The 54649-nt window shown below is 71.1% G+C and carries 56 protein-coding genes, 2 tRNA genes, 1 other RNA gene and 1 pseudogene (1 of these 60 cut by a window edge); 20 read left to right on the top strand and 40 right to left on the bottom strand.

Going from position 1 to position 54649, the window contains the following annotated elements; translation table 11 throughout:
* Nucleotides 1–573: 573 nt before the first annotated feature.
* The 11 genes from AC3A57_RS10320 to AC3A57_RS10370 all read right to left on the bottom strand — a co-directional run bounded on the left by AC3A57_RS10320 (nt 574) and on the right by AC3A57_RS10370 (nt 10842).
* A complete protein-coding gene (locus AC3A57_RS10320) occupies nt 574–933 on the bottom strand; it encodes a PilZ domain-containing protein (RefSeq protein ID WP_487578847.1) in 360 nt (119 codons plus the stop codon).
* Entirely contained in the window at nt 930–1907 is a 978-nt protein-coding gene (locus tag AC3A57_RS10325) for a DNA polymerase III subunit delta' (RefSeq protein ID WP_487578848.1), read from the bottom strand. Before AC3A57_RS10325 ends, AC3A57_RS10320 begins: the two co-directional genes overlap by 4 nt.
* On the bottom strand, nt 1904–2566 hold the full coding sequence (gene tmk / locus AC3A57_RS10330; RefSeq protein WP_487578849.1) for a dTMP kinase: 663 nt from the start codon (nt 2564–2566) through the stop codon (nt 1904–1906). The genes AC3A57_RS10325 and tmk overlap by 4 nt, the downstream gene beginning before the upstream one ends.
* The gene (mltG, locus tag AC3A57_RS10335; protein WP_487578850.1) at nt 2563–3711 is read right to left on the bottom strand and encodes an endolytic transglycosylase MltG; all 1149 of its coding nucleotides are present in this window, start codon (nt 3709–3711) and stop codon (nt 2563–2565) included. The genes tmk and mltG overlap by 4 nt, the downstream gene beginning before the upstream one ends.
* Nucleotides 3712–4050: 339 nt before the next feature.
* Complete coding sequence (gene fabF / locus AC3A57_RS10340; protein WP_487578851.1) at nt 4051–5301, bottom strand: beta-ketoacyl-ACP synthase II; 1251 nt, start codon at nt 5299–5301, stop codon at nt 4051–4053.
* Nucleotides 5302–5456: 155 nt separating this feature from the next.
* Nucleotides 5457–5696, bottom strand: a complete 240-nt coding sequence (acpP, locus tag AC3A57_RS10345; protein ID WP_031373652.1) for an acyl carrier protein — start codon at nt 5694–5696, stop codon at nt 5457–5459.
* A 128-nt stretch (nt 5697–5824) separates the two neighbouring features.
* Nucleotides 5825–6571: a 3-oxoacyl-ACP reductase FabG gene (gene fabG, locus AC3A57_RS10350; RefSeq protein ID WP_487578852.1), complete on the bottom strand. Its 747-nt coding sequence runs from the start codon at nt 6569–6571 to the stop codon at nt 5825–5827.
* A gap of 190 nt (nt 6572–6761) precedes the next feature.
* A complete protein-coding gene (gene fabD, locus AC3A57_RS10355) occupies nt 6762–7703 on the bottom strand; it encodes an ACP S-malonyltransferase (RefSeq protein WP_487578853.1) in 942 nt (313 codons plus the stop codon).
* A gap of 1034 nt (nt 7704–8737) precedes the next feature.
* Nucleotides 8738–9718, bottom strand: a complete 981-nt coding sequence (locus AC3A57_RS10360) for a beta-ketoacyl-ACP synthase III (RefSeq protein ID WP_487578854.1) — start codon at nt 9716–9718, stop codon at nt 8738–8740.
* A 287-nt stretch (nt 9719–10005) separates the two neighbouring features.
* Nucleotides 10006–10200 (bottom strand): 50S ribosomal protein L32, encoded by a 195-nt coding sequence (gene rpmF / locus AC3A57_RS10365; protein WP_064748741.1) that lies wholly within the window; start codon nt 10198–10200, stop codon nt 10006–10008.
* A gap of 120 nt (nt 10201–10320) precedes the next feature.
* Nucleotides 10321–10842: a YceD family protein gene (locus AC3A57_RS10370; RefSeq protein WP_221671986.1), complete on the bottom strand. Its 522-nt coding sequence runs from the start codon at nt 10840–10842 to the stop codon at nt 10321–10323.
* A gap of 128 nt (nt 10843–10970) precedes the next feature.
* On the opposite strand from AC3A57_RS10370, the gene AC3A57_RS10375 reads away from it, so the two are divergent.
* Nucleotides 10971–11333 (top strand): hypothetical protein, encoded by a 363-nt coding sequence (locus tag AC3A57_RS10375; protein ID WP_487578855.1) that lies wholly within the window; start codon nt 10971–10973, stop codon nt 11331–11333.
* 34 nt (nt 11334–11367) lie between these two features.
* Nucleotides 11368–11946 (top strand): Maf family protein, encoded by a 579-nt coding sequence (locus AC3A57_RS10380; RefSeq protein WP_487578856.1) that lies wholly within the window; start codon nt 11368–11370, stop codon nt 11944–11946.
* Nucleotides 11947–11997: 51 nt separating this feature from the next.
* Here AC3A57_RS10380 and AC3A57_RS10385 read toward each other — a convergent pair whose 3' ends face one another.
* A complete protein-coding gene (locus AC3A57_RS10385; protein WP_487578857.1) occupies nt 11998–13854 on the bottom strand; it encodes an ArnT family glycosyltransferase in 1857 nt (618 codons plus the stop codon).
* Nucleotides 13855–14223: 369 nt separating this feature from the next.
* On the opposite strand from AC3A57_RS10385, the gene AC3A57_RS10390 reads away from it, so the two are divergent.
* From AC3A57_RS10390 to AC3A57_RS10405, 4 genes are all read left to right on the top strand, one after another.
* Nucleotides 14224–15192, top strand: coding sequence for an AAA family ATPase (locus tag AC3A57_RS10390; protein ID WP_487578858.1), 969 nt, complete (start codon nt 14224–14226; stop codon nt 15190–15192).
* A gap of 11 nt (nt 15193–15203) precedes the next feature.
* A complete protein-coding gene (locus tag AC3A57_RS10395; RefSeq protein ID WP_487578859.1) occupies nt 15204–16202 on the top strand; it encodes a DUF58 domain-containing protein in 999 nt (332 codons plus the stop codon).
* A 61-nt stretch (nt 16203–16263) separates the two neighbouring features.
* The gene (locus AC3A57_RS10400; RefSeq protein WP_487579232.1) at nt 16264–18243 is read left to right on the top strand and encodes a transglutaminase TgpA family protein; all 1980 of its coding nucleotides are present in this window, start codon (nt 16264–16266) and stop codon (nt 18241–18243) included.
* Nucleotides 18240–18725 carry a Slp family lipoprotein gene (locus tag AC3A57_RS10405; RefSeq protein ID WP_487578860.1) on the top strand — a complete coding sequence of 162 codons (486 nt, stop codon included), beginning with the start codon at nt 18240–18242 and terminating at the stop codon, nt 18723–18725. The genes AC3A57_RS10400 and AC3A57_RS10405 overlap by 4 nt, the downstream gene beginning before the upstream one ends.
* Nucleotides 18726–18944: 219 nt before the next feature.
* Here AC3A57_RS10405 and AC3A57_RS10410 read toward each other — a convergent pair whose 3' ends face one another.
* The 5 genes from AC3A57_RS10410 to dnaX all read right to left on the bottom strand — a co-directional run bounded on the left by AC3A57_RS10410 (nt 18945) and on the right by dnaX (nt 23241).
* The gene (locus AC3A57_RS10410; protein ID WP_487578861.1) at nt 18945–19298 is read right to left on the bottom strand and encodes a histidine triad nucleotide-binding protein; all 354 of its coding nucleotides are present in this window, start codon (nt 19296–19298) and stop codon (nt 18945–18947) included.
* 167 nt (nt 19299–19465) lie between these two features.
* A complete protein-coding gene (recR, locus tag AC3A57_RS10415) occupies nt 19466–20059 on the bottom strand; it encodes a recombination mediator RecR (protein ID WP_487578862.1) in 594 nt (197 codons plus the stop codon).
* Nucleotides 20060–20075: 16 nt separating this feature from the next.
* Nucleotides 20076–20309, bottom strand: a complete 234-nt coding sequence (locus AC3A57_RS10420; RefSeq protein WP_487578863.1) for a hypothetical protein — start codon at nt 20307–20309, stop codon at nt 20076–20078.
* A 13-nt stretch (nt 20310–20322) separates the two neighbouring features.
* On the bottom strand, nt 20323–20643 hold the full coding sequence (locus AC3A57_RS10425; RefSeq protein WP_221671967.1) for a YbaB/EbfC family nucleoid-associated protein: 321 nt from the start codon (nt 20641–20643) through the stop codon (nt 20323–20325).
* Between the two features lie 132 nt (nt 20644–20775).
* Entirely contained in the window at nt 20776–23241 is a 2466-nt protein-coding gene (gene dnaX / locus AC3A57_RS10430) for a DNA polymerase III subunit gamma/tau (RefSeq protein WP_487578864.1), read from the bottom strand.
* Nucleotides 23242–23530: 289 nt separating this feature from the next.
* Here dnaX and AC3A57_RS10435 point away from each other — a divergent pair.
* Both AC3A57_RS10435 and AC3A57_RS10440 read left to right on the top strand, forming a co-directional pair.
* Nucleotides 23531–23623, top strand: a tRNA-Ser gene (locus tag AC3A57_RS10435).
* 316 nt (nt 23624–23939) lie between these two features.
* A complete protein-coding gene (locus tag AC3A57_RS10440; RefSeq protein WP_487578865.1) occupies nt 23940–24293 on the top strand; it encodes a hypothetical protein in 354 nt (117 codons plus the stop codon).
* Here AC3A57_RS10440 and AC3A57_RS10445 read toward each other — a convergent pair.
* From AC3A57_RS10445 to AC3A57_RS10460, 4 genes are all read right to left on the bottom strand, one after another.
* The gene (locus tag AC3A57_RS10445; RefSeq protein ID WP_487578866.1) at nt 24290–24616 is read right to left on the bottom strand and encodes a hypothetical protein; all 327 of its coding nucleotides are present in this window, start codon (nt 24614–24616) and stop codon (nt 24290–24292) included. The two genes, AC3A57_RS10440 and AC3A57_RS10445, sit on opposite strands and share 4 nt — an antisense overlap.
* A gap of 6 nt (nt 24617–24622) precedes the next feature.
* On the bottom strand, nt 24623–25180 hold the full coding sequence (locus tag AC3A57_RS10450; protein ID WP_487578867.1) for a hypothetical protein: 558 nt from the start codon (nt 25178–25180) through the stop codon (nt 24623–24625).
* Between the two features lie 165 nt (nt 25181–25345).
* Complete coding sequence (locus AC3A57_RS10455; protein WP_487578868.1) at nt 25346–27043, bottom strand: GAF domain-containing protein; 1698 nt, start codon at nt 27041–27043, stop codon at nt 25346–25348.
* A complete protein-coding gene (locus AC3A57_RS10460) occupies nt 27040–27585 on the bottom strand; it encodes a hypothetical protein (RefSeq protein WP_487578869.1) in 546 nt (181 codons plus the stop codon). The genes AC3A57_RS10455 and AC3A57_RS10460 overlap by 4 nt, the downstream gene beginning before the upstream one ends.
* Nucleotides 27586–28078: 493 nt before the next feature.
* Between AC3A57_RS10460 and AC3A57_RS10465 the strand changes: the two genes are divergently transcribed.
* Nucleotides 28079–29353, top strand: coding sequence for a glycosyl hydrolase family 28-related protein (locus tag AC3A57_RS10465; RefSeq protein WP_487578870.1), 1275 nt, complete (start codon nt 28079–28081; stop codon nt 29351–29353).
* A 262-nt stretch (nt 29354–29615) separates the two neighbouring features.
* On the opposite strand, the gene AC3A57_RS10470 is transcribed toward AC3A57_RS10465, so the two are convergent.
* Nucleotides 29616–30350 (bottom strand): metallophosphoesterase family protein, encoded by a 735-nt coding sequence (locus AC3A57_RS10470; RefSeq protein WP_487578871.1) that lies wholly within the window; start codon nt 30348–30350, stop codon nt 29616–29618.
* Nucleotides 30351–30506: 156 nt separating this feature from the next.
* Between AC3A57_RS10470 and ffs the strand changes: the two genes are divergently transcribed.
* Nucleotides 30507–30603: signal recognition particle sRNA small type (ffs, locus tag AC3A57_RS10475), an RNA gene on the top strand.
* Between the two features lie 146 nt (nt 30604–30749).
* Here ffs and AC3A57_RS10480 read toward each other — a convergent pair.
* The 8 genes and pseudogenes from AC3A57_RS10480 to AC3A57_RS10515 all read right to left on the bottom strand — a co-directional run bounded on the left by AC3A57_RS10480 (nt 30750) and on the right by AC3A57_RS10515 (nt 36533).
* The gene (locus tag AC3A57_RS10480) at nt 30750–31751 is read right to left on the bottom strand and encodes a YncE family protein (protein WP_487578872.1); all 1002 of its coding nucleotides are present in this window, start codon (nt 31749–31751) and stop codon (nt 30750–30752) included.
* A gap of 109 nt (nt 31752–31860) precedes the next feature.
* A complete protein-coding gene (locus AC3A57_RS10485; RefSeq protein WP_487578873.1) occupies nt 31861–32283 on the bottom strand; it encodes a molybdenum cofactor biosynthesis protein MoaE in 423 nt (140 codons plus the stop codon).
* Between the two features lie 3 nt (nt 32284–32286).
* Complete coding sequence (locus AC3A57_RS10490) at nt 32287–32529, bottom strand: MoaD/ThiS family protein (protein WP_487578874.1); 243 nt, start codon at nt 32527–32529, stop codon at nt 32287–32289.
* 173 nt (nt 32530–32702) lie between these two features.
* A pseudogene (gene moaC, locus AC3A57_RS10495) lies at nt 32703–33179 on the bottom strand (cyclic pyranopterin monophosphate synthase MoaC); the annotation flags it as partial.
* Nucleotides 33176–33898, bottom strand: a complete 723-nt coding sequence (locus AC3A57_RS10500) for a phytanoyl-CoA dioxygenase family protein (RefSeq protein ID WP_487578875.1) — start codon at nt 33896–33898, stop codon at nt 33176–33178. The gene AC3A57_RS10500 and the pseudogene moaC, both read right to left, overlap by 4 nt.
* Nucleotides 33899–33939: 41 nt before the next feature.
* A complete protein-coding gene (moaA, locus tag AC3A57_RS10505; protein WP_487579233.1) occupies nt 33940–34938 on the bottom strand; it encodes a GTP 3',8-cyclase MoaA in 999 nt (332 codons plus the stop codon).
* A 60-nt stretch (nt 34939–34998) separates the two neighbouring features.
* The gene (locus AC3A57_RS10510) at nt 34999–35754 is read right to left on the bottom strand and encodes an MBL fold metallo-hydrolase (RefSeq protein WP_487578876.1); all 756 of its coding nucleotides are present in this window, start codon (nt 35752–35754) and stop codon (nt 34999–35001) included.
* Between the two features lie 29 nt (nt 35755–35783).
* The gene (locus AC3A57_RS10515) at nt 35784–36533 is read right to left on the bottom strand and encodes a 3-deoxy-D-manno-octulosonic acid kinase (RefSeq protein WP_487578877.1); all 750 of its coding nucleotides are present in this window, start codon (nt 36531–36533) and stop codon (nt 35784–35786) included.
* A 21-nt stretch (nt 36534–36554) separates the two neighbouring features.
* On the opposite strand from AC3A57_RS10515, the gene AC3A57_RS10520 reads away from it, so the two are divergent.
* Complete coding sequence (locus AC3A57_RS10520) at nt 36555–37640, top strand: glycosyltransferase family 9 protein (protein WP_487578878.1); 1086 nt, start codon at nt 36555–36557, stop codon at nt 37638–37640.
* A gap of 214 nt (nt 37641–37854) precedes the next feature.
* Complete coding sequence (locus AC3A57_RS10525; RefSeq protein WP_487578879.1) at nt 37855–38442, top strand: hypothetical protein; 588 nt, start codon at nt 37855–37857, stop codon at nt 38440–38442.
* Between the two features lie 28 nt (nt 38443–38470).
* Here AC3A57_RS10525 and AC3A57_RS10530 read toward each other — a convergent pair whose 3' ends face one another.
* On the bottom strand, nt 38471–38878 hold the full coding sequence (locus AC3A57_RS10530) for a DUF6165 family protein (RefSeq protein ID WP_487578880.1): 408 nt from the start codon (nt 38876–38878) through the stop codon (nt 38471–38473).
* Between the two features lie 130 nt (nt 38879–39008).
* On the opposite strand from AC3A57_RS10530, the gene AC3A57_RS10535 reads away from it, so the two are divergent.
* Both AC3A57_RS10535 and AC3A57_RS10540 read left to right on the top strand, forming a co-directional pair.
* A tRNA-Ser gene (locus tag AC3A57_RS10535) sits at nt 39009–39099 on the top strand.
* Between the two features lie 345 nt (nt 39100–39444).
* Nucleotides 39445–40149 (top strand): PP2C family protein-serine/threonine phosphatase, encoded by a 705-nt coding sequence (locus tag AC3A57_RS10540; RefSeq protein ID WP_064746225.1) that lies wholly within the window; start codon nt 39445–39447, stop codon nt 40147–40149.
* Between the two features lie 120 nt (nt 40150–40269).
* On the opposite strand, the gene dnaQ is transcribed toward AC3A57_RS10540, so the two are convergent.
* From dnaQ to AC3A57_RS10555, 3 genes are all read right to left on the bottom strand, one after another.
* Nucleotides 40270–41004, bottom strand: coding sequence for a DNA polymerase III subunit epsilon (gene dnaQ, locus AC3A57_RS10545; protein ID WP_487578881.1), 735 nt, complete (start codon nt 41002–41004; stop codon nt 40270–40272).
* A 103-nt stretch (nt 41005–41107) separates the two neighbouring features.
* Nucleotides 41108–41578 carry a ribonuclease HI gene (rnhA, locus tag AC3A57_RS10550; protein ID WP_343225760.1) on the bottom strand — a complete coding sequence of 157 codons (471 nt, stop codon included), beginning with the start codon at nt 41576–41578 and terminating at the stop codon, nt 41108–41110.
* A gap of 31 nt (nt 41579–41609) precedes the next feature.
* Complete coding sequence (locus tag AC3A57_RS10555; RefSeq protein ID WP_487578882.1) at nt 41610–42320, bottom strand: methyltransferase domain-containing protein; 711 nt, start codon at nt 42318–42320, stop codon at nt 41610–41612.
* A 293-nt stretch (nt 42321–42613) separates the two neighbouring features.
* Here AC3A57_RS10555 and gloB point away from each other — a divergent pair, with 293 nt between their 5' ends.
* On the top strand, nt 42614–43402 hold the full coding sequence (gene gloB, locus AC3A57_RS10560; RefSeq protein ID WP_487578883.1) for a hydroxyacylglutathione hydrolase: 789 nt from the start codon (nt 42614–42616) through the stop codon (nt 43400–43402).
* On the top strand, nt 43399–44640 hold the full coding sequence (locus tag AC3A57_RS10565; RefSeq protein ID WP_487578884.1) for a lytic transglycosylase domain-containing protein: 1242 nt from the start codon (nt 43399–43401) through the stop codon (nt 44638–44640). Before gloB ends, AC3A57_RS10565 begins: the two co-directional genes overlap by 4 nt.
* A gap of 160 nt (nt 44641–44800) precedes the next feature.
* On the opposite strand, the gene AC3A57_RS10570 is transcribed toward AC3A57_RS10565, so the two are convergent.
* The 6 genes from AC3A57_RS10570 to grxC all read right to left on the bottom strand — a co-directional run bounded on the left by AC3A57_RS10570 (nt 44801) and on the right by grxC (nt 49894).
* Nucleotides 44801–46141 carry a Na+/H+ antiporter NhaC family protein gene (locus AC3A57_RS10570; protein WP_487578885.1) on the bottom strand — a complete coding sequence of 447 codons (1341 nt, stop codon included), beginning with the start codon at nt 46139–46141 and terminating at the stop codon, nt 44801–44803.
* A 665-nt stretch (nt 46142–46806) separates the two neighbouring features.
* Nucleotides 46807–47043 (bottom strand): hypothetical protein, encoded by a 237-nt coding sequence (locus AC3A57_RS10575; protein ID WP_487578886.1) that lies wholly within the window; start codon nt 47041–47043, stop codon nt 46807–46809.
* Nucleotides 47044–47162: 119 nt separating this feature from the next.
* Complete coding sequence (locus tag AC3A57_RS10580) at nt 47163–47396, bottom strand: hypothetical protein (protein WP_487578887.1); 234 nt, start codon at nt 47394–47396, stop codon at nt 47163–47165.
* 227 nt (nt 47397–47623) lie between these two features.
* Nucleotides 47624–48637, bottom strand: a complete 1014-nt coding sequence (locus AC3A57_RS10585) for an isocitrate dehydrogenase (RefSeq protein ID WP_487578888.1) — start codon at nt 48635–48637, stop codon at nt 47624–47626.
* A 392-nt stretch (nt 48638–49029) separates the two neighbouring features.
* On the bottom strand, nt 49030–49365 hold the full coding sequence (locus tag AC3A57_RS10590; RefSeq protein ID WP_261369980.1) for a carboxymuconolactone decarboxylase family protein: 336 nt from the start codon (nt 49363–49365) through the stop codon (nt 49030–49032).
* Between the two features lie 253 nt (nt 49366–49618).
* The gene (grxC, locus tag AC3A57_RS10595) at nt 49619–49894 is read right to left on the bottom strand and encodes a glutaredoxin 3 (RefSeq protein ID WP_221671942.1); all 276 of its coding nucleotides are present in this window, start codon (nt 49892–49894) and stop codon (nt 49619–49621) included.
* A gap of 376 nt (nt 49895–50270) precedes the next feature.
* On the opposite strand from grxC, the gene AC3A57_RS10600 reads away from it, so the two are divergent.
* The 4 genes from AC3A57_RS10600 to ppk1 form a co-directional block, all read left to right on the top strand.
* Complete coding sequence (locus tag AC3A57_RS10600; RefSeq protein WP_487578889.1) at nt 50271–51899, top strand: M48 family metalloprotease; 1629 nt, start codon at nt 50271–50273, stop codon at nt 51897–51899.
* Between the two features lie 294 nt (nt 51900–52193).
* On the top strand, nt 52194–52901 hold the full coding sequence (gene phoB / locus AC3A57_RS10605; protein WP_221671940.1) for a phosphate regulon transcriptional regulator PhoB: 708 nt from the start codon (nt 52194–52196) through the stop codon (nt 52899–52901).
* A gap of 9 nt (nt 52902–52910) precedes the next feature.
* Nucleotides 52911–54266, top strand: a complete 1356-nt coding sequence (gene phoR / locus AC3A57_RS10610) for a phosphate regulon sensor histidine kinase PhoR (protein WP_221671939.1) — start codon at nt 52911–52913, stop codon at nt 54264–54266.
* Between the two features lie 18 nt (nt 54267–54284).
* Nucleotides 54285–54649, top strand: the 5' end (the start) of a protein-coding gene (gene ppk1 / locus AC3A57_RS10615) for a polyphosphate kinase 1 (RefSeq protein ID WP_487578890.1). It continues 1720 nt past the right edge of the window; only the first 365 of its 2085 coding nucleotides appear in the window; its start codon is at nt 54285–54287; its stop codon lies beyond the right edge, outside the window.

Genomic DNA, 54649 nt, shown 5'->3' on the forward strand with positions numbered 1-54649 from the left:
TCTTCCGCACTGAAATGGCTGTAGTGGGTTCCCATCGCCTAGCCTCAACCGGGTGATGCACTTGAGGTTAGACAGTGCCGTTACTTTCTTTGTCGCCTTGGACAAAGAAAGTGACCCGGCCGCTTGCGGACGGAAGCTTTGCATTAGCTTTGAAGCCTTCGAACGGCAGACGCCGCGAGACCGCAGAGCGCGGTCGTGGCTTACGCCGCTCCTACAGGGGCGCAGGACAAGGACGCGGCGAATTGAGAGATGGCGGTCGCGGCTTGCGCCGCCCCCACGCGACAGATTCGGGCTTCGATCCACGACAACGGCGTTGAGTTTTCTGCGCGTCACGTGGTCGCGGCTTGCGCCGCTCCTACAGGGGGCGCAGGACAAAGGCGCGGCGAAGTGAGGGATGGCGGTCGCGGCTGGCGCCGCTCCTACCACCACGCGACAGATGCGGACTTCGATCAACGACCACGGCGCTGGGTTCTCTGCGCGTCCCGTGGTCGCGGCTGGGGACCGAAGGAAATCCCCGAGGGGCGCCGCACTTCCCCCTGGTACGCGGCAACCGCGGCTGCGCCGCGGCGGCGCTTACATGGTGTGGGTCGGCCGCTCGGCCTGGAGGGTGCCGGCCAGCAGGGCCTCGATCTTGCCCTTGACCGCGTCGCCTTCGGCGGTCTCGGCGAACTGCACCCCGATGCCCGCGGTGCGATGGCCCTGCGCCCCGGTCGGGGTGACCCAGACCACCTTGCCGGCCACCGGCATGCGCTCGCCGGACTCGGGCAGGGTCAGCAGCAGGAACACTTCGTCGCCGATGAAATAGCGCTTGGGCGTGGCGACGAAGATGCCGCCGAACTTGAGGAACGGCATGTAGGCGCTGTACAGCGCCGCCTTGTCCTTGATCGTCAGCGACAAGATGCCCTGCCGCGCTGCCCCTGCCGGTGCGTTCATGCCTTGCTTCCTCCTGCGCCGCGGCGCGCCTCGTCGGCGCGCCAGGCCATCAACAATTCGATAACCGCCAGATCGGCGCGTACCGTGGTCCGCAGCAGATCGCGGGTACGGTTGGCGCGATCGAACCAAGCCGCAAGACTGCGCGCGCGGCCCGGGTCGGTCAAGCCGCCGGCGGCTTCGGCCAACGCGATGTCCGACGCGTGTCGCAGACGCAGCGCGGCATGCTCGTCGCCGACCCAGCGCTGGGCCACTTCCGGCGCCGAGATTTCGCCGCGGCCGAGCTTGGCCAGATCGGCGGCGACTTCGCGCCGCAGCTTCAGCCCGTCGCCGGTCAGCCACTCCTGGGCCAGCCCGGGATGCCCGCGCGCGGCGTCGAAGGCTTCGCCCGCGGCCGCTTCGGCATGGCCTTGCGCGCGCAGCCAGGCCAAGGCCTCGTCGTGCGGCGGCAGGCGGAACTCCAGCCGCTGGCAGCGGCTGCGGATGGTCGCCGGCAGCCGCGCCGGATGCGAGCTGACCAGCCACAGATACCGCCCCGGCACCGGCTCTTCCAAGGTCTTGAGCAAGGCGTTGCAAGCGGCGGTGTTGATCGCATCGGCCGGGTCGATGATCGCGATCTGCGCGCCGCCGTACTGCGGGGTCAGCGCCAGCCGCTCGGACAGCGAGCGGATCTGCTCGATCACGATCTCGGTGCGCAGCCGAGTGCCTTCCTTGTTCGGCACGAAACTGACGAACTGGTAATCCGGATGGGTGCCGGCGTCCAGAAGCAGGCAGCTGCGGCAGCGATCGCAGGGCTCGCCGCCGGCGTCGGGTTCGCGGCACAGCAGGCCGCGCGCCAGGCGCTGCGCGACCGCGCGCTTGCCGAGCTGGGCCGGACCGCAGAACAGCAGGCCGTGGCCGAGCCGTCCGGCGGCGATCGAGGCCTTGGCCTGATCGTAGATGCGCCGCTGCCAGCTGGCGAAGGCCGGCGCGCTCATGCCGGCGCTCCGTCGGCCGGGGTGCGTGCGATCAGCGCGCGCAGTTGCGCCACCGCCTGCTGCGCGACCGCCTCGGCCGGCTGACCGGCATCGATCACGGCAAAGCGCTGCGGCTCGGCCGCGGCGCGTTCGCGATAGGCATGCCGCACGCGCTCGAAGAAATCGTTGCGCTCGCTTTCGATCCGGTCGGCGGCGCCGCGGCCGCGCGCGCGCGCCAGGCCGACGTCGACCGGCACGTCGAGCAACAAGGTCAGCGCCGGCCGCAGGCCGACCACGCGCCGCTCCAGCTCGGCGATGAACTGCGGGTCCAGGCCGCGCCCGGCGCCCTGGTAGGCGTAGCTGGCGTCGGTGAAGCGGTCGCTGATCACCCAGCGGCCGCGCGCCAGCGCCGGTTCGATGGTCGCGCGCACGTGCTGGGCGCGCGCGGCGAAGGCCAGCAGCAACTCGGTCTCGCGCGCGGCGGGCTCGTGATGGGTGTCGAGCATCAGGCCGCGGATCTGCTCAGCCAGCGGCGTGCCGCCGGGCTCGCGGGTATACACCGCGTCGATCCCGGCCTCTTCGAACGCGCTGCGCAGCGCGGCCAGCACGGTCGACTTGCCGGCACCCTCGCCGCCTTCCAGGGTGACGAAACGCGCGCCGGTGCGCAGCGGCGCGCTCATCGGCGCGCTCCGTTCGGCGCCGGCGCGGCGGACGCGGAAGCCGCGTCGCCCTGCTCGGCCTCCTCCAGCACCGCCTTACCCTCTTCCGGCTGGCTGTGGGTGCGCTGCTGGCGGTAGCGCTGCAGGTACAGGCGCACGTTGGCCTGATGCTGGGCATAGGTCGCCGCGAACAGGCTGCGGCCGGTGCCGTCGCCGGCGGCGACGAAGAACAGCGCGTCGCCCGGCGCCGGATTGGCCGCGGCCTTCAGCGCCGCCAGCCCCGGCATCGCGATCGGCGTCGGCGGCAGGCCGGGGCGGGTGTAGGTGTTGTACGGCGTGTCGGTCTGCAGGTCGCGCTTGCGGATGTTGCCGTCGTAGTTCGCGCCGAGGCCGTAGATCACGGTCGGGTCGGTCTCCAGCTTCATGCCGAGCTTGAGCCGGCGCTCGAACAGGCCGGCGATCTGCGGGCGTTCGGCGGCCAGGCCGGTTTCCTTCTCCACGATCGAGGCCATGATCAGCAACTCGGCCGGACTCTTGAGCACGCTGTCGCGATCGCGGCCTTCCCAGGCCGCCTGCACCGCGCGGTCCATCGCCTGATGGGCGCGCTTGAGCACGTCCAGGTCGCTGTCGCCGCCGGTGTAAAGATAGGTCTCGGGCAGGAAGCGGCCTTCCGGATGCTGTCCGGGGCGGCCGATCGCTTTCATCAGCGCGGCGTCGTCGAGCTGCGCGGCGTCCTGTTTCAGCGGCGCGGCGCGGGCCAGCGCAGCGCGCAGTTCGCGCATGTTCCAGCCCTCGACGATGGTGAAGCGGTGACTGACCACCTTGCCGTCGCGCATCGCGGTCAACAGCTGGCGCGGGGTGGTGCCGGGCTCGAGCGCATACTCGCCGACCTGCAGCCGGCCGGCCGCGCCCAACTGCTTGGCCAGCGCGCGCCATTCCAGCGCCTGGCCCTCCGCGACCCCGGCCGCGCGCAGCTTGCGCACCACCGCCGGCAGCGAATCGCCGCGCTCCACGCGCAGGCTTTCGCCCTTTTCCAGGCCGCTCATCGGCGCGTCGGCGAAACCCTGGTAGCGCTGCCACAGCCAAGCCCCGCCGGCGGCCAGCGCGGCCAGCAGCAGCACGATCACGATCAGACAGCCGCAGCCGCGTTTGCCAGTCTTACCCACGACACCTCCAAGCCTACGATCCGGGCCGCCGCGCACCGGCGCGGACCGCGTCCGCGGCGCGGAGGCTCAGTCGTCGACCGTAGGCGGCGAGATGGGCTGCGCCGAGCCGGCGCCGCGTTCCGGCCGGGCCGGAGGCGGCGCGCGAACCGCTCGTCGAGCCGCGCTTGGGTCAGGATACCGCGCGCGGCGCAAGGGATGAAAATCGCTGCGGAACGGCGTGCGCCGGATCGCCGCACCGTGCGCAGGCCCGGCCTGCGGTACGGACGCCGGACGCCGCAGCAGCGCCCGACACGGCGCAGCCGGGGCCGGCCGCGCACCGCCCCGCACGCAGCGCGGACCTTAGACGCGCTTGAACACCAGGGTGCCGTTGGTGCCGCCGAAACCGAAGCCGTTGGATACGGCGATGTCGACCTTGGCTTCGCGCGCGGTGTTGGGCACGTAGTCCAGGTCGCAGCCCTCGCCCGGCTCGTCCAGGTTGATGGTCGGCGGAATGATGCCGTGGTACAGCGCCAGCACCGAGAAGATCGCCTCGGCGCCGCCGGCCGCGCCGAGCAGGTGCCCGGTCATCGACTTGGTCGAGCTGACCATGGTCTTGTAGGCGTGATCGCCCAGCGCGCGCTTGATCGCCAGGGTCTCGGCGAGGTCGCCGAGCGGGGTCGACGTGCCGTGCGCGTTGAGATAGCCGACCTGGTCCGGATTGATGCCGGCGTCGGCGAACGCCGCCGCCATGCAGCGCGCCGGACCCTCACCGTTCTCGCTCGGCGCGGTCATGTGGAACGCGTCCGAGCTGGCGCCGAAACCGGCCAGCTCGCAGTAAATGCGCGCGCCGCGCGCCTTGGCGCGTTCGTACTCTTCCAGCACCAGGATGCCGGCGCCGTCGCCGAGGACGAAGCCGTCGCGCTCCTTGTCCCACGGCCGCGAGGCGCGGGTCGGGTCGTCGTTGCGGGTCGACATCGCCTTCATCGAGCAGAAGCCGCCGACCGAGGTCGGCGAGGAGCCGCGCTCGGCGCCGCCGGCGACCATCACGTCGGCGTCGCCGTACTGGATCATCCGCATCGCCATGCCGATCGAATGGTTCGAGGTCGCGCAGGCCGACACCGCGGAGAAATTGGGGCCCTTGATGCCGGTCAGCAGCGAGACCTGGCCGGGCAGCATGTTGATGATCGTGCTGGGCACGTAGAACGGCGAGATCTTGCGCGGGCCGCCCTCGTGGTACTTGATGGTCTGCTCTTCGATGCCGAGCAGGCCGCCGATGCCGGAGCCGATCAGCGCGCCGATGCGCTCGGCGTTGGAATCGTCGACGACGATGCCGGCGTCTTCCAGCGCCATCAGCGAGGCGGCGACGCCGTAATGGATGAACTCCTCCATCTTCTTGGCGTCTTTCGGGTTCACCCAGCGGGTGATGTCGAAGTCGCGCACTTCGCCGGCGATGCGGGTGGTGAACAGGGCCGGATCGAAATGAGTGATCGGACCGATACCGGAACGGCCGTTGACGATGCCGTCCCAGCTGCTGACGACGTCGTTGCCGAGCGGGGAGACGAGGCCGAGGCCGGTGACGACCACGCGGCGGTTGAAGGAACGGTTGGACATGCAACGCTACCTCTGCTGGATCCGTCTGCGGACGCTACGCCGGCGTATCGACCGGCCTGAAAAGCACGGGGCCGCAATGCGGCCCCGAGTTGTCGCTGTATGGCATGGCATGCCGTCCGCGAGCCGCCAAGGCGCATCGCGGACGAGCGGGCGCATTACGACTTGACGTGCGCCTTGACGTAGTCGATCGCCTGCTGCACCGAGGTGATCTTCTCGGCCTCTTCGTCCGGAATCTCGCACTCGAACTCTTCTTCGAGCGCCATCACCAGCTCGACCGTGTCGAGCGAATCCGCGCCGAGGTCGTCGACGAACGAAGCGTTGTTGGTGACTTCTTCTTCCTTGACGCCAAGCTGTTCGACCACGATCTTCTTGACGCGTTCTTCGATGCTGCTCATGGATGCTGCTCCTCCCGTGAGGGGTTTTTCGACGGAATAGTCTAATGGAATCGGAGGGTTTCGCGAGGGCCGGGCGCCTTTCGACGAAACCCCTTTGGGTTCAATCGCTTACAGCCTACGCCAAAGGCTCAGGGCATGTACATGCCGCCGTTGACGTGCAGCGTTTCGCCGGTGATGTAGCCGGCGCCGGGGCCGGCCAGGAACGCCACCGCGCGGGCGATGTCGGCCGGGTCGCCGAAGCGGCCCAGCGCGATCTGGTCGAACATGGCCTTTTTCGCGTCTTCGGGCAGGTCGCGGGTCATGTCGGTGTCGATGAATCCGGGGGCGACCACGTTCACGGTGATCCCGCGGCTGCCGATCTCGCGCGCCATCGACTTGCTGAAGGCGATCACCCCGGCCTTGGCCGCGGCGTAGTTGGCCTGGCCCGGGTTGCCGGTCACCCCGACCACCGAGGCGATGTTGATGATCCGGCCCTTGCGCGCCTTCATCATCGCGCGCATCACCGCCTTGCTGGTGCGGTAGACGCTGCTGAGATTGGTGTCGAGGATCGCCTGCCAGTCCTCGTCCTTCATCCGCATCAGCAGATTGTCGCGGGTGATGCCGGCGTTGTTGACCAGGATCGAGATCGGGCCGACGGTCTTGGCGACCTCGTCGATCAGGCCCTCGACCGAGGCCGGGTCGGCGACGTCGAGGACCCGGCCGTGGCCGCCGTGGGCGGCCAGGCGGGCGGCGATGGCCTGCGCGCCGGCTTCGCTGGTCGCGGTGCCGACGACGGTCGCGCCCTGGGCGGCGAGCTCGTCGGCGATGGCCGCGCCGATGCCGCGGCTGGCGCCGGTGACCAGCGCGATTTCGCCCGAAAGCGGGGTCGTGCTCATGCGTGTTTCACTCCGTAAAGGCTGCGGGCTCGTGGGTGGCGGCGCGGCGCCCGGTCGCGGTCGACCGCAGGCGGGCGCGGCGCCCCGCCCCCAGGCCGGCCGGCGCGCGCCACGAATCGGCGCGGTCAAGGCTACAGGCTGGGGGCCGGGGTTGAGTAGCGCAAGGGTCGGCGGCGTGCGACGGCCCGATTCAGCGCCAGTCCGCCAGCGCGGATTCGAACTCCGCCGGCGTGCCGATCGCGCGGCCGTCGATGGCCTTGTCGATGCGCTTGATCAGGCCGGCAAGCACCTTGCCGGGACCGCATTCGGCGATGCGCTGCGCGCCGCGTGCGGACAGGGCCTGCACGCAGCCGGTCCAGCGCACCGGCAGATAGAGCTGACGCACCAGGGCGTCGCGGATCGCATCCAGGCCGTCCTCGGCCTGCGCGTCGACGTTCTGCACCACCGGAATCGACGGTTCGCGCCAGTCCAGGCCGGTCATGGCTTCGGCCAGGCGGTTGGCGGCTTCGCGCATCAGCGGAGTGTGCGAAGGCACGCTCACCGCCAGCTTGACCGCCTTGCGCACGCCGGCTTCGGCGAGCCGGGTCAAAGCCTTGTCGACCGCGCCGGCGTGACCGCCGATGACGATCTGGCCCGGCGAGTTGTAATTGGCCGGCACCACCACTTCGGCGCCGGACACCGCCGCGCACACTTCCTCGACCAGCGCGTCCTCGGCGCCGAGCACGGCGGCCATCGCGCCGACGCCGGCCGGGGCCGCGTCCTGCATCAGCTGCCCGCGCAGGCGCACCAGGTGCGCGCCGTCGCGCAGCGACAAGGCGCCGGCCGCGACCAGCGCGCTGTACTCGCCCAGGCTGTGCCCGGCCAGCGCAGCCGGCTGCGCACCGCCCTGCGCCTGCCACAGGCGCCACACCGCCACGCCCGCGGCGAGCAGCGCCGGCTGGGTGAACTCGGTGCGGTTGAGCTGTTCTTCCGGGCCGCCCTGGCTCAACGCCCACAGATCGACGCCGGCGCCGTCGCTGGCTTCGGCGAAGGTTTCGCGGATCTGCGGATGCAGTTCGGACAGTTCGGCCAGCATGCCCAGCGACTGCGAGCCCTGGCCCGGGAAAACGAAAGAAAGGCGCTGATCGGTCACGCGTGCCGCCACATCGAAAGGATGGCGAATCATACGGGCGAACGCTTGCGAACGTCTGTACCGGGCGGTACGGCGTCACGCCGCGTCGCAGACTGCCGCGATCCGTCGCAGAACCTCGCGGCGGCGCGGAAAACCGCGCTGTCATCGATGGCGCAGGGCGATCCGGGCGAACCACCTCGGGTTTGCCGGTTCGGGCCGATCAACGCGATGGCACATATCGCACCCCATCCGGGCCTTTGCAGGAGCCACGCACAGCAGTTGCCGTTAACCGTTTGCCGTTTGCCGTTGCCGTTGCCGTTGCCGTTGCCGTTGCCGTTGCCGTTGCCGTTGCCGTGAAGAGCTTGGCGCAGCAGCGAACTCGCGAGAAGCCCCTGAAGCCCCGGAGGGCGGGCCGCAGGATGCGGCCCGTGCGCAGCCAGGCCAGGGATGGCCTGTGTGGAGCAGCCCGGCCCAAGCTCCGCCCCATAGTGGCTCTTGATTCGAAACAGCCATGGCGTTTTCTTTGGTTACTTTTGACCGAAGGAAATCCCGCGGGACTTTGTCGCCTTGGACAAAGAAGGTGACCCGGCCGCTTGCGGACAGAAGCTTTGCTTTTGAAACCTTCGAATACAGGCGCCGCGAGACCGCAGCAGCGCGGTCGCGACTTATGACCGAAGGAAATCCCCGTGGGACGCCGCTCCTACAGGGGGCCTAGGACAAAGACGCGGCGAACGGGCGAGATGGCGGTCGCGGCTTGTGACCGGAGGAAATCCCTGTGGGGCGCCGCTCCTACCCTTCGCGATGGTTTTGGGCTTCGATCGATGGCGAAGGCGTTGATTCCTCTGCGCATCCCTTGGTCGCGGCTTACGCCGCTCCTACAGGGGCATGGGACTAAAGACGCTGCGAACGGGCGGGATGGCGCTCGCGGCTTATGACCGAAGGAAATCCCTGGCGGGACGCCGCTGCTACACAAATGCGCAAGATCTAGAGACGCGAAAGGCCGGCTCGCGACGAATCGCGGCCGGCCTCGGCGAAGCAACAGCGGGATGCGAAGATCAGTAGCGCAGCAGCGCCGAGCCCCAGGTGAAACCGCCGCCGAAGGCTTCCAGCAGCAGCAACTGGCCGCGCTGGACCTTGCCCGAGCGCACCGCCTCGTCCAGCGCCAGCGGCACCGACCCGGAAGAGGTGTTGCCGTGGCGGTCGACGGTCACGATCACCCGCTCCATCGGCATGTCCAGGCGCTTGGCCGTGGCTTCGATGATGCGCAGGTTGGCCTGGTGCGGAATCAGCCAGTCGATCTCGTGACGGTCCAGGCCGTTGGCTTCCAGGGTCTCTTCGACCACCGAGTCCAGCGCCTTGACCGCGTGCTTGAACACTTCGTTGCCGGTCATCAGCACGCGCACGCCGGCGTTGTGCTCTTCGGGCTTGAAGCCGGCCGAGACACCGACCGGATTCCACAGCAGTTCCTTCTTGCCGCCGTCGGCGTGCAGGTGGGTGCTGAGGATGCCGGTCTCGCTGTCGGCCTTGAGCACCACCGCGCCGGCGCCGTCGCCGAACAGCACGCAGGTGCCGCGGTCGTTCCAGTCCAGCATCCGGGTCAGGGTTTCCGAGCCCACCACCAGCACGGTCTTGGCCGCGCCGGAACGGATGAACTTGTCGGCCACGGTCAGCGCGTAGACGAAGCCCGAGCAGGCCGCGTTGACGTCGAACGCCGGGCAGCCGTCGGCGCCCAGGCGGTGCTGCAGCAGGCAGGCGCTGGACGGGAAAATCAGGTCGGGGGTGGTCGTGCCGAGCACGATCAGGTCGATCTCGCTGGCCGCCACGCCGGCGGCTTCCAGCGCACGCACCGAGGCGTGGTAAGCCAGGTCGACGGTGGTCTCGCCCTCGGCCGCAATATGGCGCTCGCGAATGCCGGTGCGGATCGCGATCCATTCGTCGCTGGTATCGACCAGCTTGGCCAGGTCGGCGTTGGTCAACACCTTTTCCGGCAGGTAACTGCCGGTACCCGCGATGCGGGCGTAAATCCGATCTGTCATCACCACTCCGCGGCGTTGCCGTGTAGGGGCCCGCTCAGGCTGCGCACGCCGCGATGCAGCGTCGTCGCCGGACGCAGGCCGCCGAAGTCATCAGTGCCACAAACGCAGGCCGCCAGCGTGAGCTGGCGGTGGAACGGTGCCGCGACGGCCGCAGGTCTGAATTCGGACGCGCCGCCGCGGGCGGCGGAGCGGATCGGCGCCGGCTTGGGGATGCGCTCCCGGCCGCCGGCCCAGATCGGCGGCGACGCGCGCCGGACACCGGGCGCACGTCGCGGCGCGAACGAAGATTATTCTTCGTCGACGATGCGGGTCTTGGTCTCGATGACCTTCTTGCCGCGGTAGTAGCCGTCGGCGGTCACGTGGTGGCGGATGTGGGTCTCGCCGGTGGTCGGGTCGGTGGCCAGCTGCTTGCTGGTCAGCGCGTCGTGGGCGCGGCGCTGGCCGCGACGGGACGGGGTAACGCGGGACTTCTGAACAGCCATGGTCTTGCTCCGGAAAAGCGGTGGAAACCTGAGGTGGATAGCGTAGCCCGATTCGCAGGAACGGCTTGCTGCTTCGCCTGCAGGTCGGAGTGGAACGAAAAGGGTGAAACCGGTCTTGCGTCAGTTCTTCTTCAGCGAGGACAGCACCGAGAACGGATTGGCCGCGTCCTGTTCGGCCTGGGGGGCCTCCCATTCGCGCTCGACCGCCTCGCTGCCGGGCGCCATCGGCACCACCGGAACGGCGAGGATCAGTTCGTCCTCGACCAGTTCCACGGGCCGCAGCATGCCGTCGTCGGGCATCAGCAGCGGCTCGTAGCCCGGCGGCAACGCGGCTTCGTCGGCCTCGTCGCGGATCAGTCCCAGCCGCTGCACGATCTGCACCGGCAACAGGAACCGCTCCAGCGAGCGCTGGCACAACAGCGGCAACTGCGCGTCGATCTTCAGTTCGACGTAGGGCACCTGCAGCGCGTCGCTGTCGAAATCCAGCGAGAAGCTGACTTCGCCTTCGGCGTCGACCAGGCTGTCGCGCAGCCGGACGAAGTCCGACAACGGCACACGGCCTTCCACGCCGCGCCGTGCCGCCACCAGGCGCCAGGCATCGAGGACGTCGGGCACCCGCCCAGATGGCACATCGGCTGACATAAGCCGCGGAATGGTAGAGACCCCGCCCCCCGCTGTCAAACCGTAAGCCCCGGCCGGCGCAGGGGATTTGCCGCCGCCCCCGCCGCGCGTGCAGACTTTCCGGCCTCCCGCCGAGCGAAGCCGCCGCCTTGATCCTCTTCCTGCTGCTGACCCTGGTGGTGCTGGCGGCGCTGGCCGCGGTCGCCGTCGTGCTGTTGGGACCGGTCCGGCGCCAGCGCGCGGTGCGCGAACTGCTCGACGCCGCCGACGCTCTGGAGGCCCGGTTGCGCGCGGCCCGGGCCGAGATCGAGGCGGTCGCCGGCAACGAGGGCCGCGACCCGGTCGGCGAGGCGATGCGCGAGATGCTGCGCCAGCGCCTGTGGCTGCGCGAGTACGGACGCCGCGCCAGTCTCGCCCAGCTGGCCGAGGTGCGCAGTTCGATCGACGCCGCGCGCGACCGGATCGAGCAGCAATTGAACCAGATCGAGCGCGCGCGTCTGCCGACCGGCTGAGACGACGTCATCTCAACATAACAAGAGACTCGCGATGCCCTCTCCGCTGATCCTGGCCTCGACCTCGATCTACCGCCGCGAGTTGCTCGGCCGGCTCGGCCTGGCCTTCGACACCGCCCGCCCGCAAACCGACGAGACCGCGCTGCCTGGGGAAGCCCCGGCGGCGCTGGCCGCTCGCCTGGCGGTGGCCAAGGCCGCTGCGGTCGCGGCCCAGCAACCACAGGCCTGGGTGATCGGCTCGGACCAGGTCGCCGAGTTCGACGGCCGCCCGATCGGCAAGCCCGGCGGCCGCGACGGCGCCCTGGCCCAGTTGCAGGCCATGTCCGGGCGCGAAGTGCGGTTTCTGACCGGGTTGTGCGTGCAGCGCCACGGCCAGGCGCCGCTGACCGCGCTGGACACGACCACGGTCCGCTTCCGCGAACTGAACTCGGCCGAGATCGCCCGCTACGTCGACGCCGAGCAGCCCTACGACTGCGCCGGCAGTTTCAAGTCCGAAGGCCTGGGCATCGCCCTGTTCGAGGCGATCGAGTCCAGCGACCCGACCGCGCTGATCGGCCTGCCGCTGATCGCCACCGCGCGGCTGCTGCGCCAGGCCGGCTACGCCCTGCCCTGAGCCTGCCGCGCCGGACCGAGCGGGACGCGGCGTATCCGGCGCGGCGCGCGCTCACGGCGGCGCCAGTTCGATCGGTTGTTCGGCCCAGTCCTCGACGCTGCCGTCGCGGCCGTGCAGGCGCAGCCCCAGCCAATGCCGTCCCGGCGCCTGCGTGTCCAGCCGCACCCGCGCGTCGAACCCGACCCGCGGATGCTGCGGGTCGTTGCTGATCCGCCAGAACCCGCGCACGCCCGGCAACTCGCGCCCGTACTGCGCCTGCGCCAGCGGCCGCCCGTCGAGCAGGATCTCGACCCGGGCCAGGCCGACCCCGTCCTTGAACGCCCAGCCGGCGACCTCGAACTCGCGCCCGACCCGCGCCCCGGCCGCCGGCGCGTCGACCCAGGCCATCGCCGGCGTCGTGCATGCGCCCTGGCGCGGCCGGCCGTCGAGCGCGAACAGCAGGAATCGCTGCCGGCCGTGATCGATGTTGAGCGCCTGCGGCGCCGGCAACGGCCCGAGCATCGCGCACAGGTCGTGGTAGCGCTGCAGCAGGTGCTTGTAGTCGACCTCGGTCGCGCCGACCACCAGCAAGGCCGGCTCGCCGGCGACATCGATGCGGCGGTCGCGTTCCAGTCCCCACAGGCGCAACTGCGGCGCGCGGCCGTGCTTGTGGTTGATCGGATGATCCAGCACTTCGATCCGCGCATCGCCCAGAGCGAAGCCGAGTTCGGCGCCGATCTTGAAGTTGTCGGCCAGCACCCGCGTGTTCGGCGGCGACTCGCGCAAGCGGCGCTCGACCTGCGCGGCCAGTTCGCTCCAGCCGGCGAAGTTGGACGGGTACCACTTCTCGCCGGCGCTGCGCGCGCGCAGCGTCGGCACCGATACCGCGACGTAATAGCCCAGCACCGCCAGCACCGCCGCGCCGGCGAGCGCCGCGGTGAGACCGCGCGCCCAGCGCGGCCAGGCCGCGAGCACGCCCGGCAACAACGGCAGCAGGGCCAGATAGCCCGGCAACGGCCAGTGGAAGCTGACCCGTTCGGTATCGGCGAAAAAACCCAGCGCGAAGAAGCCCAGCACGATCAGCGCACCGGACAGGGCGAAGTAGCGTGCCGCCGGCGTCGCCGCGCGGGCGCCGCGCCAGGCGGCCAGGACCAGGGCCGCCAGCAGCGGCGGCGTGACCAGCAAGGCCTGGATGGCGACGAACCACAGGCCGTCGGCGTGGAACGCCCAGGGATGCCGGTCGACCAGTTGGAAGCGCAGCCCGGCGTCGGCGTTGTCCATGTTCCAGGCCACCAGCGGGGCCCAGGCCGAAGCGCCGATCGCCGCGGCGATCAGCACGCGCACGTCGCGCAGGGCGCGCCGCCCTTCCGGCAGCAACAGCAGCACCGCGCCGCCGACCGCGATCACGGCGACGAAGCGATAGTGGCTGAGCGCGCCGAGGGAGAGACCGGCGGCGAGTTCCACCGCCGCGCGCGCATCGACCTCGCGCAACAGCCGCGCACCGGCGTCCAGGCACAGCAGCGTCGCCAGCGCCATCATCGCGTCCGGCAAGGCGAGCAGGCCGAGCGTGCCCGCCAACGGCAGCAGCAGGCCGAAACAGCCGGCGACCCAGCCGGCGCGGGCGCCGAACTCGCGCGCGGTCATCCGCACCAGCAACAGCGGCACCAGCGCGGCGACCGCCAGGAACGGCAGACGCAAGGCCCAGGCCTGGGCGCCGCCGAGTTCGACCCCGAGCCGGGTCAGCCAGGCGGTCAGCCCGGGCAGGTCCGAATAGGCCGCGGCCGGATGCTGGCCCTCCTGCCAGTAGAAGGCTTCGTCGACGAACAAGGGCAGGCGCGCGGCCACCGCCGCCTTCAACGCCAGCAACACGCTCCACAGCGCCCAGAACGCGCGCGCGCCATCGCCTGTGTCCTGCTTGGGTTGCCGCATCGACGCTCGACCTCGCTACACTTCGAATGGGGTTGGACCTGCCGCGCATCGGCGCGCCCGAATCGTCGCACGCCGTGGTTCGGGCGATCGTCGCGGTCGCGCCAGATTCGGCAAATCCGCACGACTGGGCCGCTCGACCGAACGTCTGCGGCGAAGCCCGCACGGTCGGGCCGCAGGCGAGATCCGCACGCGAACGCCGGCGGCGAACGCTGGTTTTATCGAGCTCCGATTTTGTTGATGCCCGTCCCAGAACATCCGCACGCACCCGCCCGGCGGCTGCACCGATCGCGACCGCGCGCGATGATGCCCCGGGCGACGGCGCGACGCGGCATCGCAGCGACGACGATACCGACACAGGAACCCAGCACGATGACGGCAGGCAACACCACGGCGGCGAATCCGGCGCAGCGCGAAACCATCCTACCCGACGCCCTGCGCAGCGCCCTGGAGCAGGCGCAGGCCCAGGTCAACTCGCTGGTGCTGGGCAAAGCGCAGGCGGTGCGGCTGGCCTTCGTCGCCCTGTTTTCCGACGGCCACCTGCTGATCGAAGACCTGCCCGGCCTGGGCAAGACCACGCTCGCGCACGCGCTGGCGGCGACCCTGGGGCTGGAATTCCAGCGCGTGCAGTTCACCTCCGACCTGCTGCCGGCCGACGTGGTCGGCGTGTCGGTGTTCGATCCGCAGTCGCGCCAGTTCCAGTTCCATCCCGGGCCGGTGTTCACCCAGGTGCTGCTCGCCGACGAGATCAACCGCGCGCCGCCGCGCACCCAGAGCGCGCTGCTGGAAGCGATGGCCGAACACCAGGTCACCGTCGACGGACGCACCCACGCCCTGCCCGATCCGTTCTTCGTCATCGCCACCCAGAACCCGGTCGACCTGTCCGGCACCTATCCGCTGCCGGACTCGCAACTCGACCGTTTCCTGCTGCGCCTGCACCTGGGGTATCCGGACGAAGCCGCCGAACGCGACCTGCTGGCCGGCGCCGACCGGCGCAACCTGATCGCCCAGACCCGGCCGCTGCTGAGCGCCGAAGACGTGCTGGCGATCCGGCGCGCGGTCGACGCGGTCTACGCCAGCGACAGCCTGATCGGCTACGTGCAGGCGCTGCTCGCGCGCAGCCGCAAGCACCCGGGCGTGCGGGTCGGCCTGTCGCCGCGCGCCGGCCTGGCCCTGTTGCGCGCCGCGCGCGCCTACGCGCTGCTGCTCGGCCGTTCGCACGTGGTGCCCGAGGACGTGCAGGCGCTGTTCGCCGCGGTCGCCTCGCACCGCCTGGTGGCCGAGGCCGATGCCGGCCCCGACGTGGCCAAGTCGATCCTGTTCGCCGTGGCGGTGGATTGAACCGGACCCGCATGGCCCAGGCCGCAACGACCGCCGCCCCGCCGCCGCAGCCGCGCCTGAGCCAATGGCGCCGGCGCCTGCTGGCGCTGACCCGGCCGCGACGCCGCGAGGCCTTGCCGGCGCGGTTCGACCGCCGCCGCATCTACGTGCTGCCGACCGGTTTCGGCGCGTTCTACGCCGCCTTGCTGGCGACCATGCTGCTGGGCGCGCTGAACTACAACAACAATCCGGCGCTGTTGCTGGCGCTGCTGCTGGCCGGCGCCGGCCTGGCCAGCCTGATCGCCGCGCAATTGCAGTTGTCGGGCCTGAGCATCGTCGCGATCGACGCCGAGCCGGTGCCGGCCGGCCAGCCGATGACGGTGCGGGTGCATGCGCGGGCCAAGCCCGATCGCGTCCGGCACGGATTGCGCGTGGACGACGAAGGCGCGCTCGGCGCCGGGGTCGCCGCGCTCGACCTGGACCAGGGCGCCGGCGAAGCGGCGCTGCGCGTGCTCACCGAACGGCGCGGCTGGCTCGAACTGCCACGGCTGCGGGTGTGGACCACCCGGCCGCTGGGCCTGGCGCGGGCCTGGGCCCTGGTCTGGCCGCAGGCGCCGCTGCTGGTCTACCCGGCGCCGGAACCGCACGGCCCGCCGCTGCCGACCGGCGGCGGCGACCAGGCCGTGACCCGGCTGCATCCGACCGGCGACGACGTCCACCATCTGCGCGCCTACCGTCCCGGCGATGCCCGCCGGACCATCTCCTGGAAGCATTCGGCGCGGCGCGACATCCTGCTGGTGCGCGAGTACGAACAACCGCTCGGCGCCGACGTCGAGCTGGAATGGCAACGCCTGAGCGGGCTCGACCAGGAAGCGCGCATTTCGCGCCTGGCGCGTTGGGTCGACGAGGCCGAACGCGACGGTTGCCGCTACCGGCTGAGCCTGCCCAACCAGCCCACCCTGGGCCCGGGCAGCGGCTCGGCGCACCGCCATGCCTGCCTGCGCGCCTTGGCGCTGATGCCGCGTGGCTGAGCTGCACCTGCCCTTCGCCGCGTCCGCCCGACGCGCCGCCGACGCCGCGCCCGCCGAAGGCCTGCCGCCGTCGGCGCGGCGCGCGACCCTGCTGGCCGGCGCCAGTTGCCTGCTGCCCTTGCTGCTGCAATTGCCGCCCAGCATCGCCGGCCTGATCGCCGCGGTCGGCGTCGGCATCGGCCTGCTGTCCTGGCGCCGTCCGCTGCCGAGCACGCTGCGCCTGCTGATGGTGCTGGGCCTGATCGGCGCGGTCCTGGTGCTGGCCGGCTTCTCGCTCGGCCGCGACACCGGCTGCGCCCTGCTCGCGGCGATGTTCGCGCTCAAGCCGTCGGAGACCTACACCCTGCGCGACGCACGCAGCCTGATCGGCTTCGCCCTGTTCGGCCCGTTCGCAACCTTCCTGCTCGACCAGGGGCCGTGGTCGCTCGCCCTGGGCCTGGCCGCAGCAGTGCTGGCGCTGGCGACGCTGCAGCGCCTGGCCGAGTACGAATCGCGTCCGGACCCGGCACGCACCGCCGAACCGCCCCAGCCGCCGAGCCAGCGTCTGCTGGCGATCGGCCGCCTGATCGCGATCGGCCTGCCGCTGGCGCTGGCGGTGTTCTGGCTGTTCCCGCGCCTGAGCTCGCCGCTGTGGGGCATCCCCGACCGCGCCCTGGCCAAGCCCGGTCTGTCGGACCGGATGAGCCCGGGCGAGATGGTCGACTTGCTCAACGACGAAACCGTCACCCTGCGCGCGCGCTTCCGCGGTGCTGCGCCACCGACCTCGCAGATGTACTGGCGCGGGCCGGTGCTGTGGAATTTCGACGGCCGCGAATGGACCCGCTCGCGCTGGGTCCAGGGCCTGCCGGCGGCGCCGATGCGCGCCGCCGGCAACGGCTGGGACTACGAGTTGGAGGTCGAACCGACCGACACTCGCGACTTCGTCGCCCTGGACCTGCCGCGCGCAGCGCCTGCGGGCGCACGGCTGACCTTGGACCACAACCTCTACACGCGCCGTCCGCTGAGCAGCCTGACCCGCTGGCAATTGCATTCGGCGCCGCCGGCCAGCTACGAACCGCAATTGCGCGAAACAATCCGGCGCATGGCCCTGGAACTGCCCAAAGGCTACAACCCGCGCACCCTGGCCCTGGCGCAGCGCTGGCGCAGCGAAGCCGGCGCCGACGACGCGGCGATCGTGCGCCGGGCGATGGCGATGATCCGCGGCGAGTTCGCCTATACCCTGGCCACGCCCCTGCTCGGCCGGCACTCGGTCGACGAATTCCTGTTCGATCACAAGGCCGGCTATTGCGAGCATTTCAGCTCGTCCTTCGTGGTGCTGATGCGCGGCGCCGGGATCCCGGCGCGGGTGGTCACCGGCTACGCCGGCGGCTACTACAACCCGGTCGGCAACTATTGGCTGGTGCGCCGTTCCGACGCCCACGCCTGGGCCGAGGTCTGGCTGAGCGGTCGCGGCTGGGTCCGGGTCGACCCGACCGCGGCGGTCGCGCCGGAGCGCATCTACGACACCCTGGCCGACCGCCGGCCCGGCGCCGGCGGTCTGTTCGGCGACATCGCCGCAGCCACGCCCTTGTTCAACCTCAGCGACTGGCTGCGTCGCGGCTGGAACGATTTCGTGCTCGGCTTCGACGCCAGCCGCCAGCAGCGCATGCTGCAGCCGTTCGGCGTCGACCGCCTGGACAACCAGAAGCTGGTGCTGCTGTTCGTGCTGTTCGCCAGCCTGGCCGGGCTGTGGATGGTATGGCTCAGCAGCCGCGGCGAACGCGAACGCGACCCGGTGGTGCGGGCCTGGCGCGCCCTGGGCCGGCGCTACCGGCGCCTGGGCCTGGAGCGCCAGCCGCACGAGCCGGCCCTGGCCTGGGCCGAGCGGGTCGGCCGGACCCGACCGGAATTGGGCGAAAGCTTGCTCCGGCTCAGCCAACATTTCAGCGATTGGCGCTACGCTGGTACTGGACCCGGGCGGCGCGAGGCCCGAGCACTGCGCAACGAACTGGTCCGGGCCTTACGCGCGCACCGGCCCGGCCCTTCTGGAGAACGACGATGAAGCTGCGTCTTGCCGTTATCGCTGTCGGTGTCGCGCTGCTCGGCGCCTGCGCCACCCAGCCCAAACCGTTACAGGGGGCGTTCTCGCCCATCACCCCGGCCGACGCCGCGGCCAGCGACAGCACCGGCGCGGTGGTGCGCTGGGGCGGCCGGATCGTCGATGTCGAGCCGCAGGCCAACCGCACCTGCTTCGAGATGATCTCGACCCGGCTAGGCGATTCGGGCCGGCCGTACTGGGCCAGCGACGACGTCGGCGGCCGCTTCCTGGCCTGCCGCTCCGGCTTCTACGACCCGGCGCTGTTCGAGAAAAACCGCGAAGTCACCTTCACCGGCCGCATCGCCGGCTACGAGTCCCGGCGCATCGGCGGTTACGAGTACCGGTTCCCGCAGCTCGACGCCGACGTGGTCTACCTGTGGCCGGTGCGCGAACGGGTCGACGTGATCGAGCGCCCGGCGCCGTGGCCGTGGTGGGGTTGGTGGTGAGCGCTTCGCGCGATCGCGCGAAGCAATGACGACGAAGGCGCCCTCGGGCGCCTTCGTTGGTTTTGCCGGCAGGCTTTGGGCCGGCGCCGAAGCTACAGCGAAAGCAAATTCCCCCTGCCCACCTTTTTCAAAGGGGGGAAAGGCTTGGAGACGACAGGGACGGTTACGGCGGTAGCGGCTTGCCGGCCGCGGTCGAACGCGCGCTGCGCGGTCGCTGCCTCAGCGCGGGGTGCCGAAGCGGCCGAGCTGGTCGCCGGCGAGCAGGTGCAGGTGCAACTGGAACACGGTCTGGCCGCCGTGGCCGTTGCAGTTCATGACGATGCGGTAGCCGTCTTCGGCGAAGCCTTCGCGCTGCGCGTACTGCGCCGCGGCATGGGCCATCTTGCCGACGATCGCGGCCTGATCGGCCTGCAGGTCGTTGAGGGTGGCGATCGGCGTCTTCGGCACGAACAGCACGTGCACCGGCGCCTGCGGGGCGATGTCGCGGAACGCGATCAGGTCCGCGTCTTCGTAAACGATGTCGGCCGGCAGCTCGCGCCGGATGATCTTGCCGAAGATGGTGGTGTCGGTCATGGGGGCGGTAATGGGGATGTGGAGGTTCGGGACTCGGGACTCGGGACTCGGGACTCGCAAAGCTTTGAGCTTTGAAGTGAAGCTTATGTCATGGGCGACTTGGGTCGGCGGTCACGGGTCCCAAGTTACGTCGAATCCCGAGTCCCGAGTCCCGAGTCCCGAAAAGCCTACATCTCGCTCCGGCTGCCGAACGCATGCGACAACGTGCCGCGGTCGACGTATTCCAGCTCGCCGCCGAGCGGGACGCCGTGGGCGAGGCGGCTGGGGCGCACGCCGTGCTGGCGCGCGAGCTGGGCCAGGTAGTGGGCGGTGGCTTCGCCTTCGACGGTCGGGTTGGTGGCCACGATCAATTCCTGCACCTCGCCTTCGGCCAGGCGCGCGGCCAGTGCGTCCAGGCCGAGTTCGCGCGGGCCGATGCCGTCGAGCGGGCTCAGCCGGCCCTGCAGGATGAAATACAGGCCGCGATAACCGGTGGCCTGTTCGATCGCCAACCGATCGGCCGGCGATTCCACCGCGCACAACAAGTGCGCGTCGCGCGCGGCGCTGGCGCAGGTCGGGCACACCTCGCTCTGGCTGAAGTCGCGGCAGCGCGCGCAATGGCCGATCTTCTCGATCGCCTCGGCCAGGGCCTGGGACAGGCGCTGGCCGCCGGCGCGCTCGCGTTCGAGCACGTGGTAGGCCATGCGCTGGGCCGACTTCTGCCCGACCCCGGGCAGGACCCGGAACGCGTCGATCAGTTGTTCGAGCAGGCTGCTGCTCATGCGCGCCGACGTCCGCTCATTCGCTGATGGTGAAGCCGCTGCGCGCAGTCGGCTCGCGGTTCATCGCCCGCACCACGTTGAGGCAAACGATCGCGCCGAGCAAAGGCAGCAGCCAGACCAGCGCCGACTGCAGCCCCTTCTGCGCACCGGTCAGGTCCGGCTCGCGCCAGATCGCCCAGGTGGCGTAGGCGTCGAGCCCGAGCAGACCGGCAGCGACTATCGCGGCGGTGGCGCCGATGTGCAAGTTCATGGACGCGCGTCGCTCAGAACGGCAGCTTCATGCCCGGCGGCATCGGCATGCCGGCGGTGGCGGCCGACATCTTGGCCTGCGACTCGGCGTTGATCTTGTTGACCGCGTCGTTGAAGGCGGCGGCGATCAGGTCCTCGACCATTTCCTGGTCGGACAGCACGCTCGGGTCGATCCGGACCTTGCGGCAGTCCATGCGGCCGGTCAGGGTCACGCTGACCATGCCGCCGCCGGCGCTGCCGGTGACTTCGATCTTGGCCAGTTCTTCCTGGGCGCGCTGCACGTTTTCCTGCATTTTCTGCGCCTGTTGCATGAGTTGGGCGATGTTGCCGCGCATGGTGGTCCTGCCTCGTGGTCGTGTTGGGAATCTGGAGGGAGCCGGTCGGGGCGACCGGATCCGGACAGCGGCGCCGCGCGAGGACGGCGCCCGCCCGAAGGGATGAGGGCGCGGCGGGCGCCGCGCAAGGGCTCAGGGCTCGTCGTAGGGGCGGATCGAGTCCGGCACGAGCTTGGCGCCGTGAACGTCGATCAGCCGGCGCACGTCGGGATCGTTCATGAACATGTCCTCGGCCGCAGCCTGGCGCTCGTCGCGCGCGCGCAGGTTGCGCGCATGCATCGACTCGCCGCCGGCCTCGGTCTCGAAGCGGATCTGCGGAGCCGCGCCGAGCCGCTGGGCCAGCGCGTCGGCGACCATCTTGATCAACGCCGGCGCGCGCAAGTGGTCGTCGTTGGGGCCCAGCGACAGGCTCAGCACGCCGTCGGCATAGCCGAGAAATCCGGAATGCTCGGCCAGGATCCGCGCCGGGCCGCGCAGGCCGCTGGCCTCGACCAGGGCGTGCCAGGCGTCGGCGTCGGCGATGCCGCCGCCCGCGCCGGCGCGCGCCGGCATCCTGATCGACTCGGACGCACGCGGCGCCTGGCTGGCGAACATGTCTTCGCGCGGCACTTCGTCCGGCACCACGCCGGGCGGAAGCGCGACCGCGACTGCGGGCGCGCGCGGTTCGGGCTCGGCGGCGATCGGTTCGACCCGTGCCGGCTGCGACTGGGTATGGATGGACTCGGCCGGGACGGATCCGATCGGGTCGGGTTCGACCGGGACAAGCTCGATGGCCGGCGCCGGGCGCGCCGACTCCTGATGGGCCCGATCGTGATAGGCCGGCTCCTGATGGGCCTGCTTCTGATGGGTCTGCTCCTGATGAGCCTGCTCCTCATGTGCAGACTCCTCATGAGCCCGTCCCTCACCGCCCAACTGGCCGCGAGCAAGCTCCGTACGATCGAATTCCGACCGGCCAGACTCCGACCTGCCCGACGCCGGCCGCGGCAGCGCATCGTCCTCCGGCCACAGCGGCGCTTCCTCGCGAACCGCGTGGACCGGCCGCGGCGGGTGCGCCGGTTCGGCCCGGCGCGCCGGCTCTTCGTCCGGCCACAGCGGCGCTTCGCTCGCCGGCACAGCGGCGGCCGGCGCGGGCGCAGGCTCAATCGGTGCCGGCTTGATTCGGGCCGGCTCGTTGCGGGCCGGCGCGGGCTCGGCCGGCCTCGGCTGGGACGGCGCCGCCCCGAACGGCGACGCTTCCAACGGCGCGGCCGAACGCGGCGACGGTCCGGAGCCGGACGCGTCGCGCGCCGGTTGCGCTTGCGCCGCGGGTTCGACCGGCGCGGGATCGAGCACGGCCGGCGCGACCGAGGCCTTCGCCGCCGCAGCGGGCGCTGCGGACGGCGCGGACTCGCGTACCGGACCGGCGCCCATTTCGCGCATCGCCGCAGCCGCCTGGGCGGCGGCGTCGCGGCCGCGCGCGGGCTCGTTGCGCCCGCCCGAGCCCGGCGCCGGGCCGGGTTCGGCCGCGCCGGACGGGCGGAAGGCGAGCATGCGCAGCACGCTCATTTCGAATCCGGCGCGCGGGCTCGGCGCCAGCGGCAGGTCGCGGCGGCCGTTGACGCTCATCTGATACCACAGCTGCACCACCTCCGGCCGCAATTGCGCGGCCAGCGCGTCGACGTCGACGCCGTCGGCCTCGACCGCCGCTTCCGGCACCAGTTGGCGGACCTGGATCCGGTGCAGGGCGTCGCTCAGCGACTCCAGCACGCTGCCCCAGTCGGGCGAGAACTCGGCCAGGGTCGCGACCTCGGCCATCAGCCGGGCGCCGTCGCCGTCGCCGAGCGCGGCCAGCACCGCGCCGACTCGGGCCCGGTCGACCGAGCCCAGCATCGCCGCGACCGCGCTGCCCTCCAGGCGGGTGTCGCCGCCGGCGCCGCCGTAGGCGATCGCCTGGTCGAGCAAGGACAGACCGTCGCGCAGGCTGCCGTCGGCCGCCTTGGCCAACTGGCGGATCGCCGAGTCGTCGGCGCCGATCTGCTCGGCGGCGAGGATCCGGGTCATCTGCCCGCCGATCTGCTGCTCGTCCAGGCGCTTGAGGTTGAACTGCAGGCAGCGCGACAGCACCGTCACCGGCAGCTTCTGCGGGTCGGTGGTGGCGAGCAGGAATTTGACGTGGCCCGGCGGCTCCTCCAGCGTCTTCAGCAGCGCGTTGAACGCCGACTTCGACAGCATGTGGACTTCGTCGATCAGGTAGACCTTGACCCGGCCTCGGCTGGGCATGTACTGGGCGTTGTCGATCACCTCGCGCACGTCGTCCACGCCGGTGTTGCTGGCGGCGTCGATCTCGAGCAGGTCGATGTAGCGCCCGGCGTCGATGTCCAGGCAGGCCGCGCACTCGCCGCAGGGATCGGCCGAGGTGCCGCGCTCGCAGTTCAGCGACTTGGCGAAGATCCGCGCGATGGTGGTCTTGCCGACGCCGCGGGTGCCGGTGAACAGGAAGGCATGGTGCACGCGCCCGGTGCCGAGCGCGTTGGTCAGCGCACGCACCACGTGCTCCTGCCCGACCAGTTCGGCGAAACGCTTGGGGCGCCACTTGCGGGCGAGGACGAGATACGACATCGGATCCTTTGCGATGAGGCCTGCGGACGAAGCGCCAGAGTAACGCCGCGGCGCGACGGCGCGCGCTAGCGGAGGCCGGCGCGACGCGGGGGAGACCTATCCATTGTGCCACGCCGGCCCCTCACGCCCGCCCCTCGGAGCGAGGGCGCGACCCGACCGCCACACACCGGTCCCGGGCCGCCCGCCCCGGACAGAGACCGCCCCGCCGCCGCCCAGCTTGTCCCCCAGGGCCCTGCAAGGCTAGAATTCCCGGCTCTGAACGGCCCGCCCAGGCGGACCGCCAGATCACGGAGAGGTGTCCGAGTGGTTGAAGGAGCACGCCTGGAAAGTGTGTAAGCGTCTAAACCGCGCTTCGGGGGTTCGAATCCCCCTCTCTCCGCCAGTTGACGCGAAGAAGCCCCCGAGTCCGCTCGGGGGCTTTTTTCGATGCCCTGCGCTCGCGGTCACGGCGACAGATCCAGCACCAAGCTGGAACGCGGGCCGCAGAAACCGACCCGTCGCGGCATGCGATGCGACCGCGGCGCGGCGCGGCGCGGCGCGCGAGCCATCCTGACCCACGTCGCTGCGTCGAAAGCGGGGCGCGGCTTGCCTGTTACGCCCGCCCGCGCTGTAGCGGCGGCTCCCCGCTCCGCTCGCCCGGCTAATGCAGCGCCTACACTGACTTCGATACGCTCGAAGCTCCGTCACAGGAAGCAGCCATGGCGTTTTCGATTCCCGGCAAACAGGTCATCGCTTACCCGCCCAAGCGCTTGCTCGCCTTCGAGGCGTACGTGTTCGAGTGGATCGACAATCTGCATTTCCTGCTCGATCCGGGAGAGTTCATCGAAGGCGACGCGGCGCCCTACCTGGCCATTGCCGGGCAGCGGTTTCGGCAACAGGGCTGGGACGGCGACGGCACGATCCAGTTGCTGTGGCTGCCGCCGTTCGCGTTCCCGCGGCACGCGGACGTGGGCAGCGAGGGCGTGGTGTTGTGGCACGTCAAGCAGCTCGAGGACGGTCTCTCGTTCCTGCTTTCGCCGCTGCCGCTGCCGTTCGAGGAATTCGCCGCTTAGTCCGGCGGCGGTGCGGGCAACGCGGCGTACCAGGCCGCATACGGCGTGTTCTTGACCAGGTACCGGTTGTAATCCGGCGCGCCGTCGCGCCACCACACCGGGCCGCGTTCGCCGAGGGACACTTTCGCCGCGTGCACCCGGGTACGGGCTTGGCGCAAGGCGACTGGATCGTCGCTGGCGGCGCGCACCGCGCGGCGCGCATCCATCAGCTCATCGGTCAGAAGCTGGCGGCGGTCGGCGCTCAAGCCGGGATCGCTCGCGCGCCACAGGCGCCGCTCGACGATCAGGTAGCGTGCATCGGGCGTGAGCAACGGCTTGCGCATCGGAGTTCAGGCGCGCTGGCGCTGGTTCGGTTCGCGGTCGTCGTTCTGCGGTTCGGCGGCGCCGTCCAGTGCCTGCAGCGCGGCGCGCAACGACTGGCCGGCGGCGCGCGCATGGGCCTGGAAAGCGGCGTTGGCGCCGCGCTGGCGCTGCAGGCGGTCGGTCGCGCGCGCCAGCGCTTCGATCCGCTCGCCCAGGCGCGGCGCATCGCGGAACAGCAGGTAGTCGTCGATGTGCAGCTTCAAGGCCTGCAGTTCGCGGATCGCGGCGCGCTGCAGGCGCAAACGCGAGCCCGCCTCGGGCGATGCAAGGTACAGCCATTCGCCCAGTTCGGCCTCGGCGGCGCGCAGGCGCGCGCTCAACTCGGTCGCGGCGCGTTCGCTGCCGTCGCGCGCCGCCAGTTGCCGCAGCAAGGCCGCATCCAAGGCCGCGCAGGCCTGCGCGCACTCGATCTCGGCCTCGCCGCAATCCTCGGCGGCGAGTTCCGCCCGGCGCAGCAGGGCGGCGATCAGGTTCGCCAGTGCCTGCAATGCGTTGAGGTCGTGCTCGCGCTGCCACGCCTTCATGCCCTGTCCCGCTCGCGCCGCCGATCGCGGCCCCTCTATGGAGCCGCGATTGCCGGCCGATGCCAATCGGCATGTCGTTAAACGACGCCGCGCGGACAGTGCGGCGCCAGGAACATGAAGACGGCGTCGGCAGGCGATGACGCCGGCGCGAACACGACCGCCCAGTCAGCCGGCGGCCTGGCGTTCGCCGAGGTTCGCCGGCGTGGACACGATCGCCTCGAGTTCGCCGATCAGGCCGCTCATGCGCTCGCGCTGCTGCGGATCCAGGTGATCGGCGGCGTCGGCGAGCAGGTTGGCCAGGCGGGTCAGGCGGCGCCGGTGGCCGTAGGCGTCCAGGCGCACCAGGCGGCCGCCGGTGTCGCGCTCGGCCGGCTCGCTGGTTGGCGCGTGCAGATAGCGCAGCAACAGCAGGCGCAGGCGTTCGGCGCGCTCGGCGTCCTCGTCGGTCCACGGCTCGGAGGTGCCGCGCACGGTCTGGTTCCATTCCTGGAAGCTCGCCCGCGGGCCGATCTTCAGGCTGCCGGCATCGAGCTGGTAGGCGTCGGACGGCGCGCCGGCCCAGCGCACGTGCTCGATCTGCTCTTCGCGGAACAACAGCAGCCAGCCCAGGGTGCCGCCTTCCAACGGCACCGCGAACAGTCCGGCCGGCCCCTCGCCGGACGGGTTCCAGGCCGCACGGTCGGCGCTGCCCGCCGCTTCGTGGCCGGCATTCGCCCGCGCCCAGGCCAAGGCGGCCTCGACCGCCGCCTCGTCCACGCACTCGCCGGCCAGCACCCGCTGGTCGCCGGCGACCAAGGCCAGGCCTTGCGCGCAGGAAGCGCCGAGCAGGACGCCGGCTTGGTCGCGCAAGGTCCGCAGGCCGGGGGCGCCGTCGCTGAGCGCTTGTTCCAGGCGCACCCGGTGCGCGCGGGCGGCCGATTCGGCGGCGCCGACCCGCTTGAGGTCGCGGCTGCTCAGCAGCAGCGAGACGTAACGGCCGAATACGTCGGCGGCGATGCGTTGCGCGGCGTCGACCGGACGCGGCTGCGGATGATGGCAGGCGATCAAGCCCCACAGCCGGCCATCGACGATCAGCGAAATCGACATCGAGGCGCCTACGCCCATATTGCGCAGGTACTCCAGGTGCACCGGCGACACGCTGCGCAGCAGGTCGAAGCTCATGTCCAGCGGCGCGGCGCCGGCCGCGCAATGCACCGGCACCGGCGCGTAGCCGGCGTCCGGGATCACTCGCAGACGGTTGGCCAGATACAGCGCCCGCGCCTGCGGCGGAATGTCCGAAGCCGGAAAGCGCAGGCCCAGGTAGGAACTGAGCTGGCCGCCGAGGGATTCGGCCACCACTTCGCCGGAATGGTCGTGGCGGAAGGCGTAAACCATCACCCGGTCGTAGCCGGTCAATTCGCGCACCTGCTCGGCCACGGCGCGGAACAAGGGCTGCGAGGCGTCGCCGGCGTCGACTCTGGCGATCATCGCGTGCGCGTCCGGCTCGGCCGGGCGCGCCGGCGCCGGCTCCAGTTCGACGTGGATCAGCCCGTTCCAGACATGCACCGACAGGTAATGCAGCCGTCCCCATTCGCCGGCGTTGATCAGCCCCGCCAGGCGCGGGAAATCGCCGGGATGCGAGCCCATCGCGCTGGCCTGGATGCGCTGCATCGCGTGGAGCTCGAACAACTCCTCGATCGGTTGTCCGAGCAGTTCCTGGGCGCTGCGGCCGAACAAGTCGCCGGCGTTCTCCGATACCGCCACCAGACGGCCGGTGCGCGGCGCGTACGCCAGCAGGACGCCGTGCGGCTGGATCGCGCCGCTGAGGTGGATCGGCTCGCGCGCGCACTCGTCGTACGCGGCCTGCAGCTTGGGATCGATCATGCATGCTCCTTCAGGTTGATGGCGTCGGCCACCAGGCCGAAGGCATGGCGAGCGCCGCGTCCGGCGTCCTCGCGCAGCGAGCCGCGCAGCTCGGCCAAGGCGGCGAGAAATCCCGGCCAGCGTTGGCTGCGCTGGGCGTGGTGCTCGAGGAACGCCAGCGGCGTATCCGGCGCGGCCTGGCGCAGGCGGGCGACGTCGCGCAACAGCAGCCGTGCGCCCAGGGCGGAGCCTTCCAGGACGTAGTTGCCGCCCATCCACCAGCTGGCCGGCAAGGCCGGCAGCGGCGGCGCGACCGGCGCCGCGCCCAGCCGCTGCAGATCCTGCGCCAGCAGCGCCAGGCGTCGCCGGTCGAACCAGGTCGCCCACAACGCGTGCGCCGAGCGTTCGGCCGGCGCCGGCGCCAGCGCCGCGACCAGGGCCGACATGCCGCGCAGATACCGGGCATAGGCTTCGCGGTCGGCCACCCCACCGGCCATCAAGCGATCGAGATGGGCGTGTTGCGCGGCGGTTGCGGCCCGCAACTCGATTTGCAGCGTATTCAATTCGACGGCTGAACTGGGCAAAGAGAGACAGTCTACGCATTACGCCGGTGCCGGCCAGCGCCGGTGCCGCGCCGCCGCCGCGGGACTGAAGCGTTCAGCCCCGCACTGCCAACGCGTTGGCGAAACCCGCCGATTCGGCCCGATCGGCGGCGCCGCGACCAAGCACCGCCGCCGCCTCGCCGACGCGGCGGCCGAACCGCGCTGCGCGCCGGCGACGGCGCCGCTCGCCCACGGCGCACGACCGCCAGCGCCTTCCATCGGCGACCGGCGGTCGCAGTGCGGCGCGTCGGCGCATGGACGGAGCGCGACTGCGGACTCACTACAACCGTTCGTTACAACTGCCATCGCAGTCGCATGGGCGAACTGCGTTGCTGATCGCAATTCCATCGAGGCGGCGCGCCTAGATTGCGCGCGGCTTGCGACGCACCGGCCCCACCCGCGTTCGCCGTCGCGCCTCTCGCCCTCGCGGGCGCATCCACTACAAAGGATTCTCATGAGCAAGAAAACTTCCGGCAACGACGCCACTCCGACTTCGCGTTCGCGCCGCCATCTGATCGGCGCCGCCGGCCTGATGGCCGCGGCCACCGCCGGCGCCGGCGCGGCCGCCGCAGCAGCGGTCGCACCGAGCCCGCGCCGCACGACGGCCACGGCCGGCGCGCTGGCGCTGCCCGCCGACGGCCGGGTCAACGTCAAGGACTACGGCGCGCTCGGCAACGGCAGCGCCGACGACACCGCGGCGATCGAACGCGCGCGCGATGCGGTGTTCGCCTCGGTCAACAGCAACGGCTGGCTGACCCACCATCTGTACTTCCCCGCCGGCGTGTACCGGGTGACCAAGGCCGACGCGCTGCTGCCGATGGTCGGCCCGCAATTGCGCAACTACGTGATCGAGGGCCAGGGCAAGCGCAGCTCGGAAATCCTGTTCGACGCGCCGCTGGTCAGCGGCGACCGTTTCAACAACAACCTGATGACCGCGGCCGGTCGCCTGCGCCAGTTCCGGGTGCGCGAGATCGGCTTCCGCTCGGCGCGCGCCGGCCTGAGCTGGCTGTTCGCCTGGTCGGCGGTCAACGATTCCAACCAGGACTTCGCCTTCGACGACGTCGAATGGCGCGGGCCGTGGGAGCGCATCATCGGCCTGGACGGCCCCAGCGATTCCAACCTCAATTCGGAGTGGTCGTTCAACCGCTGCCACCTGACCAACGACGTGGTGCTGAGCGACGCCTTCCTGCACTCGGGCATGTCGCCGGAGTTCTCCCAGCAGGACCAGTTCCTGAATTTCTGGTTCCGCGACTGCAAGTTCGAGTACAAGAGCGGCACCCTGCTGCGCTTCGCCAAGGGCGGCTACATCAACGTCTACGGCGGCTCGTGGATTCACACCAATACCGACCCGCAGGTGCCGTCGGTGTTCTTCGACCTGCCGGCGCAGAGCCACTCCAACACGGTCAAGACCCTGGTGGTGATCGGCGTGCGCTTCGAGCTGCGCTCGACCAGCAGCAAGCTGCTCAACTGCGGCTGGGACGCCAAGAACGGCAGCCTGACCTTCATCAGTTGCACCGATGCGGCCTGGTCGCACGTGTCCTCGGTCGGCCCGGTGTCGTTCCCGGTCACCTACCGCCCGCGCAACGGCGACATGCCGTTCGTGAAGTGGCAGTCCTGCCAGCTGATGGGCCGGCACGAGTCCTATGCCACGGTCAACCGCGACCGCTTGTTGTTCGAGCAATGCAACACCTTGAACGCGACCGCGGCGACGTTCGTGGTGCAGCGTTGATGTGAACCGATGCGATCGCGGATCGCGCCGCCGCTTGGAGCGAAGACTCGGCGGCCGTTGCGCCGACGAATCCGCCGAACGGCGGCCTTAAGAACGATCGCGAATCCTGGGAGCGGCGCACAGGACGTGCGCCTTGCTCTGAAAGCGCTTGCTTCGATTTCGAGGGGCGAAGGGCGGTGCGGGCGCCGGGCGTCCCGTGTCGCGGCTTACGCCGCTGCTACAGGGAGCCGGGAACCAGCGCGCGATGAACCTTTGCGGGCGTCTAGACCCGGCCGGTCTGCAGCGCGCGGGCCCAGTCTTCGCGGCCGTTGCGCCGGGCCAGCGCCGCCGCCGCGCCCCAGTCGTAGTCGACCTGCAGCAGCTGCGCCTGCCAGCCGCGGGCGTCGCGTTCGACGATGGCGTAGCGCGCCTGCGGCGTGCCGTTCTCGACCCGGTGCGGATGCGGGTGTTCGCCGGCGTAGGCCTGCAGGCCGACGCTGCCGGGGTTGACCACCAGGCGGCCGTCGTCGAGCCGCACGGCGCGCGGCACGTGGCTGTGGCCGCACAGGATCAGCCGCGCCGGATCGGCGCCGGCGCGCCGGGCGACTTCCGCGACGCTGGCCGCGCGCATGCCGCCGGCATCGACGGTTTCCAGAAAACATTCCAAGTCACTGGCCGGGGTGCCGTGCACCAGCAGCACCTCATCGTCCAGGCGCAGGCGCGGCGGCAGACTGCGCAGCCAATCGCGCTGGTCGGCGCGCAGTTCGCCGGCGGCATGGCGGTCGGAGGCGCTGATGCGCTCGGGCGGGTCGTTCAGCACCTGGCGCTCGTGATTGCCGGCGATGGTCGGCCAGCCCAGGCCGATCAGGCGATCGGCGGTTTCGCGCGCTTGCAGCGGCCCGGACAGCAGGTCGCCCAAATCGACCGCGCGCTCGACGCCGCAGGCGCGGAAATCGGCGATCACCGCCTCGAGCGCGGCGAGGTTGCCGTGGATATCGGAGAGCACTGCCAGGCGCATGCGCCGATTCTACGGCCGAACCGGTCCGTCCTTGCGGCTCATTCCGGGCCGGCCGCGCTGAACGCCGGCCGGCGCCGCGATTGCGTCGCGGCGGGGGCTCAGGCAGAATGCCGGGCCTCGCGACGCGCCCGCGCATCGCCGAGTCTATGGTGGCCCCGTTGGCGCCTCCGCGACGATAGGTCGAAAACCCCGCCAGGGCCGGAAGGCAGCAACGGTATCGACTGATTCGGGCGCCGGAGTCACGCTTGCGGGGCCGCCGCCTTTTCCGGGCCGCAAACCGCGGCCGCGCCGCTCCAGCCGCAGCCCCCGCCCCACTCGCCCGCACCGCGCTGAAGCGCCTACGCGCATCGTTGCCGGACCGGCGCGCCCGAATCGGACGCCTCGCGTCCTGGCCGCGCTTCAGGGCCCGGCCATCGCCGCCAGCGCATCGGGCTCGCGTCCGGTCGGCCAACGCGCCGTCACCCGCCAGCGGCGGCGATCGATCACCGCGATCTCGTCGCCGCCGCTGATCGCGACATAAACGCGCGGCCGCTGCGGATCGGCGACGACCCCGATCGGCAACGCGGCCCGGCCGAGCAGCGTGTCGCGGTACTGCGCGCCCTCGCGCGCCAAGGCGATGCGCGCTTGCAGGCGCTTGCGTCGCGCGTCGAACACCGACAGCGTCGCCGCGCGCGCGTTGCTGACCAGGGCGTAGCGGCCATCGGCGGTGAACGCGACCCGGATCGGAAACCCCGGGCTGTCCAGGGTCGCGCGGACCGACAGGTCGCGCGGGTCGTGCACCGTCACCGTACCCGCATCGCGGTTGCCGACCCAGATTTCGCCGCTGCCGGGCCGCACCGCCAGGCCTTCGGCGCCGGCCCCGGCGGCGACTTCGGCGGTCTTGCGGTTGTCGTTCAGGTCGATGCGGCTGAGGGTACCGCGGTCGATCTTGCTGACGTAGGCGCTGGCGCCGTCGGCGCTCAGCGCGACCATGTGGCCGCGACCCTCGCCGAGCGCGATCTCGGCGACGATCCGGCCGCTGGCGACGTCGACCCGAAGCAAGTGCGCGCTGGCCTCGGCGGTAACCAGCAGTTCGCGCCCGCCGGGCAGGAAGCGCAGGCCGTGCGGGCGGCCATGGCGGCCCAGCTCGATCCGCCGCGGCGCCTGTCTTGCCTGCAGATCGAGCACGGTCAGGGTATGTCCGGGCGCGTCCTTGTCGCCGTAATCGGCGACCACCGCCAGCGCGCCGTCGACCGCGATTTCGTGCGGGCCGTGGCCGCTGGCGAATTCGCCGAGCTTGCGGCCGTCGTCCAGCGACAGGCGCCAGACCGTATCGGCCGCCTTGTTGCCGACCAGCAGTTCGCCCGCGGCCGCAGGCGCGATCAGCAGATACAAACCCAGTCCCAGCAATCGCAAGCGCATGGCGGTCCGGCTCCGATGGGGTTCGCGACAGCGCGCGACGGCGTCGAGCGCAGCCTAGCGCAACGCCAGCCAGCGGCCGCGCACCTGCGTCGCATTCGCGCGCCGGCGTTTACGGCGGTTCGGGATGCAGCCAGTCGGCGGCGCCGTCGGCGTAGCGCTCGTGCTTCCAGATCGGCACCCGCCGCTTGGTCTCGTCGATGATGTAGCGGCAGGCGGCGAAGGCGGCGTCGCGGTGCGCGGCGCTGACCCCGACCCACACCGCCAGTTCGCCGATCGCCAGTTCGCCGACCCGGTGCACGCAGCAGGCGTCGACGATGGCGAATTTCTCCAGCGCCTCCTCCAGCACCCGCTCGCCTTCGGCGGCGGCGAGCGCGGCATAGCTTTCGTAGCGCAGGCCGGCCACCGCGCGGCCGCCGTGGTGGTCGCGCACCCAGCCTTCGAAGCTGGCGTAGGCGCCGGCGCGTTCGCTGAGCAGGCGCTCGCGCAGCGGCGCGATCTCGAAGGCTTGCTCGGACAATCGGAACCGGGTCATCGCTCAGCCTCCCGACACCGGCGGAATGAAGGCCACTTCGCTGCCCGCGCGCGGCGCGTCGTCCCAGCGCGCGAAGGCGCCGTCGACCGCGACCCGCAGCCGCTCCACCGGCAGGGCGAAACCGTGGCGCGCGCGCAAGGCCTGGTACAACGCGCGCAGGTCGGCCGCGTCGGTGTCGACGGTTTCGCTGGCGACGCCGGCGGCGTCGCGCAGGCTGGCGAAATACATCACGGTCAGCCGACTCATGCGGCGCCTCCGCGGCGCGCGCGCGCCGGGGCCGGCTTGTCGGCGGCGGGCTTGCCGGCGGCGCCCTTGGCTGCGGCGGTCTTGGCTGCGGCAGGCTTGGCCACAGCCGCCCGCTTGGCGACGCTCCGGCGCGGCTTCGCCGCCGCGGCGGCGTCTTCGGCGAATCCCGGGCGGCCGAAATCGCGCTTGCCGCCGCGCTTGCCGAGCAGCCGCGCCGGGCCGAGCACGATCGCATGCGACAAGGCCTTGCACATGTCGTACACGGTCAGCGCCGCGACCGTGGCCCCGGTCAACGCTTCCATCTCGACCCCGGTGCGATGGGTGGTGCGCACCGCGCAATCGATCGCCAGGCTGCGTTCGCCGTCCCAGCCGATGTCGATCCGGCAGCCGTCGATCGGCAGCGGATGACAGAACGGAATCAGCTCGTGGGTGCGCTTGACCGCCATCGTGCCGGCGACGATCGCGGTATCGATCACCGCGCCCTTCTTGCTGCGCAACCCGCTGGCGCGCAACTGCGCGGCGACCGCGGCCGGAAACGTCACCCGGCAACGCGCCGCGGCTTCGCGCGCGGTGGTCGCCTTGGCGGACACGTCGACCATCGCCGGACGGCCGTCGCGATCGATATGGGTCAGGGCGGAATCGGCGCTCAAATCGTCACACTCCAGCGTAGTCCGTACCCCGGCTCGCGCGGCCCGAACAGAAAATGCAGCACCCGCCGCCGGCCCTGCGGTCGGACCGCCTTGGACGAGGCATGCAGCAGCAAGGGTTGCATGATAAGCAGATCGCCGGGCTGCGCGCTGCATTCGGTTTCGCCCGCGGCGGCGCGCAAGGCCTGCGCCTGCGGCGCGCGCAAACGCCCGTGCCGGTGCGAGCCCGGCACCACCCGCAGCGGACCGTCGCCGCCGCCGCAGGGATCCAGGTGCAGGCGCACCACAGTCAGCCGCTCCAGCAATCCCACCGACGGCTGGACGAAATCCGCCCCCTGCTTGCGCGACCAGCCGCGCAACTGCGGATGTTCGATGCGCTCGGCGACCGGCACCGACAGATCCTGGTGCCAGGCGACCTTCCAGTTGCGCGACGCGCTCTTGCGGAACAGGCTGGCTTGCACCGCGACGGCGTCCGCGTCGAGCACGCCCGACGCCGCCAGCAGGCGCCGCAAGGGCGCCACCCAGGCCGCGCAACCGGCATCGGCGAGCAGATCGCGGCTGCCCGCCTCGGCCTCGTCGAGCCCCTGCACCGCCGCATCGGCCTGCGCGCTCGCCCGCGCCAGGTCCGCACCGGACAGCGCGCCCGGCCACAGCAGGAAACCCTGGCTGCGCAATCGCTGCGCCCCCGTCGGCTGGACATGCGCAGCGGCGATCGCGTTCATGCCTGGATTGTGCCCGCTCCGCACGACCTGCGCCGCAGCGCTCAACCGCCGATCAGGAACATCTCCACGTGCCGGCGCGGGCGCGGCGCGTCGGCGGCGCGCAACTCGCTGTAGCGGTCGCCGCGTTGCGACCACAGCCGGGCCAGGTGGGCGGCGAAGGCGTCCTCGCCCTGGGCCAGCGGCGGGCGCAGATCGCTGCCTTCGGCGGCGAACAGACAGGTGTACAGACGACCGTCGGCCGAGACCCGGGCGCGATGGCAGTCGCCGCAGAACGGCGCGCTGATCGAGGAGACGAAGCCGATCTCGCCGGCGCCGTCGACGAAGCCGTAGCGCGAGGCGACTTCGCCGCGGTAGTTGGCGTCGAGCGCGCGCAACGGCCAGCGCGCGTGGATCCGGTCGCGCAGCGCCTGCGAGGGCACTACGCCGGCCCGGCTCCAGCCGTTGCAGTTGCCGACGTCCATGTATTCGATGAAGCGCAGCACGTCGCCGCCGGCGCGGAAGCGCTCGACCAACGGCAGCACCTGGTCTTCGTTGACCCCGTGCTGGACCACGCAATTGAGCTTGATCGGCCCGAACCCGGCCGCATGCGCCGCATCGATCCCGGCCAGCACCTGCGCGACCTCGCCGCGGCCGCCGGACAGGCGCCGGAACAGGGCCGGGTCGAGCGCGTCCAGGCTGACGGTGAGACGGCGCAGGCCGGCCTCGCGCAGGGCCTTCGCCTGCCGCGCCAGCAACGAGCCGTTGGTGGTCAGGGCCAGATCGTCCAGGCCGGGGATCGCCGCCAGGCGCGCGATCAGTTCGGGCAGACGCTTGCGCAGCAGGGGTTCGCCGCCGGTCAGGCGCAGCTTGCTGACCCCGATGCGGACGAAGCCGCGCACCAGGGTTTCGATCTCGTCGAAGCTCAGCCGCCCGGCCGCATCCAGGCCGTAGTCGTCGCCGACCCGATCGGCCGGCATGCAGTACGGACAGCGAAAATTGCAGGCATCGATCAGCGACAGGCGCAGGTCGCGCAGCGGCCGGCCGAGCCGGTCGAGCGGCAGCGCCGGCGCCGCTTCGCCAGCGGCCCGTGCGGCAAGCTCCTGCGCTGCGACGGCATTCACCTAGGACGGCACCTGGGTCGGATGGGGTTCGGCCAGCTCGATCACCTCGCCCGGCCTGCCCACACGATACCCCCGCGCGGCCAGCACGTCGCCTTCCTCGCGGCTGCCGTAGTGGTACAGGACGCAGCGGTTCAGCAACTCGCGCGGGTATTCGCGCTCCAGGTCCTCGATGCCGCTGTGCGAGGGGTTGCCGTGCAGGGCGCAGTCGTGGGCGATCAGTTCGCCGGCGTCGGCGTACTTGGCCAGTACCTCGGGAATCGGCCGGGTGTCGCCGGTCCAGATCGCGCTGCCGCGCAGGCGCAGGCCGAAGGCGCTGTCGGGCCAATGGTGGCGGGTGGCGAACACTTCCAGGCGCTGGCCGTCGTGCCAGAAATGGCCGCTGACCGGAACCAGCTGGAACGCGTCCCAGAAGTTCACCCCGCCCTCGGCCAGCACGTTGGGGTAGTCGGCCACGCGCTGGTGCAGCAAAGGCACCACCGGCGCCGGCACGTACAGGCGCACCTTGCCGCGCTTGCGCGGATCGAAATAGTGGGCGACGAACAAGCGTTCGAAGCCGGCGACGTGATCGAGGTGGGTGTGGGTGACGAACAGCGCTTCGGGCATCCGGCCGTAGTGGGCCAGATACGCAGTCAGGCCTTCGCCGCCGCAGTCGACGGTCAGCCACGGCTCGCCGTCGCGCTCCAGCGTCGCCATCGCCGAACCCAATTCCACCGCCGACGCATTGCCGACGCCGTGCAGACGCAACCGCCAACTCATGCCCACCCTCGCCTTGACCGAACACTCTTTCAGTAACCACGTTCCCAGGCGCGGTCATAGGCCGTGCGCAGTCGGGCGAAATCGCGCTCGACCTCGGCCGGCGAACGCGCGCCGCGCAGCTTCAGCAGCGAACGCAGCAGCCGGGCCAGATTGCGCTCGCGCCAGGCGGTGGCCGGGATCCGGATCGCGCCGCGGTCCAGGTCGATGACCCAACCGCGACCGCCGCTGTCGAACAACAGATTGGTGGCGTTGAGGTCGGCGTGGTCGAGCCCGGCGCGGTGGCAGCGCGCGATCAGCCGGCCGGCCTCCTCCCAGGGCGCGCCGTCGCCGGCGACCGCGGCGCGGTCGGCCAGCGAACGCACGTCGTTCAGGCGCTCGATCAGGATCGCCGCGTAATAGTGCAGTCCGTCACGCCGGTACCAGGCCGCGACCGGCATCGGCACCGGCAGGCCCTTGCGCGCGACCTCGCGGGTCAGGCGGAACTCGGCGAAACTGCGGGTGCGGTGGGCGCCTTGCCACCAGTAGCGGTCGCGGTTGAAGCGCGCGACCAGGCCGCCGCGCAGGTAGCGCCGCAGCACCGCCTGGCCGAACGGCGCGTCCACGAACCAGGCCCCGCCGCGACCGCCGCTGTCGACCGGACGCGCCTTGGCGCCCCAATGCGCGGGCGAGAACCACTCCGGCAGCGCTTGCTGCACCCGCTCGCGGTCGAACAGAATCGCACCGTAGCCGCTGTCGTCGCGGTACGGCGTCAGTCCCTCGGCGGCGTCATAACCCGTCATCCGTCCGAGTCTAACAAGCACGTGAGCCAATCGCCTCTCAGTTCTTCGCCTTCCCTGTGCCTGTTGCGCCTGTCGGCGCTGGGCGACGTGACCCATGTCGTGCCGCTGGTGCGGACCCTGCGCGCGGCGCGCCCGCAGGCCTCGATCGTGTGGCTGATCGGCAAGGGCGAACGACGCCTGCTCGACGGCCTGGAGGGGGTCGAGTTCGTCGAGTACGACAAGAAGACCGGCTGGGCCGGCATGCGCGCGGTCGGCCGCGCGCTGCGCCAGCGCGAACTGCCCGACGGGCGCTTCGAGGCGCTGCTGCAGATGCAGGTCGCCGCGCGCGCCAACCTGCTGTCGGCCTTCGTTCCGGCCCGGCGCCGGGTCGGCTACGACCGCGCCCGCTCCAAGGACCTGCATGGCCTGTTCGTCAACGAACGCATCGCCGATCGCCCCGGCATCCACGTGCTCGACGCGATCGGCAGCTTCTGCGAACCGCTGGGGCTACGCCAGACCGAAGTGCGCTGGGACCTGCCGGTGCCCGACGAGGCGCGCGAGTGGGCGCGGGCGCAGTGGCCGCAGGACGGCGTGCCGACCCTGCTGATCTCGCCCTGCTCCAGCCACGTGCTGCGCAACTGGCGCAACGAACGCTATGCCGCGGTCGCCGACCACGCCGCCGATCGCGGCTGGCGGGTGGTGCTCTGCGGCGGCCGCAGCCAGCTCGAACGCGACACCGCCGACGCCATCCTGGCCGCGATGCGCCATCCCGCGCTGGACCTGGTCGGCAAGGACACCCTCAAGCAACTGCCGGCCCTGCTCGAACGCGGCCAGTTGCTGATGACCCCCGACTCCGGGCCGATGCACATCGCCAACGCCATGGGCACCAAAGTGCTGGGCCTGCACGCGGCCAGCAATCCGGCGCGCAGCGGGCCTTACAGCGACCGCCGCTATTGCGCCGACCGCTACGACGACGCCGCGCGCAAGTACCTGGGCAAGCCCGCGGCCGAGATCGGCTGGGGCCGCAAGATCGAGCACGACGGAGTCATGGACCTGATCACGGTCGACGACGGCATCGCCGCGTTCGAGCGCTACCGCGCCGACCACCCGGCGCAAGCGGGCGCCTGAGCACGGGCCAGCGGCCCGGTTGGCCGCCGGCCGGCGCTGGCCGAGCTTCTACTCCATACGGCTACGTATACCCTGCTCGCCGAACCCCCGCCGCATCCCGCCCGGACCGCCGGCGCGGCCCGAATCGGCCGGGTTTTGCGTTGAAGAAGGTGCGGTGTCGTCTGACCGACACGGCCCGATGCGACGTTGAACCGTCCCCAACGAGACGCTGCCCATGGCTTCGGCCGCCTACGCCGGTTTCCACGCGCCGCCGCCCGGCTCCCTGCCCGCCGACCTGGAGGCCCTGCTGCGCCTGTGGCGGCGCCAGCATCCGCCGTTGCTGCAGTTGCTCGCCGAACTGGGCTGCACGGTGATCGATCACGACTACCAGCCCGCCCTGCTCGACCCGGAAGGCTATCTGAGCCGCGCCGACCTGGCCGATCCGATGGTGCGCGCGCGCTGCGCCGCGATCGAGGGCGTCAGCGCCTACATCAGCTTCGTGATCGAGAACGACGAGGGCGAGGTGATCGGCTATTGGCACGGCCCGGAGCAGCGATCGCTGCACGAGGCGCCGATCGTCAAGCTCGATGCCCAGGGGCGCTTCCAGCTCTTGCCGGGACGGCACCTGATCGAGGCCCTGCTCGGCGAATTCGGCCGCGCCGACCCGGCGGAGGCGGGCGATTTCGCCCGCCTGTTCGCCGGGCTCGGCATCGCCGCGCCGAGCCGCGGCCGCAGCGAGCCGGCCTGGCCGGACGCGACCACCCATCCGGCCAGCCTGCAGCAACGCCTGTACGAGGCGGCGCTGGATCCGCGCCGCCACTGAGCCGCGGGCGCGGCCCGCGGCGCGACCCTCAGCCGATCGGGCCGCTGCCGTAGTCCTGGTAGGACTTCTCTTCGACGTAGGTCGAGCCCAGGGCGATGTTGATCTGCTTCTTGACCCGCGCGCGCTCGTCGTTCTCGACATAGACCGAGCGCGCCAGGCGGATGAACTCGGCGTCGAACTCCTGGCGCTTTTCCTTGATCCGGATGTCGTCCTCGATCACCCACAGGCGCTCGTTGACCGCCTTGAGGTCGGCGCGCAGGCGGACGATGTCGTGGCCGGCGGCCGGGTGCGCCATCCAGGTCTTCTCCAGCGCGGTCAGCTCGTTGCGCACGTTGACCAGCTTGGCCTCGTCGCTCATGCGCTCGGACTTGATCTGCAGGATCGCGATCTTGTCGAGCAGTTCGCCAAAGGACACCGGAACCAGGATTTCGGACATGTCGCGCAGCCGTTCGTCAGCGTAGGGGCGGCTAGTGTAGCCCGCCGCGATCCGGGTCGCCGGGCGGCCCGGCACGAAGCGCTTGTCGGCGGGCGCTGCACCCCGTATCATTCTCGGCTCGCACGCACCCGGAGAGGTGGCAGAGCGGTTGATTGTACCTGACTCGAAATCAGGCGTACGTTTATAGCGTACCGGGGGTTCGAATCCCCCCCTCTCCGCCAGATACGCAACACGACGGGCCCCTCGGGGCCCGTTTTGTTTTTGGCGATGCGCCCGACGGCACGTTCGTCCACGCGACCGCGCGCGGGTCCGCTCCGACGAGGGTCGCGGCGCGCTTCATCGCCGGTTGGGCCGGCGCAGGCCAGGCTGCCCGCTGCGCTTGGCTGCATGCACGCCGACTCACGCCGGCAGCCGGGCGACGTTATCGAACGCATACACGGCCTTCATCCCGCCTCGGGCATGAAGCCGTGCAGGGATCACGCTTTCTTGCTACGCGGCCGCTGGACCGCGATGATTCCGTTCATTGCATTGGCGCACACGACGGACGCGAACGGCACGACCGGCAGATGATCGAATTCGGACACCTCACGCACGTCGGCCTGCGCCGCGAACTCAACGAAGACACCTACTACGGTGACAGCGAACTCGGGCTGTGGCTGGTCGCCGACGGCATGGGCGGCCACGAATACGGCGAGGTCGCCAGCGCGCTGGCGCGCGAGGTGATCGTGCGCGAAGTGCGCAACGGCACCGCGCTGGCGCAGGCGATCCGGATCGCCGACGAAGAGATCATCCGCATGTCGCGGCGGCGCAACGAAGCCCTGCCGATGGGCACCACCGTGGTCGCCGCGCGGATCGCCGGCAACCGCTTCGAAGTGGCCTGGGTCGGCGACAGCCGGGTCTACCTGTGGCGCGACGGCCACCTGGCCCAGCTCTCGCAGGACCACAGCTACGTCCAGGAGCTGATCGCCAACGGCGCGATCACCCACGAGCAGGCGCGCAGCCACCCGCACCGCAACGTGGTGACCCAGGCCCTGGGCGTGACCGATCCGCGCAATCTCAACGTCGAGACCATGACCGGCGAACTGCGCTCGGGCATGCAGTTGCTGCTGTGCAGCGACGGCCTGACCGAAGAGGTCGACGACCGCAGCATCGCCCGGGTGCTGGCGCACAACGATTGCAGCGCGCAGGAATGCGTCGATTCGCTGGTCGCCGCGGCCCTGGACGGCGGCGGTTCGGACAACGTCACCGTGGTGCTGGTGCGCAGCCACTGAACCGCGCCGGCCCGGCCGACGGGCGCTTTTAGACGAACGCCCGAATACCTAAGAAATTCCAAACATTTCCAAAACCGCGCCGCGGACCGGCGCGCGCTTTGCGTGCGCGGCTCGCGCGGCTCAGGCCTCGGCCGCTTCCAGCGCCGGCTCCGGCAGGACCTGGTCCCACACGCACTTGCCGGCCTTCTTGCGCAGTTTTTCCAGCCGCGCCCGGTGCGCGGCCAGTTCGTCGGCGTGCACCACCACCCGCGGCCGCGCCGCGCCGAGGTCGACCTGGAGGCTGACCTGGGCCTCCTGCGCCGCCACCGCGGTGTCGCCGAAGCCGATCTCTTCCTGGCCCGAGGTCAGGGCGATATAGACCTCGCCGAGGATCTGGGCGTCGAGCAGCGCGCCGTGCAACTGGCGGTGCGAGTTGTCCACGCCCAGCCGCTTGCACAGCGCGTCCAGCGAGTTGCGCTGGCCGGGGAAGCGCTGCCGCGCCAGCAGCAGCGAGTCCTCGATGTTGCTGACGTGGTCGGCGAGCTTGCCGTACTGGGCGCCGCAGATCGACAGCTCGTTGTTGAGGAAGCCGACGTCGAACGCCGCGTTGTGGATGATCAGCTCGGCGCCCTGGATGAAGGCCAGGAATTCCTCGACCACTTCCTCCATGCGCGGCTCGTTGGCCAGCCGCTCCAGCGACAGGCCGGTGACTTCCTGCGCGCCGGCCTCGAACTCGCAATCGGGCTTGATGTACTGGTGGTAGGTGCGGCCGGTCGGGCGGCGCTCGACGAACTCGACGCAGCCGATTTCGACCACGCGATTGCCGCGTTCCCAGCTCAGGCCGGTAGTTTCGGTGTCCAGGATGATTTGGCGCATGGGGGGATTGTAGCCAGGAGCGAGCGAATAGGAGTTAGGAGATAGAAAGCAGGAGCGGAGCCGCTTTCGCTATCTCCTATCTCCTCTCCGCTATTTCCCAGCTTTACGGCCGATAGGGCCGCAGCCGCTCCGCCTGCACCCGCGCCAGGGTGTCCACGCGCTCGTTGTCCGGGTCGCCGGAATGGCCCTTGACCCATTTCCACTCGATCGAATGGCGCAGGCTCGCGGCATGCAGGCGCTCCCACAGGTCGCGGTTCTTGACCGGGTCGCCGCCGGCGGTCTTCCAGCCCTTGCGCACCCAGTTGTTGATCCACTGGGTGATGCCCTGGCGCACGTACTGCGAGTCGGTGGTCAGCACCACCTTGCACGGTTCGTTGAGCGCTTCCAGGCCCATGATCGCGCCCATCAGCTCCATGCGGTTGTTGGTGGTGTCCGGCTCGCCGCCGGACAGCTCGCGCTCGCGGCCCTTGTAGCGCAGCAGCGCGGCCCAGCCGCCGGGGCCGGGGTTGCCGAGGCAGGCGCCGTCGGTATTGATTTCCACGAGCTTGTCGGCGCCCGGACTGGTTTGGCTCACGCAGCGGTTTCTCTTGAACGGCAGCCGGACATTATCGCCGTTGCGCGCCCCGGGTCGAGCCGCGCTGGGCGCGCGGAATCAGTCCGCCGCTGCCCTGCCAGCGCAGCAGCTGCAGCCGCGGCGGCGGAATCGCCGCATGCACGCGCTTGGTCAGGCTCAGCGCGACTCCGGCGCGGAACACATCGGCCGCGGCCACCCCGGCGTCGCCGTGGGCGACCCGCCAGCGCGGCCCCAGCCATTGCAGGCTGACCGCATCGGAGGAAAAGCCGGAGCTGCGCAGCATCGCCTGCCAGTGGCCGGCATCGCGGGCGGTCAGGCCGCTGCGCGCCCAGCGCAGCCGATACGGGCTCCAAGGGTTCAGGGTCGCCAGCCACAGCCGCCCGCCTGGGGCCAGGATCCGCGCGCATTCGCCCAGCAGCGGCCGCGGGTCGGCGCCGTCGTCGAACACGTGCTGCAGCAGGACCGCGCCGAAGGCCTCGCTGGCCAGCGGCAGCGGCAGCCGGCAGCGGACCGCGCCGTCGAAGCCATAGCGGCTGCGGCGCAGGGCCACCCCGCGCCCGCCCGGCGCCGACGCCGCGGGCAGCCCGAACCAGGCCCAGGGCAAGGCCGGGCTGGCCGCCAGGACCCGGCTCATCGCCGCCGCCTCGACCTCGAGCAGGCCTTGCCCGGCGACCTCGCCGAACCAGCGCAGGGCGCCGGCGGGGTCGACTTCGGGTTGACGGCCGTGGGACAGGGCGGGCATGGTCGCGTCTCGCAGGGACGGGGCGGAACCGGCGGGGACCGTCGGCGGCGCCGAAAGCGGCGCCCGGACGGAGCCGGAGTTCGCCGCCATGGTCGCAGATCGCGGTTACGCCGGCGTGGTCCGGCCATCGCCGGCGGCGGCGAGCCGCCCTCCCCGCGAACCGACCGGCGGCCGGCCCAGGGCCGGCCCCGACCGCGGCTGGCTCTCGCCCGGACGGTGCGCCTGCGGCGCCGGCCGGACCAGCCCAGCCACCCGCCGACGGCGCGCCGCCGGCGTCCGCCAGGAGACCGACCATGCGGCTGCTCGCCCTGCCCGCCCTCAGCGACAATTACATCTGGGCCCTATGCGGCAGCGACGACGAGACCGCGCTGATCGTCGATCCGGGCGACGCCGCGCCGGTGCTGGCCGCGGCCGCCAACGGCCTGCGCCCGGTCGGGGTCTTGCTGACCCACCACCACAACGACCACATCGGCGGCACCGCCGCGCTGTGCGAGCGCTGGCCCGGCCTGCCGGTGTTCGCTCCCGACGACGAACGCATCGACCAGGCCACGGTGCGGGTCGACGACGGGTTGCGGGTCCACGTCGCCGGCTGGACCCTGCAGGTCCTGGCCGTGCCCGGCCACACCCGCAGCCACGTCGCCTATTACCTGGACCGAAGCGGCCAAGACGGGCAGCGCCTGCTGTTCAGCGGCGACACCTTGTTCAGCCTGGGCTGCGGCCGCTTGTTCGAAGGTACCGCCGCGCAGATGCTGAGCTCGCTGACCCGGCTGGCCGCCCTGCCGGACGACACCCGGGTCTGTTGCGGACACGAATACACCCTGGCCAACGCCGCCTTCGCGCGCGTGGTCGAACCCGACAATCCGGCGCTGCGGCGCCGCATCGAACAGGCCCAGACCATGCGCAACGCCGGACGCCCCTCGGTTCCCAGCTCGCTCGCCGAGGAACGCTCGACCAACCCCTTCCTGCGCAGCCGCGAAGCCGCGGTGCTGCGTTCGCTGACCGCCCGGCTCGGCCGCGCGCCGGCCGACGAGGTAGAAGCCTTCGCCGAATTGCGGCGCTGGAAAGACGGGTTCCAGGCGTGAACGCGGCCGCGTCGCAAGGCGTCCGCCGGCTCGCCCTGGGCGCGGCCCTGGCCTGCGCGCTCGGCCTCGGCCTCGGCGCCGCACCGGCGGCCGCGGCCGAGCCCGCCGTCGATGAGGCCGCCGCCAGCACCCGCAACGGCCGCGAGATCTACCGCCGCTTCCGCGAGGGCCTGGCCGACCCGAACTGCGAGCCCGGGGTCAGCAGCCGCTGGCGCCAGCACTTCGCCACCGCGCCCAAGCGCCTGGCCCGCTCCGACGACGACCTGCTGCCGCTGTTCGGCTACGTGGTCGACGCGTTGCGCGAGGCCAGCCTGCCGACCGAGTACGCGCTGATTCCGTTCGTCGAAAGCGGCTACCGCCCCGGCGCGCGCAGCGCCGCCGGCCCGGCCGGGCTGTGGCAGATGATCGCGATGACCGCGCGCAACCATCGCGTGCCGATCCGCGAGGGCTACGACGGCCGCCTGTCGCCGGTCGAGTCGACCCAGGCCGCGGTGCGCTATCTCAAGACCTTGCACGGCATGTTCGGCGGCGATTGGCGGCTGACGGTGATGGCCTACAACGCCGGCGAGTACCGGGTGCTCAACGCGGTACGGCGCGCCGGCACGCCGATCGCCCAGACCCGCCACGACAGCCTCAGCGGCCTGTCCGAGATCACCACCGCCTATGTGCGCAAGCTGCACGCCCTGTCCTGCCTGATGGAACAGGCCGACGACCGCGACGAGTGGCTGGCCGCGCTGGACCGCCCGGTGCCGCGGCTGGAGGCGGTGCAGGTGCCGGCCGACGTCGACAGCATCGGCGAGTGGGCCGCGCGCACCGACCAGGACCCGGCCCGGCTGCTGCGCCTGAACCCGGCCTTCCGCGACGGCCGCATCGCCCGCTCCGGCGGCAAGCGCGCGCCGTTGCTGGCGGTGGCCAAGCCGGCGATCGGCTCGCCCGGGCCGGTCGCGGCCGAGGTGGCCGTGGCCGAAGGCGCGCTGCCCTCGAGCCCGGCCAGCGCCATCGAAGGCTCCGCCGCCGACGCAGCGCTCGCCCGCGCCCCGGCCGAAGGCGCGCCGCCGGGCGAGCCAGGCGCCGTGCGCCGCCATACCGTCGGCCGTGGCGACAACGCCTGGACCATCGCCAAGCGCTACCGGATCCGCGTCGCCGACCTGCTGCAGCGCAACGGCCTGAGCCCCAAGGCCGTGCTCAAGCCGGGCCAGGCCTTGCTGATCGACGCGCCGGGGCGCAAGCAGGACTGAGCCCCGGCCGGGTCGGAGCCAGGGAGGACTGCGCAGGCGCCAGCGAACTGCGCTAGCGCCGCAGGCGATCGGCGCGGTCCGCGCCTATCGCCCGCCCCCATGCAGACGCTCGGCCGGGTTGGGGCGAATCGCGCGCGCCGCGCCTGGCGCGCCAGCGCGCTCAGCCCGCCGCCTCGGCCACGCGCTTGCGCGCCGGCCACAGCATCGCCACCAGGGTGATCCCGCCGAGCAGCCAGCTGTAGTGGACGTTGCCGACCAGTTGCAGCGGCGAGACCTTGCTCAGCGACGCGGCGAGCAGGATCTGCGCGCCGTAGGGCAGCACGCCCTGGGTCACGCAGGCGAAGATGTCGAGCACGCTGGCCGCACGCGCCGGCGGCACGCCGTGCTGCTGGGCGACGTCGCGAGCCAGACCGCCGCTGATCAGGATCGCCACCGTGTTGTTGGCGGTGAACACGTCGGTGGTCGCCGACAGCGCGGCGATGCTGATCTCGCCGGCGCGGCGGCTGCGGTGGCCGCGGGCGAACTTGCCGATGGTCTGGGCCAGCCAGGCCAGCCCGCCGGCCGCCTTCATCAGCGCGCCCAGGCCGCCGACCAGCAAGGACAGCAAGGTGATTTCGACCATGCTCTCGAAGCCGTCCCAGATATGGCTGGTGTAGGCGGCGAAACCGAAGTCCTCGGCGAAGAACACGCCGAACAGGCCGGCCACCACCAGGCCCAGGCTCAGCACGATGATCACGTCGATCCCGGCGATGGCCAGGCCGAGCACGATCAGATAGGGCAGGATCAGCCACGGCGAGACCGGATCCGGCGTTTCCACCGGCGCGGTCTCGCCGAGGAAACCGAGCAGCACCAGGGTCGCCAGCGCCGCCGGCAGGGCCAGCTTGAAGTTCTCGCGGAACTTCTCGCGCATGGTGCAGCCCTGGGTGCGGCTGGCGACGATCGCGGTGTCGGAGATCACCGACAGGTTGTCGCCGAAGGTGGCGCCGCCGATCACCGCGCCCAGCACCAGGGCGCGGTCCAGGCCGGAGGCGTCGGACACGCCCAGGGCGATCGGCGCGACCGCGGCGATCGTGCCCATCGAGGTGCCCAGCGACATCGAGATGAAGCCGGCGACCACGAACAGCGCCGGCAGCAGCAGCGCCGGATGCACATTGCCGACTCCGAGCGCGACGATCGCGTCGACCGCGCCGATCGCCTTGGACACTTCGACGAAGCCGCCGGCGAGCAGGAAGATCAGGCACATCAGCACCACGTTGTGGTCGCCCATGCCCTGCAGCAGGGTATCCAGCGGCTTGATCCCGCGCCGCCAGGCGATGAACGCGGCCAGCGCCAGCGCCGGCAGGATCGCCACCGGCGCGTGCAGCTGATAGAAGCCCATCGCATCGCCGTGCGCGGTGAAGTACAGCCCGGCGCCGAAGAACAGGGCCAGGAACACCAGCAGCGGGCTCAGCGCCAGCGCGCTCGGCGAGAGGGGCGCGCCGGGGCGGGACGAATCATTCATCTCTTCATCCGAATGGAATAGAAAACTGGGCGATTTTGCAGCGCAGCATCACGAATGTCGAGTGCCGGGGGTGGAAAGCTGGGGTTCGGGACTCGCGGGACTCGCGGGACTCGGGACTCGGGACTCGGGACTCGGGACTCGGGGCTCGGGGCTCGGGCTCGGGGCTCGGGGCTCGGGGCTCGGGGCTCGGGCTCGGACTGGGACTGGGACTGGGACTGGGACTGGGACTGGGACTGGGGCTCGGGCTCGGGCTCGGGCTCGGCTCGGGCTCGGGCTCGGGCTCGGCTCGGGCTCGGGCTCGGGCTGGGGTTCGGGGTTCGGGGTTCGGGTTCGGGTTCGGGTTCGGACTCAGACTCTGGCTCGAATTCGCGCGGGGATGGGGATCGGGTTCGGGCCGAGGCCGGGCTCGACTTCGAGCCTCCCGGCCGGCCGGGCCGCTCCGGGCGGCGGCGCTCGTGTCGCCCTCGCCTGTCCGCTAGTGGAAAGGGGGCACTCCCCGGCTATCCCGCCCTCGCCGGTCTCGCTCCAACTCGTCTCGACCTGGCTGGTCCAGCCCTTGCCCGGCAACGAAAACGGGGCGCCCGCAGGCGCCCCGTCGGTATCGCGCTGGCCGGCCGGCACCGGGCCGCCGTGTTGCAGACGGCCTGGAGCGCCGACCCGATGGCTCAGATCACGATGACGCAGCGGCCGTAGCGGTCGCAGATCGCGTAGGTCTGCCACACGCCTTCGTCGCACAGATAGATCCGCGAGCTGCCGTCCGAGGAGCGTTCGGTGATCCGCTGGCCCTGGTTTTCCGCGGTGCAGGTGCCCGGCGCCGGAATCGCGGCGACGGTACCGGCGGCGCTCATCAACACGATCGCCACGAATGCGATCGCCTTGCCCTTCATCGTCCTGATCTTCATGGATGCCTCAATGCATACAAGGTGCCGCCGGAAAGGCGCGTCGCGATGCGGCGCCCGTGGCGCGCCAGGCGGCGCGCTCGGCAGTCGACGGCGTCCTGCCGGTCTCATGCCGCGATCGCTCAGATCACGATGACGCAGCCGCGGTAATCGCAGATCGCATACAGCAGCCACACCCCGTCTTCGCACTGGTAGATGCGCGAGGTGCCGTTGGCCCCGTATTCCTTGACCCGCTGGCCCTGGTTTTCCGCGGTGCAGGTGTTGCGCGGCGGGATCGCGGCGACGGTGCCGGCCGCCGCCATCAGCGCGATCGCCAGCAACGCCAAGGCCTTGCCCTTCATCTTCCTGATCTTCATGTCGTTCCTCGATGCGAACCTGACCGCCGGGATGCGGGGCCGCCGCCGCTCCCCAGCGGTGGCGGGCTTGAATGCGCGCGCGGCCCCTTCGGGCAGTCGACGGCGACCTGCCGGAATCTCGCCGCTGGAGCCTAGCGCCGCGGGCCGCGCGCAGGCGTGCGGCGCGCCGCAAAAACGAACGGGGCGCCCGAAGGCGCCCCGTCGTCGATCGCAGCGGGCGGTGTCGCTCAGGCCGCGGCGCGGCGGGCGATGGCCTTGGCGAAGCTCAGGGTGTCGGCTTCGCCGCCCAGGTCCGGGGTCAGCGAATCCTTGGCTTCCAGGGTGGCGACGATGGCGTCGCGCAGCTTGGTCGCCTTGTCCGGCTGGCCCAGGTGATCGAGCATCTGCGCTGCGCCGAGCAGCAGCGCGCAGGGGTTGGCGATGCCCTTGCCGGCGATGTCCGGCGCCGAGCCGTGCACGGCCTCGAAGATCGCCGCGTCGGTGCCGATGTTGGCGCCCGGGGCCAGGCCCAGGCCGCCGACCAGGCCGGCGCACAGGTCGGAGATGATGTCGCCGAACAGGTTGGTGGTGACGATGATGTCGAACTGCTCCGGGCGCATCACCAGCTGCATGCAGGTGTTGTCGACGATCATCTCGTTGCACTGGATGTCCGGATACTGCTGCGCCACTTCGCGCGCGGTCTTCAGGAACAGGCCCGAGGTCGACTTCAGGATGTTGGCCTTGTGCACCACGGTGACCTTCTTGCGGCCGGTCTTGCGGGCCAGGTCGAAGGCGTAGCGGACGATGCGCTCGGAGCCGCGGCGGGTGATCTTCTGGGTCAGCATCGCGGTCTCGCCGTCTTCCGACAGCGACTGGCCTTCGCCGATGTACGCGCCTTCGGTGTTCTCGCGCACGGTGATCAGGTCCACGCCCGAGGGGAAGCGCGACTTGGTGTTCGGGAACGACTTGGCCGGACGCACGTTGGCGTACAGGTCGAAGCGCTTGCGCAGCTCGACGTTGATCGAGCTGAAGCCCTCGCCGACCGGGGTGGTCAGCGGGCTCTTCAGCGCGATGCGGTTCTTGCGGATCGAATCCATGGTCGCCTGCGGCAGCAGCTCGCCGTGCTTTTCCAGCGCAACCAGGCCGGCGTCGGCGAACTCGTAGGACAGGCCGACGTTCATCGCGTCGAGCACGTGCAAGGTCGCGTCCATGATCTCCGGGCCGATGCCGTCGCCACGGATGACCGTAATCGTTTGCGTCATGAGAAAGGTTCTTCCAGCGGTAGGGCGCGCGGCGCTGTGGCGCGGCGCACGAAACGAAAGTGTTAACCGCACAATTATGCCGGAACCCGCCCCGCCCTGCATTCGCGGCCGTACTGGCCCCGGGCCGGATGGCCCTTCCCGGCGCCCAGAGGCCCGATTCGGCCAAGCCAAGCGCGCCCGGCGACCGGCCTTCGGGTAGGAGCGGCGTCCCACGGGGATTTCCTCCGCTCGCCAGCCGCGCCCGCGCGACCGCAACGACCGGCGCGGGCGGCAGCCGAGCGGCGCGGCGCCAGTCTCGCGATTCAGGAAGACGAAAGCCCGGCCCCGCCGTCGCGAAACGGGGAACCGGGCTTCGGGGTCGCGGCTCAGCCGCTTCTACGCCCTGGTCGGGCTCAGCCGTGGTCGTGGCCGGCCGGAGCCTGGGCCTCGCCCTGTTCCAGTTGGTCGAGGAAATCGACCGCGCGGCGCAGGTGCGGGATCACGATCGAGCCACCGACCACCAGGCCGACCGAGAAGGTCTCGAACATTTCGTCGCGGTTCACCCCCGCTTCCTTGCACTGGGCGACGTGGTAGCTGATGCAGTCGTCGCAGCGCAGCACCAGCGAGGCGACCAGGCCCAGCAGTTCCTTGGTCTTCACGTCCAGCGCGCCGGCCTGGTAGGTCTGGGTGTCGAGGGCGAAGAAGCGGCGCACGACCTGGTTGGGTTCGGCCAGGATGCGTTCGTTCATGCGCTTGCGGAACGCGGTGAATTCGGCGACTCGGTCTTGCTGCGACGAGGCGTCGTCGGCGGGGGTGTGGCTCACGCGGGATCCTTGAGTAAGAAGCTTGGATAAGAAGCTATGGCATAGAGGGGCTGGGCGCGGAGAATGAACCGCGCATGCCGTCCCTGGCGCGACTTGGCCGGCTCCGGATCGTCCGGCCCGGCCATCCCTGGCCGGGCGTTCGCGAGCGCAGGCGGCGGTGCCGCCTGGGCGCGCCCGCTCACCCCGCCAGCAGCGGCTCCAGGCCGCCGGCGCGGTGCAAAGCGATCATGTCGTCGTAACCGCCGACATGGGTCTGGCCGATGAAGATCTGCGGCACGCTGGTGCGCTGGGTGCGGGCGACCATCTTCTCGCGCTCGCCCGGCTCCAGGTCGATCCGGACCTCGGTCCACTGCTGGCCTTTGCTCTTGAGGAAGTTCTTGGCGGCGACGCAGTACGGGCAGATCGCGGTGGTGTAGATGAGGATTTCGGGCGTGCTGGGGGCGGTGTCGCTCAAAACGGTTTCTCCTGCCTGAACTCTGGGGTGCGCTTGCGGTCGAAGGCTTGCGCTCGAAACATGGGCGCGGCTCCGGCGAGTTTAAAGTTCGCCGGCGGAACGCACTCCACCGGCATTCGATACGCCGGCGTCCGGAACAAGGCGTCTGCAAGAAGGATACCGGCCGCACGCGACCGCCGCGGCCGCCTTCGATCGGATGCCGGCTTGCCGACGCTACCGATCCCAGGGTGAACGCACCGGAGACGAGGCGCCGAAGTTAACACCGTGTTCACGCCGTCCGCCGATCCGGGCGGCATCCTGCCATGCATCCGCGGCGCGTACTCCAGCCGCGCCGCCGCACCCAGCCGACCGGCCCCGCCGGCCCGAGGACCACCGCTTGCGCCGCATCGCCCTGCTCACCGCCGCCGTCACCCTCGCCCTCGGCAGCCTCTGCGCCGACGCGCAGGAATCCAAGCTGCCGGACATCGGTTCCTCGGCCGGCGAACTGCTGACCCCGGCCAAGCAGCGCCAGTACGGCGCGATGATGCTGGCCCAGTTGCGCCATTACGATTACCTGCTCGAAGACCCGCTGGTCGACAGTTGGGTGGAGATGCTGGGCACGCGCCTGGCCGCCAACAGCGACAAGCCGCGCCAGCCGTTCAATTTCTTCATGCTGCGCGAGCGCCAGATCAACGCCTTCGCCACCCTCGGCGGCTACATCGGGGTCAACTCCGGCCTGGTCCTGACCGCCGAGCGCGAGGACGAAGTCGCCGCGGTGCTGTCGCACGAAATCGCCCACGTCACCCAGCAGCACGTGCTGCGCGGGGTCGAGCGCGCCCAGCGCGACCAGTTGCCGATCCTGCTGGCGATGCTCGGCGCGATCGTCGCCGCCCAGGCCGCCGGCGGCAATTCCAGCGACGACGCGACCATGGCCGCGGTCAGCTCCGGCATGGGCCTGATGCAGCAAAGGCAGATCAACTACACCCGCTCCAACGAGTCCGAGGCCGACCGGATCGGCATCCAGACCCTGTCGCGCAGCCACTACGACACCACCGCGATGGCCGACTTCTTCGCCCGCATGCAGTTGGTCTCGCGCAGCAACAAGGCCAACTGGTACGGCGAGACGCCGGACTATCTGATGACCCACCCGGTCACCACCACCCGGATCAGCGAGGCCAAGGAGCGCGCCGAGCAGATCGCGGCCAAGAACAGCGTCACCGCGATCACCGCCACGCCGGACGCGACCCGGGTCGAGCGCATACCCAAGACGCCCTTCAGCCTGCCCGACAGCAGCGACAACCCGCTGCTGCCCAGCGGCATCCGGATCAGCGACCAGGCCCTGACCGCGGGCGGCACCGGCGTGTTCGACTTCGCCCGCGAGCGGATCCGCGTGCTCAGCGCCAATTCGCCGCGCGACGCGGTGCGCGAGTACGAACGCCTGGGCGCCCAGAGCGACGCCCAGCGCTACGGCATGGCCCTGGCGCAGATGCGCAGCAATCAGCCCGGCGCCGCGGTAGCGGCGCTGGAGACGCTGCTGCGCAAGCACCCCGGACAGATGTGGCTGAGCCTGGCCTTGGCCGAGGCGCAGGCCCAGGCCGGCCAGACCGCGGCCGCCGACGCCCGCTTCGAGGCCCTGCTGCGGCAGACCCCGAACAACCGCGCCGTCGCCCTGGGCTACGCCAAGGTCCTGACCGACCGCAATACGCCGGCCGCCGGCCAACGCGCCCAGGCGGTGCTGCGGCCCCTGCTCGGCGGCGGCGGCGAAGACCCTTTGCTGCAGCAGACCTACGCCCGCGCCTGCGAGATCGCCGGCGACGCGATCCGCGCCGGCGAGGCCTATGCCGAGGCCGCCTACCTGCGCGGCCGGCCGGAGCAGGCCCTGGTCCAGCTCAACAACCTCAAGCGCAAGCCCGACCTGGACTACTACGCCCGCGCCCGGATCGAGGCGCGCATCGCCGCGATCACCCCGACCGTGCTGGAACTGCGCCGCCAGGGCGTGCGCGACGAGGACCTGCGGCGCCAGTAACCGGCCTCCCTGCAGCGCCCTGCCGCCGACGGCCGCGTCGGCGCGCGGCCGACTGCCATGTCCATGTCATCTGGCGGCCAAACTCGAGCGTCGCCGATCGCGCCGGCATCGCCTGCGAAACTGACGCCTGATACGCGCAAGCCCCGCCCTCCAGGGGTTTCCCTCCGCGCTGCGGCGGCGACGCCGGCGATCACAGTCCGCTCAATACCGCCCGTCCCATGTCACGGAGCAGTCATAAAACGGTAGTGTACTGACGCGGTTTCAAGGCCCTCCCCAGCCTCCCCCGGTGACCGTGTGCAGAAGCGCATCCTGATAGTCGAAGACGAACCCGCCATCCGCGACATGGTGTCCTTCGCCCTGCGCAAGGGCGAGTACGAGCCGGTCCATGCCGGCGACGCCCGCGAGGCCCAGGCGGCGATCGCCGACCGGGTGCCGGACCTGATCCTGCTCGACTGGATGCTGCCCGGCACCAGCGGCCTGGAGCTGGCCCGGCGCTGGCGCAAGGAATCGCTGACCCGCGAGATCCCGATCATCATGCTGACCGCGCGCGGCGAGGAGAACGACCGGGTCGGCGGACTCGAGGCCGGGGTCGACGACTACGTGGTCAAGCCCTTCTCGGCGCGCGAACTGCTGGCGCGGATCCGCGCGGTGCTGCGCCGTTCGCGCGAGGACGACGAGGACGGCAGCGTCGGCGTCGGCCCGCTGCGCATCGACGGCGCCGCGCACCGGGTGTTCGCCCAGGCCGACGGCGGCGACCAGCCGGTGCAGATCGGCCCGACCGAGTACCGCCTGCTGCACTTCTTCATGACCCACCCCGAGCGGGTCTACTCGCGCACCCAGTTGCTCGACCACGTCTGGGGCGGCAGCGTCTATGTCGAGGAACGCACCGTCGACGTGCACATCCGCCGACTGCGCAAGACCCTGGAGCCGCACCGCCTGGATGGCATGGTCCAGACCGTTCGTGGCGCCGGGTATCGTTTTTCCGCTTCACTCGCCGCGTAAGCTGGGGGTATGCCGCCCCGCGCACGCTCCGCCTGGTTCCGCACCCTGGGTCAGCTCGCGCTGATCCTGGTCGCTGCGGCCGTACTCGGCGTACTGATCGGCCATCCCTGGCCGGTGGTCACCGCCGCCGCCCTGGGCGTGGTCGCCTGGCATTACTGGCGCCTGCGCCGGGTGCTGATCCGGCTGACCGCGCGCCAGCGCCTGACCCCGCCGCTGGGCGAAGGGATCTGGAACGAACTGGACCGCCTGCTCCACCGCAGCCAGGCCGAGATGCGCGGGCGCAAGCGCCGCCTGATCGAAATGCTGCGCGCCTACCGCGCCGCGGCGGCGGCGATGCCCGACGCGATCGTGGTGGTCGAGCGCAACAGCCAGCGCATCCAGTGGTTCAACGAAGCCGCCAACGGCCTGTTCGGGCTGCGCTATCCGCGCGACATCGGCGCGCCGGTGGTGCAGCGCCTGCAGCCGCTGCAACTGGCGCACTGGCTGGCCTCCGGGCGCAACGCCGAGCCGCTGGAAGCGGCTTCGCCGTGGAATCCGGCGATCACCCTGAGCCTGCGCCTGATCCCGTATTCGGAGAACCTGTGGCTGCTGGTCGCGCGCGACGTCAGCCGGCTGCTGCAGCTGGAGCAGATGCGCCGCGACTTCGTCGCCAACGTCTCGCACGAGCTGCGCACCCCGCTGACCGTGGTCCACGGCTACCTGGACATGCTCGATCCGGAGGAACACCCGGACTGGGCGCCGATGCTGGCCGAAATGCAGCGCCAGTCGCAGCGCATGACCCAACTGGTCGAGGACTTGCTGACCCTGTCGCGGCTGGAATCGCAGGACGGGCTGGCCGGCGAGGAAACCGTGGCCATGGCCTCGATGCTGGCCACGCTGAGGCGCGAGGCCAACGCCCTGAGCCAGGGCCGGCACGAGATCGCGATGGACGACCTGGCCGGGGTCGACCTGTTCGGCTCCAACAAAGAACTGCACAGCGCCTTTTCCAACCTGGTCAGCAACGCGATCCGCTATACCCCGGCCGGCGGCACCATCCGCATCCGCTTCCGTCCCGAAAGCGACGGCCTGGCGCGCGGCGCGGTGCTGGAGGTGGTCGACAGCGGCTACGGCATTCCCGCCGCGCACCTGCCGCGGATCACCGAGCGCTTCTATCGCGTGTCCACCAGCCGCTCGCGCGAAAGCGGCGGCACCGGCCTGGGCCTGTCGATCGTCAAGCACGTGCTGAACCTGCACCAGGCGCGGCTGGAAATCGCCAGCGAAGTCGGCCGCGGCAGCACCTTCGCCTGCCATTTCGGCGCCGACCGGCTGCGCCGTCGCGACGCCTACGACGGCTATTCCGATACTCTTCCCGAAGCACTGCCCTAGGACCGCCGCTGTAGCGCCATGAACGCGATGACGGAAACACCGCTGGACACCGACCCGCTGCGCGACAGCGCGCTGTACTTCAACCGCGAGCTGTCGCAGCTGGACTTCAACTTCCGGGTCCTGGCCCAGGCCCAGGACCCGCAGGTGCCGCTGCTGGAGCGGCTGAAGTACCTGTGCATCTCCTGCACCAACCTCGACGAGTTCTTCGAGATCCGCGCCGGCACCCTGCGCCACGCCCAGGACCTCGGCCTGGCGCCGGGGCCGGACGGGCTGGCGCCGCAGACGGTGCTGTCGCGCATCCACGAGCGCGCCGCCGAGCTGGTCAAGGCCCAGTACGAATGCTGGAACGACGTGCTGCGGCCGGCGCTGTCGGACGCCGGCGT

The sequence above is a fragment of the Lysobacter sp. Soil_C_15 genome (assembly GCF_057657315.1).

Bases quoted from the DNA above. Each gene is read 5' to 3' on its own strand.
- recR (WP_487578862.1), bottom strand. From the start codon at position 20,059: ATGAGCAGCAGCCTGCTCGAACAACTGATCGACGCGTTCCGGGTCCTG.
- AC3A57_RS10385 (WP_487578857.1), bottom strand. From the start codon at position 13,854: ATGCGGCAACCCAAGCAGGACACAGGCGATGGCGCGCGCGCGTTCTGG.
- AC3A57_RS10380 (WP_487578856.1), top strand. From the start codon at position 11,368: ATGCCCTCTCCGCTGATCCTGGCCTCGACCTCGATCTACCGCCGCGAG.
- gloB (WP_487578883.1), top strand. From the start codon at position 42,614: ATGCGGCTGCTCGCCCTGCCCGCCCTCAGCGACAATTACATCTGGGCC.
- tmk (WP_487578849.1), bottom strand. From the start codon at position 2,566: ATGAGCGCGCCGCTGCGCACCGGCGCGCGTTTCGTCACCCTGGAAGGC.
- AC3A57_RS10585 (WP_487578888.1), bottom strand. From the start codon at position 48,637: ATGACGCAAACGATTACGGTCATCCGTGGCGACGGCATCGGCCCGGAG.
- fabF (WP_487578851.1), bottom strand. From the start codon at position 5,301: ATGTCCAACCGTTCCTTCAACCGCCGCGTGGTCGTCACCGGCCTCGGC.
- dnaX (WP_487578864.1), bottom strand. From the start codon at position 23,241: ATGTCGTATCTCGTCCTCGCCCGCAAGTGGCGCCCCAAGCGTTTCGCC.
- phoR (WP_221671939.1), top strand. From the start codon at position 52,911: ATGCCGCCCCGCGCACGCTCCGCCTGGTTCCGCACCCTGGGTCAGCTC.
- AC3A57_RS10325 (WP_487578848.1), bottom strand. From the start codon at position 1,907: ATGAGCGCGCCGGCCTTCGCCAGCTGGCAGCGGCGCATCTACGATCAG.
- AC3A57_RS10440 (WP_487578865.1), top strand. From the start codon at position 23,940: ATGGCGTTTTCGATTCCCGGCAAACAGGTCATCGCTTACCCGCCCAAG.
- AC3A57_RS10445 (WP_487578866.1), bottom strand. From the start codon at position 24,616: ATGCGCAAGCCGTTGCTCACGCCCGATGCACGCTACCTGATCGTCGAG.
- AC3A57_RS10515 (WP_487578877.1), bottom strand. From the start codon at position 36,533: ATGACGGGTTATGACGCCGCCGAGGGACTGACGCCGTACCGCGACGAC.
- AC3A57_RS10525 (WP_487578879.1), top strand. From the start codon at position 37,855: ATGGCTTCGGCCGCCTACGCCGGTTTCCACGCGCCGCCGCCCGGCTCC.
- AC3A57_RS10530 (WP_487578880.1), bottom strand. From the start codon at position 38,878: ATGTCCGAAATCCTGGTTCCGGTGTCCTTTGGCGAACTGCTCGACAAG.
- AC3A57_RS10540 (WP_064746225.1), top strand. From the start codon at position 39,445: ATGATCGAATTCGGACACCTCACGCACGTCGGCCTGCGCCGCGAACTC.
- AC3A57_RS10420 (WP_487578863.1), bottom strand. From the start codon at position 20,309: ATGAACTTGCACATCGGCGCCACCGCCGCGATAGTCGCTGCCGGTCTG.
- dnaQ (WP_487578881.1), bottom strand. From the start codon at position 41,004: ATGCGCCAAATCATCCTGGACACCGAAACTACCGGCCTGAGCTGGGAA.
- AC3A57_RS10480 (WP_487578872.1), bottom strand. From the start codon at position 31,751: ATGCGCTTGCGATTGCTGGGACTGGGTTTGTATCTGCTGATCGCGCCT.
- AC3A57_RS10455 (WP_487578868.1), bottom strand. From the start codon at position 27,043: ATGATCGATCCCAAGCTGCAGGCCGCGTACGACGAGTGCGCGCGCGAG.
- AC3A57_RS10485 (WP_487578873.1), bottom strand. From the start codon at position 32,283: ATGACCCGGTTCCGATTGTCCGAGCAAGCCTTCGAGATCGCGCCGCTG.
- AC3A57_RS10425 (WP_221671967.1), bottom strand. From the start codon at position 20,643: ATGCGCGGCAACATCGCCCAACTCATGCAACAGGCGCAGAAAATGCAG.
- AC3A57_RS10395 (WP_487578859.1), top strand. From the start codon at position 15,204: ATGGCCCAGGCCGCAACGACCGCCGCCCCGCCGCCGCAGCCGCGCCTG.
- acpP (WP_031373652.1), bottom strand. From the start codon at position 5,696: ATGAGCAGCATCGAAGAACGCGTCAAGAAGATCGTGGTCGAACAGCTT.
- AC3A57_RS10500 (WP_487578875.1), bottom strand. From the start codon at position 33,898: ATGAACGCGATCGCCGCTGCGCATGTCCAGCCGACGGGGGCGCAGCGA.
- AC3A57_RS10405 (WP_487578860.1), top strand. From the start codon at position 18,240: ATGAAGCTGCGTCTTGCCGTTATCGCTGTCGGTGTCGCGCTGCTCGGC.
- rpmF (WP_064748741.1), bottom strand. From the start codon at position 10,200: ATGGCTGTTCAGAAGTCCCGCGTTACCCCGTCCCGTCGCGGCCAGCGC.
- AC3A57_RS10490 (WP_487578874.1), bottom strand. From the start codon at position 32,529: ATGAGTCGGCTGACCGTGATGTATTTCGCCAGCCTGCGCGACGCCGCC.
- AC3A57_RS10470 (WP_487578871.1), bottom strand. From the start codon at position 30,350: ATGCGCCTGGCAGTGCTCTCCGATATCCACGGCAACCTCGCCGCGCTC.
- AC3A57_RS10590 (WP_261369980.1), bottom strand. From the start codon at position 49,365: ATGAACGAACGCATCCTGGCCGAACCCAACCAGGTCGTGCGCCGCTTC.
- AC3A57_RS10575 (WP_487578886.1), bottom strand. From the start codon at position 47,043: ATGAAGATCAGGACGATGAAGGGCAAGGCGATCGCATTCGTGGCGATC.
- AC3A57_RS10320 (WP_487578847.1), bottom strand. From the start codon at position 933: ATGAACGCACCGGCAGGGGCAGCGCGGCAGGGCATCTTGTCGCTGACG.
- AC3A57_RS10580 (WP_487578887.1), bottom strand. From the start codon at position 47,396: ATGAAGATCAGGAAGATGAAGGGCAAGGCCTTGGCGTTGCTGGCGATC.
- fabG (WP_487578852.1), bottom strand. From the start codon at position 6,571: ATGAGCACGACCCCGCTTTCGGGCGAAATCGCGCTGGTCACCGGCGCC.
- AC3A57_RS10410 (WP_487578861.1), bottom strand. From the start codon at position 19,298: ATGACCGACACCACCATCTTCGGCAAGATCATCCGGCGCGAGCTGCCG.
- AC3A57_RS10450 (WP_487578867.1), bottom strand. From the start codon at position 25,180: ATGAAGGCGTGGCAGCGCGAGCACGACCTCAACGCATTGCAGGCACTG.
- AC3A57_RS10570 (WP_487578885.1), bottom strand. From the start codon at position 46,141: ATGAATGATTCGTCCCGCCCCGGCGCGCCCCTCTCGCCGAGCGCGCTG.
- AC3A57_RS10390 (WP_487578858.1), top strand. From the start codon at position 14,224: ATGACGGCAGGCAACACCACGGCGGCGAATCCGGCGCAGCGCGAAACC.
- AC3A57_RS10360 (WP_487578854.1), bottom strand. From the start codon at position 9,718: ATGACAGATCGGATTTACGCCCGCATCGCGGGTACCGGCAGTTACCTG.
- AC3A57_RS10555 (WP_487578882.1), bottom strand. From the start codon at position 42,320: ATGCCCGCCCTGTCCCACGGCCGTCAACCCGAAGTCGACCCCGCCGGC.
- AC3A57_RS10510 (WP_487578876.1), bottom strand. From the start codon at position 35,754: ATGAGTTGGCGGTTGCGTCTGCACGGCGTCGGCAATGCGTCGGCGGTG.
- AC3A57_RS10465 (WP_487578870.1), top strand. From the start codon at position 28,079: ATGAGCAAGAAAACTTCCGGCAACGACGCCACTCCGACTTCGCGTTCG.
- AC3A57_RS10370 (WP_221671986.1), bottom strand. From the start codon at position 10,842: ATGTCAGCCGATGTGCCATCTGGGCGGGTGCCCGACGTCCTCGATGCC.